The organism is Posidoniimonas polymericola, assembly GCF_007859935.1.
Taxonomy (GTDB): Bacteria; Planctomycetota; Planctomycetia; order Pirellulales; family Lacipirellulaceae; genus Posidoniimonas; species Posidoniimonas polymericola.
In genome coordinates this window covers 113,955-171,625 of record NZ_SJPO01000010.1, presented here as the reverse complement: position 1 = coordinate 171,625, position 57,671 = coordinate 113,955, and the positions used below count along the sequence as shown (strand labels likewise).

Here is a 57,671-nt window from a genome sequence, read left to right as displayed (position 1 = left end):
ACCTCAAGGAGCAGTTCAACACGCTCAGGACCGTTGGCGACAACCTGCAGAGCAACGCCGACGGCCGCCTGCTGTGGCCCGAGTTGGTCAAGGCGGTCGACGACGCCGTGCCGGTCGACCAGCGCCCCCGCGAGGAGCGAGAGCGGACCGCCAAGGACGTCACGCTGCGCGAGGAGCTGCACATCCAGAGCATGGACGTGCAGCACTTCGACGACCTCTCGACCTGGTTCACCGGCGCGGTAGCCAAGTACTACGAGGAGGCCAGCAAGTCCGAGGCCTACGTCGCGGCCCGCGCGGCCGAGGTCGCCGCGAAGAAGAAGGCAGTCGACGACGCCGAAAAGGCAGAGCGGACCGCCGCCGCAGCAGCCGCCACCGGGGCGGCCCCGGCCCCGGCGCCAACGCAGCCCGAGGTCGTCGAGGACGAAGCGCTTCCGCTCGCCGGCAGCGACCCGGCGCCGAGCCCGGTTGACGACCTCGCCGGCGATCCGGCGATGCAAGACGGCATGGCCGAACCCGGCGTGGGAGGGGGCATGGGCGACGGCATGGGCGACCAGGGCTTCGGCGACGAAGCAACCACCGCCGGTCCCACCGGCCCAGGCTACGTGGTCGAGCTCACCGGCCACCACTTCCACAACAACAACACCGCGGTCGAAGTCGATTCCCTGAGCTCCGACGAGGGTGAGGACTTCGTCCGCCGGACGCTGATCAAGAACCTGCTCGAGAAGTCGATCAAGCTGCCCGACGGCCCGAACGGCGAGCTGGTCGACGTGCCGATCGCCAAGCTGGGCATCAGCTACCCGGTGGTCGTGACCAAGGGCCGCATCGAGACCGTCCTGTACGACCCCGAAGCGGCGTTCGGCGAGGACAATGCCAACCGCCGCCGCGGGATGGGCGAGGAGGAAGCCGACCCGTTTGCCGTCCGCAAGCCGGGCGTCCGCCGCCAGCCGCGGGACGCCGAACCGGTCGACCCCGAGGCCGGGTTGTGGAAGCTGCGGCGTTACGACTTCAAGCTGCAGTTCCTGTGGCAGCCGACCCCGCGGCACGAACGCAATAAACCAGCCGGAGAAGCCGAATTTGATGGCACCGCCTCGACGGGCGGCGCCGGCGGCTTTGCCGGCTGAACCGGACCGGCTGAACTAGACCGGCTCAACCACCGAACCCCGTTTCCCTACCAGCCCACCCTCATAGCAAGCCCGCCGCCCTGCGCGGCGTCCCCTGCTGGAGCAAGTTTTCATGGATCAGGTAAAAGTCGCCCTCGAATGGCTCAAGCGTCACCACTTCTGGGTGCTGATCTTGCTGGCGATCATCGTCGCGTCGGTGGCCTGGCAGATGGGTTCGTCGCAGCTGCAGACCGAGATCGCCGCCAACACCAGCGCGATCGAGTCGAAGATCAGCGCGGCGAAGGGCATCCAAAACAAGCCGTTCCACCCGAACCCCGATGTCAACAAAGTTCAGTCACGCGAGAACGCCGCGTTGGCCGCCAAGGTGCGGACCGCGTGGGAGGCCCTGTACGACCGCCAGGCGCGGGAGGTGCTGCAGTGGCCGTCCGAGCTGCGGGCCGACTTCGTCAAGGAACTTTCGAAGCTGAACTTCGGCGATGAGATCCTGCCGATCATGCGCGACCGCTACCTCAACTACGCCCAGCGGACCTTCCCCAACCTACCGAAGATCGTCAAGGCGATCGAGCTGCCGGCCGACGGCGGCCGCGGCGGACGCGGTGGTTTCGGCGGCGGTCGGGGGGGTGAGTTCGGCGGCGGCATGGGAGGCGAGTTCGGCGGCAGGGGCGGCGGCGGCCCAGCGCTTCCCGAAGACCTTGTCGGCCGTGATTTCCTCGTGCAGTGGCACGACCAGGCCGAAGTCCGCGAGCAGCTCAACTGGGATAAACGCCCTAGCTCGATCGCCATCTGGGTGACTCAAGAGGACCTGTGGGTCTACGAGACCCTGCTCCGCGCGATCGCTAACACCAACGAGGCGGCCCGTTCCGACCGCTACAGCAACGCCGCGGTGCGTGACATTTTTGCGATGCAGGTCGGTTCCAAGGCCAACCGCAGCGCGACGACCGGCGGCCGCATCTTTGTTCCGCAGGAAACGACCGCTGGCCGGGGCGGCGAATTCGGCGGCATGGGAGGCGAGTTCGGCGGCATGGGCGGAGGAGAGTTCGGCGCCATGGGAGGAGGGGAGTTTGGCGGCGGCCGGGGCGGCGAATTCGGCGGCATGGGAGGCGAGTTCGGCGGCATGGGTGGTGAGGGAGTCGACGAGAAGACCATGCTGCTCGCCAATCGCTACGTCGACGCCGAGGGGACCGCGATGACCGCCCCCACCGAAGGCGAATTTAAGTACGGCACGGAGTACAAACGGCTGCCGGTGCGATTGGTTCTGCGGCTCGACCAGCGGTGGCTCAACCACCTGATGATCGAGCTGGCCAACGCCCCGCTGCAGGTCGAGGTCCAAGAGGTGCGGATCAACCCGCAATCGGACGCTGATTTTGGCGGCGGCGGCGGCCGCAGCCGCGGCAGGGGCGGCTTCGGCGGGGGCGGGATGGGAGGCAACAGCGAGGTCATGGCCTTCAACCGCGAGCCGAACGTGCGGGACCAGGTCGTGATCGAGGGGTTGGTGTACATCTTCTACCCGCCCGACGAGAACGTGCTGGCCGTCCCGACCACCGGCGATGAGCTCGCCAGCGACATCTAGACACGCGGTGCTGCGGCCCCGACCTTTCACTACGTTCAACCCAAAGCTACCAAGGACTGGCGCAATGAAGACCGCCAAGAACGCCGGATTCGCCAAGGCGCTGCTGCTCAACCACGGCGAGAAGATCGGGATGGCGATCTTCGGCGGGGCCGCCGCGTACCTGCTGTACGCCTCGCTGGGGGCTGAGGGGATCCAAGACGACCCGGCCGACCTCACGCGGATCGTCCAGACCGCCACAAGCAACATCAACAACTTCACCGCGGCCGACGCGCCCGACCCGGCCGAGGACCCCGAGAACGGGATCCAGATCGCCGACACCTGGCAGCCGAGGCTGTCGACCGAGGTGCCGATCGACGCCTACGAGGCCCGTGGCGTGTGGGGCTCTCCCCCGGTGCCGCCGATCGTGCTGCGTTCGGACCCGCTGATGCTGCCGGCGGTCGACCTGGAGGGCTTCGGCGGCACAGCGCCGCTCGCCACGATGGACGAAGAGACCCGCAAGCGCCGGATGGAAGAGGAGATCCGCCGCGAGGCCGAGCGTGAGAAAGAGCGCGAGCTCGAGCGCGAACGCAGCACGGTCGCCGAAGAGGGCGGACGGGGCGGCGGACGGGGGGGCGGCGGCGAGCGTGGCTTCGGCGGCTACGGCGGCGAAACCGGGGAACAGGAGGGACGCCGCCAGGCGCCGACCACCAACCGCCGCGGCATGGGTGTGCAGCTCTCGGGCGACGAGCGCGTCGACCTGAAGTCGTACGCCTGTGTGACCGCGATCGCTCCGATCGGCGACCAGTATGAGCTCTACAAGGACGCCTTCCGCGACGCCCTGGGCTACAGCTACGAGCGTGACCGGCCGCAGTACCTCGGCTACTACGTCCAGCGAAAAGAAGTCGGCGCCGGCCCCGACGCCGAGTGGACCGACGTCCGCTTCCGCGACGCCTCGACCAACCGGCCAATGGACTTCGTGTCCGCGGTGTCGATCCAGCGGGCCACCCAGAGCTGGGTGCCCGGCATGGCCCCGCTGGTTGACAGCCGGTACTACCACCCCAGCATGACCTTCCCACTGCCGCCGATTGTCGGCAAGGCGTTCGGCCGCGAGGTCGTGCACTCGGCCGTGCCGCTGCAGATGGAAACCGACGCCAAGAACGCTCTCGAAGAGTCCAGCCCCACCGACGACGCCCCCGTGGGCAACACCCCGTCGGACCTGCTCAGCGCCGTTGAAGGCGGCCGGGGCGGTGAATTTGGCGGCGGCTACGGCGGGGGCCGGGGCGGTGAGTTTGGCGGCGGCTACGGTGGCGGTTACGGCGGTGGCATGGGCGGCGAATTCGGCGGCGGCTACGGTGGTGGCCGGGGGGGCGAGTTTGGCGGCGGCTACGGCGGCGGCCGGGGGGGCGAGTTTGGCGGCGGCTACGGCGGCGAGATGGGCGGCGGCTACGGCGGCGGCATGGGCGCCAACCGGATGGGTGGCGAGTTTGTCATCTCGGCGGGGGCGCCGAATGTGATGGTGCGCTTCTTCGACTTCACTGTGAAGCCGGGCAAGCGTTACCGCTACCGCATCCAGATGCTGCTGGCCGACCCGAACGCCGCGCCCGGCGTCACGCTCAACCAGCTCGATCGCGAGACCAAGGAACGGGTCGCGGCGCTCGGCAAGGACACCGCGGTCAAGTTCCGCAAGACCGAGTGGAGCGAGCCGAGCAAGATCATCTCGGTCCCGGCAGCCGGCGAGGTGTACGTCGCGAGCGTCAAGCCCGCGCCGGTTGGCAGGGCGAACGTCGAGCCGACCGCGGACCTGCTGGTGAAGTCCTACGACATCGACGCCGGCAACCGCGCGCGTCAGGCCGAGCAGATCATGACCTTCAGCCGCGGCGCCGTGCTCAACCGCACCGTGGAAGACATCGAGATCCTCGATAAGAACTGGCTGGTGAAGATCGACGAGTTCAAGTTCAAGACCAACGTCACGCTTCTCGACATCGAGGGCGGCGACAAGATCAGCCGCGAGGTGACCTCGCCCGGCCGGGTGCTGCTGATGGACGCCAGCGGCCGGCTGTACGTGCAGGACGAGTTCTCCTCGAAGAGCGACGTCGAGATGCACAAGCTGATCTTCGCCGAGGAAGAACGCGGCGGTCCCGGCACGCGTGGCGAGATGGGCGGCTACGGCCGCGAGGGTGGGTTCGGCGAGTTCGGCTTCTAGCACTCCGCGTCGACGGCCGAAGGCGGCCGGCCGCCACCCACCTAGCAGACCCAGCAACTGCCGGCGCAAGCCGGCAGTTTTCTTGCCTGCCCCGCGGCCCACGTCGGGCCTCTACACACCGCCGTCGGCGTCACGCTTTTGCCCTCTCCTGGGGGTTTTATGCGTGCTGGCGCCCGCCGCACCCCTGCCGGTTTTCTTGGCCGGTTCTGAAACTGCCCTTGACCGCACCCCTGGGACTTCGTATTTCTCCCGCCGCTCTTCTACCAGCGCCGTGGCAGGTCTCCTGCTGGGCGTTGCCCGGACGAGGCCGCGAGGCCCGGTCGGGCCCGGTAACTGGAGGGCGAAGATAAACAACAATGGAGCGGGGCAGGAAGCCTCGCCTGCCGCCCCTGCTGGGAAACCGCAGGGGGCGATCGTTCGCGATCGGCGATCCAACGCAACAAGGAGAGTTGAGTTGAACGCTCAAGGGAATTTAAACCGAGCCGGGACTATTCTGCTAACCGCGCTGCTCGTCGCCGCGACGCCATCGGCGTCGTTCGGCCAGGCGAACCAGCCCCGCCAGATGAGCCGCCAGGAGGTGGACTCGCTGCTCAGCGAGGCCCGCGCCGCGATCGCCAAGGGCGACCTCACCCGGGCCGACGCCCTGGTGCGTCGCGCCGAGTCGTCGGGCATCCGCTACCCGATGCTGCACTTCGGCGACACGCCGTCGACGCTGCGTCGCGACCTGGCCAAGGCGGTCAAGGACGCGCCGCGACCGGTCGCCGCCAAGCCGGCCGCCGGGTCTGGCTACGCCACGACGTCCGCCGACAACACCCCGCCGCTGCCGCTGGTTGTTGACGCCGGCGCCGCGGCCCGCCCGCTGCCGGGCGTGTCCGAGAGCCCGGCCCCGGTTGACGCCGTGCCGGGCACGCCGAAGGAACAGGCCCTGCAGCTGATGGCCGCCTCGCGGGCGTCGCTGCGGTTGGGCAACCTGCCCCAGGCCGAGACCTACGCCGCCCGGGCCAGCCGGCTGAACGTCCCCGAAGAACAATTCACCCCCGAGGAAGACCGCCCGTCGCGACTTGCCTGGGACCTGCAACGCGCCCGCTACGAGGCCGACGCCGGCATGCTGACGTCGAACGAGACGACCGGCGCCCCGCGTTACGCCGCCCAGCAGGCCCTGCACGTTGCTGAAGAAGACGGCACCCTGAACCAGCCCGCCACCCTTGTCATCCCCGACGACGGCCCGCGGCTGGCCCAGAACTCTCGCTACAACACCGGCGGCCCCGCCCTGCCCGGGCTGACCGAAGCGACCGCCGGCGAGCTGATCAAGCAGGGCGAGACCGCCCTGCGTAGCGGCGACCGCGACGCCGCCCTCAACCTGTTCCGCAAGGCCAACGCCCGCAGCAGCGAGCTCGACCTCGTGGCCCAGGCCCGGGTGCGTGACCACCTGTCGCTGCTGGAAGGCTCGGCCGTGCCGGAGCCGCTGTCGCCGCCCGCCCCCGTGGCGCCCGGCGCCGCGTCGATGATCGACTCGGCCGCCGCGGCCCAGCAGGTGCTGGTCCGTCAGCTGTCGACCGACGTCGGCAAGCGTCAGCTTGAGGCCCGCCGGCTGCGTGAGAACGAGCCGAAGGCCGCGCTCGATCTGCTGCAGACCACCCGCAAGGAAGTGGAAGACTCGCAGCTCTCGGCCGACTACCGCCGGGCCCTGCTGGCCCGCGTCGACGCCGGCATCGCCGACCTCGAGAAGTTCATCGAGGACAACCGCGCCCAGATCGAGCTGGACGAGCACAACGCGGCCGTGCTGGCCGACCTCGACCGGGGCCGCGCCGCGAAGCAGAACATGCAGCAGAAGATCGCCGAGTCGGTTGACCAGTTCAACAAGCTGCAAGACGAGGCCCGCTACCCCGAGGCCGAGCTGGTCGCCAAGCGGCTCTACGAGCTTGCCCCGAATGAGCCTGTGGTGCAGCAGATCTGGCTGAACGCCAAGATGATGCGGCGTGAGTTCTCCAACCGTCAGATGCAGGGCGAGAAGGAGGAAGCGATCTTCCGCTCGCTCGACGACGTCGAAGGGTCCTCCTACGCCGACGTCTTCGACAACCAGGAGATGACGTTCAACTCCGAGACCTGGGGCGGCATCAAGAACCGCAAGTCGCTCAGCCAGCGTGACGGCGAGTTCACCCAGAGTGAGATCGAGATCCGCCAGAAGCTGAAGGCGCCGGTCCAGATGCGGTACCGCGACCGGCCGCTCTCCGAGGTGGTCGACAGCCTGTCGCAGCTGACCGGCATCAACATCCACCTCGACCAGCGTGGCCTGAGCCAGGAAGGCGTCACGACCGACACCCCGGTCACGCTCGACCTGGCCAACCCGGTCATGCTCAAGAGCGCCCTGAACCTGATGCTCACCGAGCTGCACCTGGCGTACGTCGTGAAGGACGAGGTGCTGATGATCACCAGCGAGCAACGCCGCGACGGCGACGTCAAGGTCAAGACCTACTACGTCGCGGACCTGGTGACCCCGATCCCGAACTTCGTGCCGAGCAACAACATCGGCCTGCAGGGACTGATCAACGACGCCCACGCCGCGCTCGGCTACGGCGCCGGCGGCGGCGCCCCCGGCCCGATGGCCTTTGTGAACCACCAGCCGCAGGTCGGCGCCGATGGCAAGCCCTTGCCGGAGGAGCTGCTCGCCAACCAGATGGCCGCGCCCAGCATGGGCGGGGGCATGAACGGCGGCAACGTGCCGCTGGGCATGGGCCCCGGCGGGATGGGCGGTGGAGCCAACGCCGACTTCGACGGCCTGATCGACCTGATCGTGTCGACCGTCGCGAGTGAGACCTGGGCCGAGAACGGCGGCGGCGAGGCCGAAATCCGCCCGTTCGTCGGCAACCTGAGCCTGATCATCAGCCAGACCCAGGCCGTGCACGAAGAGATCGAGGACCTGCTCGAGCAGCTCCGCCGCCTGCAGGACCTGCAGATCACGATCGAGGTCCGCTTCATCCGCCTAAACGACAGCTTCTTCGAGCGGATCGGCATCGACTTCGACATGAACATCAATGACAACACGGTCGGCACGACCGACCTGTTCGCCACCAACCGCATCGGCTCCGGCTACGAGACGCCCCGCCGCAGCGGCACTGTGGGCCTGGACCAGTCGCCGTCCGAGGGCCTGTTCCCGACCTTCACTTCCGACCTCGACATCCCGTTCCGACAGGGCGGGTTCGGCGTGGCGGTGCCCCAGTTTGGCGGCTTCGACCCGTCGAGTGCGGCCAGCTTCGGCTTCGCCATCCTCAGCGACATCGAGGCCTACTTCCTGATCAACGCCGCCCAGGGCGACGAGCGCACCAACGTGCTCAACGCCCCCAAGGTGACGCTGTTCAACGGCCAGACCGCCTTCGTGGCGGACACGTCGCAGAGCCCATTTGTGATCAGCGTGATCCCGGTGGTCGGCGAGTTCGCCGCCGCCCAGCAGCCGGTGATCGTGGTGCTCTCCGAGGGCACGCTGATGAACATCCAGGCGGTGGTCTCCGACGACCGCCGCTACGTCCGCCTGACGGTGGTCCCGTTCTTCAGCCAGATCGGCGACGTCGACACCTTCACGTTCGAGGGGTCGACCTCGACCAGCAGCTCGAGCAGCTCGACCGACGACGACGGCGACGGCAACGACAACTCCAACGGAAACCAGAACCAGAACTTCACGGCCGGCACCACGGTGCAGCTCCCGACCTTCAGCTTCGTCAGCGTGTCGACCACGGTCAGCGTGCCCGACGGCGGCACGGTGCTGCTGGGCGGCATCAAGCGGCTCAGCGAGGGCCGCAGCGAGGTCGGCGTGCCGCTGCTCTCCAAGCTGCCGTACGTCAACCGGCTGTTCAAGAACGTCGGCATCGGCCGCGAGACCGACAGCCTGATGATGATGGTCACCCCACGCATCATCATCCAGGAAGAAGAAGAAGAACGGGCCGGCGTCGCGATCCCGTAACGCCAACGTCCGATAGCGTCTCCCCCCTTGAAGAGGGCCGAGGCAGGCTTCCGAGCCTGCCGAGGCCCTTTTTTTATTGGGCGTCGGCGAAACGACCATTCTCAGGCCGGCCGCACACCACCAGGTTTCCGAGGGCGCTGGTCCCGCCCGGGAAGCGGCCAGTCGGGTTTCGGCCATTCGGGAACCGGACAGCGGCGAAGACGCCGGGGCCCTTGAGCGTTGACGAACCAACCGCCGACCCGGCAGAGCCCGGGGTCCGTTCGGCATGGCCTTTCGCCCCGGTCTCCTTGCCGCCGGCCATGGTTGAGGCAATCATTCCGTGCTATCGTAACACGGCTAGATTTGCCTGCCCTTGGATTTACTATGACGTTCTGTGTTGGCATTAAGGTTCGTCAGGGCGTCGTGGCGCTTGCGGACACGCAGATCGTTCGCGGCAGCGAGCAGGTTAGCAAGCAAAAGCTATCGTTTGTGAATCACGCGAATGACTCGCTCTTCGTTATGACCAGCGGGCTGCGGTCGGTTCGCGACAAGTCGCTGACCTACCTGGGCGAACAGCTCGATCAGCAACCGCAGCCGATTGAACGCCTGTTCAAGGTTGTGAACCTGTTCGGAGAGCAGCTGCGGCGGGTTCACGGTGAGGACAGCGCGGCGCTCGCTGCTAGCGGTCTGTCGTGGAACCCACACGCGATCATTGGCGGCCGGCTTAGCCAAGACCTCTCGCCGCAAATGTTTTACGTCTACCCGGAAGGCAATTGGATTGAGTCGGCTTCCGATTCGCCCTATTTCATCATCGGGCGGACCCACTACGGCAAGCCGATCCTCGATCGATTGCTCACGTTTGAGACTCCCCTGCAGTCGGCGGTCGCCCTCGCCCTGCTGGCGTTCGACGCGACTCGCACGAGCGTTACCGATGTGGAGTGCCCGATCGATGTCGCCGTCATCGCCGAGGGGGACCGCCACGCCAGGTTCCAGCGATTTACCGCCGACGAGATCAACAGTGTGACGAAGTGGTGGTCGCAAACGCTTTCCGAGTCTCTCGCTTCGATGCCGATGGACTGGGCCGCTAATTTGTTTTGAACCGGCGATTTTATCTTGAACCGGCGGTCGACGAGTCTTCAACGCCGCGGTTGCTCGAGACCGCGAATCCCACAGGTAAGAATTAACCCATGTCCAAGATTGATGTCCACGCCGACCTTAAGTACGAGGTGCGGTGTGAGACTGTGTTCCTGTTTCAGATCGCCGCGGCGCACACCGAGCATCAGACGCTCATCTGGGAGCAGCTGGTGCTCGAACCCAAGCTGGAAGCGGAGCGATACCACGTGGGGCTTGAGGGGAACCAATTGCACCGGCTTGTGGTTCAGCCGTGCGAGCTAAAGGTGTCGTACCAAGCGAATGTCGAGTTGGCGCCGAACGTGAATCGACCGACCTCCGTGGGCGAATCCAACACGTCCCAGATGCCGCCCGAGGTGCTCACCTACCTGAACCCGAGCCGCTACTGCCAGAGCGACCTGCTGGCGAGGTTTGCATTCGAAGAGTTTGGTCAGTTGCCCCGCGGTTTCAGCCGGGTGCAGGCAATCTGCGACTGGGTCTTTGAGCACCTCGACTACACCCCAGGCAGCACCAACTCATCGACGACCTCCGCGGACGTCCTGCTGCAAAGGACCGGCGTCTGTCGCGACTACGCCCACTTGGCGATCACCCTCTGCCGTGGCGTGGGCATCCCGGCCCGCTACGTCGCGGGCTACGCGGTCGGGCTGCAGCCGCCGGACTTCCACGGCTTCATGGAGGCCTTTCTCGACGGGCAGTGGTACCTGTTCGACCCCACCAAACTCGCGCCCGTAAGCGGATTGGTCCGAATCGGGGTCGGGCGCGACGCCGCCGACGTGTCGTTTGCCACGCTGACTGGCGACGCGGTGCTGATCGACAAAACCGTGTGGGCCAGCCAATCCGACTACCAAAACCTGCCAGACCCGCAGTCTGGCGGTCCCCCGGCCGTTTCTACGGCGTGAGAATTCCGCCGCCTCGCTCCCATGGGGCGGCTGTCCACCCGCTGGTAGGGCGCTTGCCAGTCGCCGGGGGTTGCTGAGAGAATGGCCCCCGAGGCGCCTCGACTCGGGATCGAACCAGACCGGCGGCCGTATTGCTCGCTGACGGCGCCCCCGGCAAGGCCCTCTGGGTGCGTTGGCTGAGCCGGTAGAGGCCGGGTTTGGTCGCGGGGTGTTTCACCGCGGGACGGACTACCACTTCGGACGTGGCGCCAAGTTGGCAAGAGCTCTCGCCCAAGCGCGGTCGGTCCTCCAGGCTCTTCCGTTCCCAAGGCCCCCTGCGCGGCATTCAATCGAGTTCTGCGAGGGGCGTACTAGCATCGGGCTCATGTGAAATCAATCAGCATCAGGGATCAAGCAAGATGAGACAGCTATCACCTCAGGGCCAGCAAGTCGTCAACGACCTTTCGCAACGGCACGGCTTTAGCCAGGACGCCGTCACGCATATGATGTTTGCTGTGCTCAACGGGAATGGCAGCATGGCGCAGTTCAACCACCCCGAGTTCGGCGGGTCGGGGCAGTGGATGAACGGCGGCATGATGATGCTGGGCGACATGTTCAATCATGGGCTCAAGAGTCGTGTCGGCTCGCTCTGCCAGGACATCGCCAACATCCTTGTCAATCAACCGGGGCTGCTGCAATCGGGGAGCTTCCAGTCGCAGAGCCAAAGCGGCGGCGGCCAGCAGAACCAGGCCACCGGCGCGCCGATGGGCCAATCGAGTCTGTTCGTGCCCGACCCCGAAGAGAACTGGTGGCCGACCGATTTGGGCGCGCCGAGCGCAACGGGCAACCAGAATAACGTGCGCTACGCCTACTTCGCCAACATCGGACGTCTGGCCGTAAAAACGGGCGGCCAGGTGTGGGTCTACGACACGCTCAACCACCAGATCGGTGGCTTCTCCCAGCAGCAAGGGTCGGGCAGCTCCATCACGTTCTCGAGTCAGTTTGGCACGGTCGCGCTGTCGAGCCTGCCTGTGGTGTCCCGTGATGGGCAACCGGTTCAGGCGTCGCCCGCTGCAAGCCCGTCGAGCTATGGTGCTCCCGCATCCGGGTCGTCCCCTGCTCCCAGTGGGAATGCACCGGCGGGGGGCGACGTATTCGCCTTGCTAGAGCGCCTCGGCGAGCTGCGCGACAAGGGGATCGTGAGCGACGACGAGTTCAACCGCAAGAAGGCCGACCTGCTCGACCGACTGTAGCAGGCAGCAGTACCGGGCGTTGATGTTGGCTGGCGGCCCAACGCGTCGAGGTCGCCAAGCAGGCTTGGCGCCGGTTTGCTTGGCACACCGGCGTCCCCGCTTCACGGCGAGGCTTGGTTCTCACCCTTCGGATGGCTTACCTTTCGCCGCCGCCACTTCCTTGTTACGCCTGCTAGCAGATCGGTTACGAAAACCTCCAGCGGATCGAAACAATGAATTGGCTAACAACAGCGGGCATTTGGGGGGCGATCGGGATCGCCATCGGCGCGTTTGGTGCCCACGGACTGCCGACCTATCTTGGGGAGAGCGGCTACGACGCCGCGGCGGTTGCCCAGCGGCTCGAGACTTTTCACACCGGCGCGCAATACCATATGTACGCGGCCCTGGGGTTGGTCGGCGTCGGCGTGGCTGCGCGGTCGGTTGTCAGCGGCACGCTGCAGGCGGCCGGCTGGCTGCAGCTCGGCGGTTCGCTGATCTTCAGCGGGCTGCTGTACGCGATCGCGCTGCTGAGCGACGACTTCCGCTGGCTTGGCGCGATCGTGCCGATCGGCGGGCTGACGATGATCGGCGGCTGGGTGATGATCGCGGTGACGGGTTTTGCGCGGCGCGGCGAATCCCCTCCCCCCATGGGGGAGGGTTAGGGTGGGGGCGCCCCGTAGTCGACGCAGCCGCGTAGCCAGGGCGTAGCCATCTCCCAGGTCGGTAAGGGGCACACCCTGCCGGCGCTCTCCCCCACCCGGGCCCTCCCCCGGAGGGGAGGGAGTAGGCACGAAAAAAGCCGCCGCGTGGGCCCAGACCCACGCGGCGGCAAGCAAGACTTTGGGGTAACAGCCGACTCAAACGGCCTGCAGCATCTCGAGCTCGGCCGCGAGCCGCTTCCGTGCGACGTGCAGCCGACGCTTGATCGTGCCGACCGGCGCCCGGAACGCGACGCTCATCTCGTTGAGCGACTCGCCTCGCACGTAGAACGCGACCAGCGTGCTGCGGTCCATCTCGCCGAGGCGGTCCAAGCCGCCACGGACCTGCTGGGCCCGCTCGTTGGTCAAGGCGCTGTCGAGCGGGGTGCGGCTCTCGTAGACGGTCGCCTCGAGGGTCTGCGGCTCGGCCGACACGACCGGCTTACGCCGGACCTGACGGTTGATCGCCATGCGGACGGTGATCTGCCGCAACCACCCGCCAAGGGCGGCCGGCTCCTTGAGCTGATCGATCCGCTGCATCGCCTTCATGAACACGTCCTGAGCAAGCTCGAGCGCCTCGGCCTCGTCTCCGAGACGACGCAGGGCGACGCTCTTGACCATCCCCTCGTAACGCTCGACCAACTGGCCGAAGGCGTCGCGGTCGCCCTGCTGGGCGGCGGCAACAAGCGTCTCGAGCGGGGTGTCGCTCGAGTACAACTCGAATTCGAAAGTTTCGGTAGCGGTAGTCATGTTCTCTCTCCGCGAATTGGCCCGGAGTGCGGCGCTGCTGGTAACAGACGCCAAGAGCCAAAGGGGGTGGTCCAACGAGCGACGATCCCTAGCGGACTTGTGACCCGACTGCGGTTACGGAGCAGCAGAGGTCGGCGGTCCAGGGAGCGGCCGATCGTGTCGAGGTTGGTGCTGAGGGCCGGTTGGTCCGGCTGGCGGCTTGTTAGTGAGCCGCCCGGGCGTTAGCCCCTGTGATCAGCAAACCGTTCGACACGCCCGGGACAGCTTGCAAAACTGCCCAAGGACTCGGCCTGCCACGATGCGCGGTGCATTGAACGGGAGCGTTCGTGCATCGCCATGCGTGGCGCGACGCTTGGTAGCGTCGCGTAGGCCGGTTTGGCCGTCGCACCGGCTAGGGCAGCAATTGAATCTGCTGCTTGCCAGCGGACTACTTGATAGCCGCGTACTACGCGTACAGAGAGCGCGGAGGCGATCGTGCGGACGATGCTCTGCAGACCCCGGACGCCGTTGATGCGGTCGAGATTCGTAATGTTGCAGATAATCGTTGCCATTTTCGTCCTCGCTGCGCTGTCGCGCGGCTAGAGAGAACCAGGAGCACCCGCTCGGGCTCGTCGCCCGGGCGCGAAACTCCCAAAAAGGGAAAGGTGAGGGGTCGCCGGACGCTCCTCGCGGAGAATCCAGCAACTCAAGCATTCCATGCCGGCGGTTGGGCGTCAAGCTTCTTGCCGTCTGGGTGGCCGTCAGCCCCCCACTGGTGGGGCCCATGATTGGGCTCCAAAAAGTGGGTTGCCTGCCGGCCAACGCTCCCTAGACATCGGGTTCGGCCGGCAGGTTCGCCCCGCGAAAGAGTTTTTTCAGAAAAACCGTCCCACCCAGCCACCTGGCTCAGCCGCGGTACAGGTCGTGGCAATCGGAACAGGCCTTGTTTAGGCGGCCGTAGGCCTCGCGGGCGGTGGGGTAGTCGTCCTGGTCCGCGGCCCGCGAGATGTCCGCCGCCGCATCCCGCATAGCCCGGGCGAAGGCGTCGTACTCTTCGTCCCCGGCGTCGATAAACTCTTCGCGGGTAAGCACTTCGCTCAGGAAGGCCAGGATCTGGGCGGCGTGCGCGGCGTCCTCGGCCGAGCGTGAGAAGCTGGCGCCGCTGCCGAGCAGCGGGCCGAGCTGCTTCTGCTGGGCGTCCTCGATGCGTTTCATGATCGGCGACCGGTCGGCAAGGTCCGACCAGAGCTGGTCGGGGTCGCCCGCCGGAACGTCGGGGCGGGAACCACGCACCAGGTCGGTCAGATCCTGCGACCGGGCGGCCGCCTCGCGGTAGGAGCCGTCTGTGCCCACCTTGCAGTTGGCCGCGGCGCGGCCGAACAGCGTGCTCAGTCCCGGGGCGATGTCGCGCCAGCGGGCGTCGTTCTCGTGCTCGGCGGCCACGCGGAACATCAACGCCAGCGTGCTGAAGGCGTCACGGGCCTGTCGGTAGCCGCCGCCCTTGAACGTGGTCGCCGACGCGGTCACCTCCGCGACGCGTTGGGCCTGGCGTTTGATTTCGTTCTCGACCGTGTCGGTCGTGATCAGTGGTCCCCACTGCTCGCTCGCGCCGGCATCGCCTCCGCCTGCAGCGGTTATTGAACCGGCGGCCGCAGTGCGTGTTTCGGCGAGCCGCCCGAAGTCGGGCCGCGGCCCATCCAGGACCGACGCCACATCGGCGAAGAAGACGGCCCGCTCGCTCGGGGTGAACTCGGGCCGCTTCGCCCGGCGCCCCGGTGGCGCCGCTACCGCCGACGCGACCAGCGCGACAGCGAGCAACGAGGCTGGTAGCCGAATCAAGATCTTGCTCATGGCATCAAACCCTCGCCGCGGCGGTCAGCTGTCGGACAACTTCCTGCGGGGACCGGGTTTCGTTGAGGATGGCGAGCTGCCGCTCGGCGGCGCTCGGGCCGTCGGCCATCTGGATGCAGTGTTGCAGCCGGTCAACGCAGCCCAGCTCCTCGGCGACGCCGCGCAGCCTGCTGGTGAGCCGGGTCACCGCCGCGACGACCGGCAGCACCTCGTGCGTGTAGCTGTCGACCAACTGGGCCCGGACGCCGAAGCGGGTCGCCCGCCACTTGTTCTGCGCCACCATCATGGGGTGGCAGTCGTGCTGGTAGGCGCCTTCTTCGATTTCGTCCGACAGGCCCTTCACCAGGCACTGCACCAGCGCCGCGATCGCCAGCGTGTCCTGCAGGTTGCCCGGCATGTCGCACACCCGGACCTCGACCGTGCCGAAGTTGTGGTGCGGACGAACGTCCCACCAGATCTCGCGAATCGAGTTGATGAAGCCGGTGTCGATCATGTGGTTGACCAGCCACACGTACTCGCTCCAGTTCCGCATCAGGGTCGGCAGGCCGGCGGTCGGCAGGCCCTCCATCACCTTGCTGCGGTGCGAGTGCAGGCCGGTGTCGCGGCCCTCCCAGAACGGGCTCGAGCAGCTCAGCGACAGCAGCGTCGGCAGGTGCCGCATGATCCGGTCGCAGATCATCACCGCCTTGTCGCCCGAGTCGACCCCAACGTGCACGTGCAGGCCGAAGGTCACCAGCCGGCGGGCCATCTCCTGCAGCAGGTGCACCAGGTTGAAATACCGCTCGTCCTCGGTGACCTGCTGCTCGGCCCATTTGGAGAACGGGTGGGTGGCGCCCCACCACAGCCGCACGCCCTGGTTGTCGCACGCCTGCTGCACCTGCCGCAGCTTGGCGGTTAGGTCCTGCTCGGCCTGGTCGATCGTGGTGCAGACGCCGGTATTGATCTCCAGCACGCTCTGCATCAGCTCGGGCTTGAGGCTGGCGTCGTCGATGCCGAGCGATCGAAGTTCCTCGGCGACGCGGGCGAAGGCGCTGGTGAGGCCCATGGTCTCGCCGTCGACCAGGCCCAGTTCGAGTTCCACGCCGACCGTCGGCCGCTCGTTGCTGGTGAAGTCGATCTTGGCCATGCGAACCAGGGGGCGAGAAGGGGTGGAACCAACTACTGCACGTTAAGTCTAGCATTCGCCGCCGCTCGACCGGTCAAGAAGTCCCGCTAGCAATCGAAGCTTAACAGATATTGATGCCCTGCAGGCCCCACATCACGGCCGACCGCGCCAGCAGCTTGGCGCCGATCGCCAGGCACCGCTCGTCGATGTCAAAATGGGGAGTGTGCAGCGCGGGCCCGGGGGGCTTCGCAGCCGCGCCCAGGCGGAACATGGCGATCGGGGCGTGGTCGCCGTACACCGAGAAGTCCTCGCTCCCCATGCTCGGCGCGTCGATCAGCCGCACGCCCGACTGGCCCAGCAGCAGCAGCGCCTGCGAGCGGATCAGCTCGGAAAGCGTCGCGTCGTTCTCGACCGCGGGGATGCTGACCGGGAAGGACACCTCGATCCGCGTGCCGGTGATCTCCGCCACGCCGTGCGCCAAGTGGCGGATGTGCTCGAGCGTGGTCCGCTGCACCGCGCGGTCGAGCGTGCGGACCGTTCCCTCGAGCAGCACGCGTTCGGGGATCACGTTCGCACTGTGCCCGCCGTCGACGCGGCCGATGGTCACCACCACCGCCTGGCGGCTGTCGGTCTTGCGGGGCACAAACTGGTAGAGCGTGCTGATGAGCTGCGCGGCGGCGGCGATCGGGTCGTGCGACTCGTGCGGCCGCGCGGCGTGCCCGCCGGCGCCGTGCACCTCGATCCGCATCATCTCGGCGTTCGCCGTCAGCACGCCCGACCGGACGCCGACCTGGCCGACCGGCAGGTTCGGGTCGACGTGCAATGCGATCGCCGCGTTGACGCCCTTCATCGCGCCGGCGCCGACCATCTGCTTGGCGCCGGTGGCGGTCTCCTCAGACGGTTGGAAGATCCCCCGCCAGGTGACCGGCCCCGGCAGGGCCCCCTCGCGCTCTAGCTGGTCCATCGCCAACAGGGCGCCGAACAGGCACGCGGTGTGCGCGTCGTGCCCACAAGCGTGCATCACACCGTCGCACTGGCTACGGTAGGGGACATTCTTCTCGTCCTGGATCCGCAGGGCGTCGATATCGCCACGCAGCGCGATCCGCTTGTCGGCGGTCTGCCGGCGGCTCTCGACCAGCAGCCCCCTGCCCTCTGGGCCGATCTTTACGTCGAGCCCCAGGTCGCCCAGCCGCTGGTACAGCAGCACGCTGGTCTGGGCCTCCTCGCCGCTCGGCTCCGGGTTGGCGTGCAGGTGACGCCGCAGCCCGATAATCTGCTCCAGCTCAGCGTCGATGATGGCGTCGATGCGTTTGTGCCAGAGCATGGGAGCAATGCCCGAAAGAGTAAGGGAACCTACGGGTCCAGTGGGTGCCGGGGGCGCTCCCGGCAGGGAAGCCCCCGACTGGCACAGTCCTTGTTCAGTACACCTCGACGGCTTCCGCTATCGCGGAGCGCCCCCGGCACCCGCGATAGGTGCTGCTGTCATCCCTACCTCCCGACAAACTCCGGCTCGACCAGCTCGGGCAGCACGCCCGCCTCGTGGCCCATCTTCAGGAACAGGGCGACCGCCTCGCGGCCCTTGTCGCCGAAGTCGCGGGTCCAGTCGTTGACGTACATGCCGACAAACTTGTCGGCCTTCTGATTATCGAGGTCGCGGCCGTACTGCAGGGCGTAGTCGAGCGCCGGCTGTCGGTTGTCCAGACCGTACACGATGCTCTCCTTCAGCAGCCGCTCGACCTCAACGATGGTCTCGTCGCCCAGGTCCTTGCGGATCGCGTTGGCGCCCAGCGGCAGCGGCAGGCCGCCGGTCAGGTCGTGCCACCAGACGCCCATGTCGACGATCAGCTTCAAGTCCTGGTCGCCGTAGGTGAGCTGGCCCTCGTGGATGATCAGGCCGGCGTCGACCTTCTTCCCCTCGAACTCGCCCGCGGCTACGGCCGGGATGATCTGGTCGAACGGCACCAGCACGTAGTCGAAGTCCTGGCCCAGGCAGAGCCGCAGCGACAAGAACGCGCTGGTCAGCTTGCCCGGCACGGCGATCGTGCGGCTCTTGAGGTCCTCGACCGAGCACTCGTCCTTGGCCACGACCATCGGGCCGTAGTTGTCGCCCATGCTCGCGCCGCAGTTGCACAGCATGTACTTGTCGCGCAGGAAGGCGTACGCGTGGATGCTCACCGCGGTCAGCTCCAGCTCCCCGCCGAAGGCCCGCTGGTTGAGGGTCTCGATATCAACCAGCTCGTGCGTGAACTCGTAGCCGCCTGTGTCGAGCTTGTCCTTCGCCAGGGCGTAGAACATGAAGGCGTCGTCCGGGTCGGGGCTGTGGCCAACACGGATGAGCTGTTTGGTCGACGACGGGGAGGTGGTCATGGCAGGGCGTGGACGGTTGGGTGGGGTTCGCGGAAACCGTCAATTCTACCGGTTCACGCCCCCGAGCTCCAGCCGCGTCCGCCGCCCGCTACGCCTCGAACGAAACGCCCGTGTGCGCAGGAGCCGAGTCGAGGTGCGGGGTCGGCACGGCGATCGGCTTCGCTGGCGCCTTGGACGCCGGGGCCTTGCCGGCTGACTTCGCCGAGTCCTTGGCCACCAGCTCGCACGCCTGACGCCAGGTGTCCCGCTGGAACTCGAGGATCGTGCGGGCGTCGTCGATCACGGCCCGGTCGGCGTTGACGTACGCCAGGCTCACCTGGGTGAACACGAACTGGTAGAGCTGGCCCAGCTTGACGTTGATATCGTCCTCGGAGTGCCGCACGCCGACCAGCAGTTCTTCGACGATCTCCATCACCCGGACCAAAGCGGCGTTGGCGGCCACTTCTTCCTCGCGGACCAGCGCCTTGTCGGCCTGGTCGATAAACCGCAGCGCCCCCTCGATCAGCATCAGGTGCAGCTGCGCCGAGTTGGCGGTGTTGACCTTAGTGGCAAGGTAGTCGCGTCGGTTGTTCATAAGATAGGTATCCGTACTTAAAACTTTGGGGAGTCGTGAATCACGCTACGCTACGCGCCGGTCGGGGAGATGTACTTGATGCCGTCGAGCAGGTCGAGGTTCGATTGGAAGCCGGCGATGGTCTCCTCGAGGGTGTAGAACTCGAGGAGCAGCCGGTCCCGCTGGCGGTCGAGCGACTGGGACATCGACTCCAGCCGCGCGTTGTTGGTGTCGATCGTGTTCTGCAGCGACTCCGACCTGGAGGTCAGCAGCGAGTTCTCGCCCTTCGCCAGCTGGTCAATCGCCGCGGTGAATTTGGCGAGCACGCCGTTGCCATCGTCACTGAGCAGCTGCTCCACCTCGCCGGCGTTCTCGGCGAGGGCGTCGGTCAGCTTGGTGGCGTCGAGCGTGAGCTTGCCGTCGTCGCCGAGGCTCACGCCGATGGATTCAAGCGACGTGAACGACCCGCCCACCGCGAACGCCCCGGAGGCGATTCTGCTGAGGGTGGTGTCGACACGCAGGGCCTCGTTCCGACCGAACAGGACGCCGGTGGTGTTGGTGTCGGCGTCAAAGTCGGTGACCGCGCCCAGGTTGGTGCGGATCGAGTTGTAGGCCGCAACAAAGTTCCTGACCGCCGTGCTGATCGGCGCGTTGTCCTTGGTGACAGTCACCGTGACCGCATCGCTTGACGCCTTGGCGAGCGTCAGGTCGAGCCCGTCGACAACCTGGTTGAACTTGTTCGTCGGGGAAGACACCGCGACGCCAGGCGAGCTGGCCGATTCGCCGAACAGCAACACGGCGTTCTTGGGACGGCTGATCTCCTCGAACGTGAACAGGCCCGCCGAGTCGTCGATCAGCAGCTCGTTCGCCGAGCCGCTCTCGTCGGCGTCAACCGCCAGGCGGTAGCCGAAGCCGTCGAACACGACCGACGCCGTGACGCCGGCCTCGAAGTCGTTGATCCGTTCGGCGACCAGCTCCAGGGCGCTCGCCTCGGCGGCGTCGGCGTCGAAGAGTCCGAACGACGAAATCTTCTGCTCGCCGGCGGAGTTCGCGGCGCCGGCCTCGCGGGCGATGCCGAGGTCGGCCGCCGGCTTGAGACTGCCGTTGAGGTCCTCGACCCTAAGACTGCCGGCCCCCCCCGCGGTGTCGACCAGCTCGATGCCGGTTCCGCTCTCGGTGACCTGCGCCGTGACCGCGGCGCCTGCCTTCTCTGCCGCCGAGTTGAACTCTTCGAGCAAGTCGCCGAGCGTAACGGCGTCCGCCAGGTTGACGATGAAGCTCTTGGGGGTTTCATCGGTGCTGTCGGACGCGAAGACGCGGAACACGCCCGGGTCCACGCCGGCGCCGTCGTTGAGCGAGGCCAGCGAGATGTTGTTGACGTCGGCCGACAGGTCGTCCAGCGAAACGCTGTAGCTGGTCGAGCCGTTGACGATCTGGTTGCCCTCATTGTCGGTCTCGGTGGCCGTGCCAATAATGCCGAGCCCGGCGCCGGTCTTGCCGCTGACGTCCTTGATGATGAGGTCGCCGCTGCCGCCGGCCGTGTCGGTGATCAGGATGCCGTCGCCGGCGTCGTTGATGCGGGCACTGACGCCGTTGGTCAGCGCGTTGACCGCGTCGATCACGTCGCCGATGGTCTCGGCCTCGGCGCCGACCTTGTTGAGGTCGACCACTCCCTTGGCTCCGTTGGAGTCCGTGAAGCGGATGTCGCCCAGGATGACGCCCGTGCCGCCGTTGAGCGACGACAGCAGCGTCGAGGCGCTAATGGTCTGCCGGCGGAGCGTGCCACTGTTGACCGAACCGACCGCGTCGTCTACGGCGATGCCGAGGTCCTCTGCCGTGGTCCCCGATCCCGAGCTGGCGATCACCAGGCTTCCCGTGATGTCGCCGGCCTCCGTGTTGTCGACGATCTGAACGCCGTTGCGGGCGTTGTTGACGCTGGCCGTCACGTTTGCGCCCGCGGCGTTGATGAGATCGACGATGTCGCCGAGGGTCTCGGCTCCGGCCAGCTGCACGTTGGACGTGACGCCGGCCCGGTCGGTGATGTCGATCTCGTCGAGCTCGAACCCTACGCCGCCGTTGAGGCTCGACACCAGCGTGTCCCGCAGCCCGGCCGTTAGGCGACGCCCCGTAATGACGCCGCCGACGGCGGTCTCGGTCAAGCCGAGGTCCTCGGCGGTCGATCCGCCGCCGTAGCTGCTGACGGAGAACTCGCCGGCGCCGGTGGTGTTGTCGGTGATCTCCAGGCGGTTGCCGTCCGCGGCGATCGACGCGGTCACCTTCCCGGAGAGCGTCTCGTCGTCGTTGATCTTGTCGACGATGGCCTGAAGCGTGGTCGCGCCAGACAGGTCGATCTGGGCGGTGGTCTCATCGGCCAGGGCGACTTCGATGTCGGCGGCGTCCTCTAGGTCGTTGAGGATCCGGACGCCGACGCCGTCGTTCAGGGTGGTTAGCTTTGTGGCGCCGTGCAGCGTGAAGATGTCGTCGCCGGAAGCCTCGTTCCCAGGCTCGTTGATCCCCGCCAGCCCGAGGCTGGCGGCGGTTGTGCCGAGGCCGACTTCCTGCACCACCAGGTTGCTGGTCGACCCGCCAACGGTGTCGGTCAGCTTGATGCGGTCGCCCTCGGCGGTCGCGGTGATGTTGATTTCGGTGTTGGTGTTGATCGCCTCGAGCACGTCGTCCACGGTCTGGGCGGCACGCAGGTCGATCTCGGCGGCGGCGCCGCTGCGGTCGGTGATCTTGATCTTCCCGGCCTTGAAGCCGGCGCCGGCGTTGATCTCGCTCAGCGAGACGCCCTTGTTCACGTGCCCGCCGAAGCGGAAGCTGAGTGTGCCGTCGCCGAGCCCATTCTCGAGGTCCGAGAACCCGCCCGAAAGCAGGCGGTGGGCCGACGCCGATTGAATCGGCGTGAACTTGTAGCTGCCGGCCTTGGGCGACTTGCCGCTGGTGATCTTCGCCGAGACCAGCGTCGCGTCTGACGAGGACGCCGCCTTCTTGGTGAACGTCGACGCCGACTTGAACGAGTTGATCGACGACTGCAGCCCAAGCACCAGCGTGGCCAGCGTGTCCACCGCGGTCCGCTCCGCCAGCAGGCCCTCGGTGCGCGAGTTCAGCCGGCTCAGTGGCTGGCGGGCCACTGAGATCAATTGATTCACGGTATCCTCGATCGGGATGCCGGAAATCAGGCCGACGCTGGTCTGGATGGCGGACACGGTGCTGTGAGACTGCCGTAGTGTGCAGGGACTCGGTAACGCGCAGGGCGCCTGCAAACGTAGGTCACGCTCGGCGCGCACAACTGCTTAAAGGGTATCGGCTGCGGGGACTGCCCGCCTGGAGCGGTTCTGCCGCCGCCGCTATCGGCGCCAGCTACGAAAAAAGCCGGTCCGGCCCAAGGGGGCCGAACCGGCTTGTCGTTTTCAAGTTACGCCGGCGGGGCTTAACCGAGCAGACCCAGCACGTTCTGCGGGTTCTGGTTGGCGATGCCCAAGACCCGTGTGCCGGACTGCACCAGGATCTGCGAACGGGTGAGGTTCGCGGTTTCCTCGGCGAAGTCGGCGTCGCGGATCGAGCTCTCGGCCTCGGTCAGGTTGGCCAGCGTGTCGTTCAAGGCGTTCTTGTTCGTCTCGAGCGTCGTCCGCTGGAAGGCGCCCAGTCGACCGCGAAGCGAGGTCACCTGGTCGATCGCCTCTTCGACGATCGCCGCGGCGACGTTCGGGTCGTTGGCCAGGGCCGCCGATCCACCGTCCTGCAGCTGGTACAGCAGGCCGTTCACGCCGCCCAGGGCGGCCGTGTTGACGCTGCTGATGCCCAAGCGGGCCTGCTGGTTGGAGACCACGTCCGGTCCCAGTTGGAACAGGGCGCCGCCGCCATCGATGTTGAAGCTGGCCGTCCCGGTGAAGCCAACGTCGATGGTGGCCGACAGGTCGAGCGTGGCCGTGTTGATCGACAGCTCGTTGCCGTCGCCGTTGGCGGTGATGCCGTTGACGGACGCGACAATGTCGGTGCCGGCCTCGCGGGTGCCCTGGCCTAGGGCGGTGCTGAACGCCCGGGTCGCGGTGACGTCGGACTCGTCCTCCTGGATGATCTGCAGGTCGACAAAGGAGTTCGACCCGTAGCCAGCCGACTCAAGGATCAAGCCGTCGCCGGCGTTGTTGGCCGAGGCCGTGACGCCGGTCGCGTCGCTGACCGCGTTGATGCCGGTCACCAGCAGCTCGAGGCTCGTGTTGGCCTCGAAGGTGAGGACCTCCGAACCGATCGAACCAGCCAGCTCGAACACCAGGTCGGCGTCGATGCCGTTGACGCCGTTGCCGGCGCCGGCGCCGGTCAGCAGGGTCGGAGGCGTCGGCGCGACGTCGATGGCCGCGTTGTAGGTCGTCGAACCAGAGCCGGAGTTCTCGAGCGTCGCCGAACCAACCTCCGCCAGATCCGCAATCGCGGAGCGGATCTCCTCGAGGGTCACCGGGGCCGAGCTATCGATCTGGATCGTGTAGTCGTTGGCGCCGTTGGTGATGGTGTTGGTCGGCGTGCCCGACAGGTTGGCCTCTGCGAAGCCGATGCTCAGGTTGCCAACAAAACCGACCTCGGTGGTGATGTTGATCGCCTCACTGGAGATCACCTGATCGACACCGCCGGTCAGGCTGATCGCGGCTGGGGCGGCGTCCGGGAACGTCGTGGAGCCGCCTACAGCGATGGCGTTGAACGTCGAGGTGCCCGGCGTGCCGTTGAAGACCGCGGTGTCCACCTCGTTGATCGATGCGATTGCCGCCCGGATGTCATCGATGTCGACGCCACCGGCAAAGTCGGTGTTGATCTGCACCGTGTAGCCGGAGGTCGCGTTGCCGATCACCGCGGTGGACGCGGCGCCGCCGCCGAGAGCCGCCTCGGCGAAGCTGATGCCGATGTCGCCGCCCTCACCAGCCACAAGCGTGCCGGTGATGTCGATGGTCTCGGTGGTGGTCACCTCGTCGACGCCGTCCACCGTGACGGTCAATGCCCCGGTGTTGGTGTCGATCGCCGCGGCGGTGCCGCCGATAATCGCCGAGCCGTTGGTAAGCACCGGCGACGAGCTGGCGCCGTTCACGGTGAACTCGCCGGCGTCCGCGATCAGGTCGGCAATGTCCTGGAACGTGCGGTCGGTGGTAATGTCGCTGTCGATGTTGATCGTCAGCACATTGGTGCCGGCGTCGTACGAAGCCGAGTCGTCGGCCGTAGTGCCGGTGAAGGCGATCGTCGGAGCCGTGGCGGCCGAGATCTCAGCCCCGTCGGCGGGGCCGTCTTCAACGGCGACCAGCGTGAAGTTCTCCGTGCCGCCGCCGGCCAGCGCCGAGGTCGGAGCAGCGATGGTCGTGTCCGCAGCGATCGCTGTCGCGCCACCACCCGCCGTGCTCGCCGTGAAGTCGGTCGAGGCGATCGTGTCTGTGCTTCCGGAGTAGTCGATCGTGGCGACGTTGCCCGTACTACCGGTGCCGCTCAGCACGTTGACAACATCGGCAACGGTGATGGCGTCGGCGTCGAAGGTCAACGTCAGCACGCCGGAGTTAAGGTCGACGTCAACGTCGTTGCCACCCGTCGCGCTGAGATCGTCGACGTCGATAACGATCGAGGTGATGGCCGCGTTGCCCGCAGCGGCGTCAAAGTTGCCACCGGCAAGTGCCGCGATCGTAACCACCTCACCACCGATGGTGAAGGTGCCTTCGGCCTGGGACGTGACGCCCAGCGTGGCGGTGCCCTGCTGGGTGTCTGCGGTGATGATGTCGAAGTCGACCGAGCCGGTGGAGCCCTCAGCGGCGGTGGTCTCGATCTCGAAGTTGACGGCGCCGGTCACTGGCGGGGTAACGTCCGGCAGGTCGCCGATTTCAACGGTGGCTTGGGTGGCGGCGGTGGTCACGTTGACGTCAACGCTGACCTCACCCGTGGCGCCGAGGTTGGCTTGGTCGATCTGCAGGTTCGAGATCTTGTCGCTGTTGGTGCCCTGGGTCACGAGGAAGTCCAGCGAACCGTCCAGCAGGCGGCGACCCTGGAAGGTCGTGGTCTGGGCGATCCGGTTGAGGGCCTCGAGCGACGAGTCGACCTGCAGCTGGTTGGCTGAAATCTGCTCGTCCGACAGGGCGCCGGCGTTGGCCGACTCCGTCACCAGGCCGCGGATGTCGTTCAGCAGCGAGCTGACCTGGCCGAGGGCCGAGTCGGCGGTCGCGATCACCTGATTGGCGCGGTCGGTGTTGCTGATCGCCTTCTTGATCGCGGTGATGTCCGACCGCAAGTTCTCAGAAGCAATCAAACCGGCCGGGTCGTCCTTGCCCGTGTTAATACGCAGACCGGTGCTCAACCGAGTCAGCGACTGCGCCAAGCTGGCGTTCGACCGCTGCAGGTTGTTACGACCGACCAAAGAGCCGACGTTTGTGTTGATACGTGTCATCGAAACACCCCTTCAATAAGGACTCTTGTCCAAGTGCGACCGGGTTGGCGGCAGGCCCTAGCCGGTCTTCTGATTTTTGGCGACCCGCGGGCACAAGCCTGCGAGCATCACGGTGTTGCAACCTCCAAGTTGTCGATCCTCGTCTGGCTCCCGAGGCGTCGTCCCCGCTGGGGGACGCTGCCTCGACCGCAGGCTTCGGGGCTAACCCAGTCCCTTCTGCCGCACGGCCTGGCGTGGTCGCCAATGACCTGGATCCACCCTAAGTTCGGCTCTGGGGAGCGTCGCTCAAGGGCATTCCGATCCTGCACGCGCCCGCTCTGTACGAACGCGTCTAAGGCAACGTATCGTCTGGTAAAGATGGGGGCGTTAGGTTGTCGCTCGAATTACCACACTTGTCTCACGGCTTGGCCGGCACATCCCGAACGACCGGCGCCACCGGTCAGCTTTGTGTGGTTTCGCCGGTCTACCAGCACGGTTCGCGCTTGAAAAACGGCGTGGCGTTACCCCCAATCCGCGGTCGTTGGTAGCGGTCGTTGCCGCTGGACCGCGTGGCGAGAGATCGCCAAGAAAGAAGAGTCAACGCTGAGATAAGAACCGACGGACGCCGCCGCAAACGGCGTCCAGAGAGAAGAGGGGGGACTCGGCGCCAAGCGCACGCGGCGGCCTGCCGGGCGGACCCACGGGCCGCTGCCAGCGGGACCGGGCCGAGGGCCGCTACTTGGCGGCCTCGTCCTTGCCGCCGAGCTGACGGGCGTCCTCGGTCGAGGTCTCGGCGGCGCGGCGGTTCTCGCGCTGGATCGCCTCGTAGACCTCGCGGCGGTGAACCGGGATCTCTACCGGGGCCTCGATGCCAAGCCGGACCTTGTCGCCACGGACGTCAACGACCGTGATGACGACATTGTCGCCGATGATGATGCTCTCGTCGCGCTGTCTTGATAGGACCAGCATGGGGACTTCCTGTGTTGCGCCAGTCGGCGTTGGGCTTTCTGAGCGGCCGCGCACCAGCGCGTCTGTGCTCCGTCACGTAGCTAGCATCGGCCAGCGGTTTCGGGATACTGTAGCCGACGCCCCCAAGGCCCGTTTATTCCGCCGGCCGGGTTGGCAGCGATTGGAGCCATCTGTTTCGCTGCCGACGCCTATGCCGATTGTCGGAACGGCACCGTCGCGCCCAGCACGTACTGCACGGAGTGGTCGTCCTTGGCGACGACCTGACGGCCCCGACGTGACCCGAGACTGACAACCACCGGGGCCTTCAGGTTCACCACCAGCCCGTCTTCCGACCGGCTGAGGATCACCAGCACTTGCAGCTGCTCGCCATCGGCGGCGGCCAGGTCGGCCACCTCCCGGGCAGAAACCCGCACCTGGTAGTCCGGCACAAACCTGCGCGGGCTCACTACCGCCAGCGCCAGGTCGCGCCGCTCGGCCGACTGCAGCCAGCCGAGGGATTGGTTCTCCGAATCGGCGAGCAGCACCCACTCGCGGCACCCCTCCATGCCGATCAGGCCGTGGGGAAACGTGAGCACGTCGCTCGACTGACATTCAACTGGACCGAATCGGCTGGTGTCTATAACCATAGCTAGCTCCGCGTGGCGGCTGGCAGGGATATGCGTATCTCTCTTCCCGTTTCGGTTGCATCGGCTGTCGGGGTGGAACGGGATGACGGAAATCTCCCCGCGGCGCTAGGCAGAATCCGCAAGCCGCAGCCGCCCCCGCGAGCGCGAACAGTCAGGCAGACCTTGAGGGCGCCCCCCCGGGGCCCTCAAGGCGCCAGCACCCTGCTCCCAAACGGCTCCCAAACGGCTTCTCGCTACAGGAAGTTCAGCACGCTCAACTGCAGCAGGTTGGCGGTCGTCTGCAGCGACGCCTGCAGCGAAAACTGCCGCGCCGTGAAGTCCGAGATCACCTCCGCGATGTCGGCGTCGATCGCCTCGGACAGGGTCGAGCGGAGCTGCACCTCCTCGTCCTCGAGCCGGATCTTCAGCACGTCGAGGTTCTGCAGCCGGGCCCCGACCTCCGACCGCGCAAACGTGGCGCGGTTCAGGTCCTCGTCCAGCTCGGCGTACTCCTCGCCGATGGCGATGGTGTCGTTGTCCTTGAGCGCCTCGCGGAGCCGCAGCAGCGTGTTGAACACGCTCGCCACCTCCTGCGTGTTGCGGTCCTCGGCCTGGACCGACGCACCGGCCGACGTGACCGAGCTCTGCCCGTCGGGCAGGAAACCGAGCCGGTCGGCCAACTCGCCAGAAACCGTGAACTCGTCGGCGTCGTACCCGCCGGTGACCGCCACTGGCGTCGCGGCAACCGCGGCCGCGGGCTGCGTCCCGTCTGCGGCCGTGACCGTGAATCCGGGGACCGACGCGGAGATGTCGGCCGCAATCGTGGCGGTGGTTTCGGTCGCCGAGCCGCCGAGGTCCACCACAATCGTCTTGGGGTCGACGTTTGAATCGTAGACGGTCGACAACCCGCCGGAGCCGCTGTCGATCACCTCGAACTGGAAGTTGTCGTTGCCCGCGGACCCCGATGCGTCCGCCGCAAAGGTGAGCGTGTCCGCCGCGTAGGCGACGTCGACCGTCGCCGGAGCCGCCGGATCGAGGAACCCGATGTCGCTGCCGCCGGTGACCGCCACGCCCGTGGCCGCCAAGGTTGCCGCGGGCTGCGTGCCGTCGGCGGCGGCGACGGTGTAGCCAGCGACCGCCGTGGAGATGTCCGCCGCGATCGTGGCGGTGGTCTCGGTCGTGGAGCCGCCCAGGTCGACCGTGATCGCGCCGGTCCCCGAGTTGTACGTGGTGGACAGCCCCCCCGAGCCAGTGTCCACCACGTCCACGGTAAAGTTTGCATTGCCGGCCGCGCCGGGCGCGTCGGCAGAGAAGGTGAGCGTGTCGGCGGCGAACGCGAGGCCGCCCGACGCGGTGGTCGCCGGGTCGGCCCGGCTCAGCACCAGGCCGTTGCCCACCGTGGCGAGCGAGGCGACCACGGCTCCGCCGGCGCCGCCGTCGACCACCGGCCCGTTGATCCGGTCGATTAGGTCCTGCACCGTGGCGATGCCGATCGGGTCGATCTCGAAGGTGGTCTCGACGCCCTGGTCGGTGACCGAGATAGTGAGGTTGTTGGCGTTGCGGGTAGCGGCGTCGTTGACGCCCTCGATAACTGCGCCGCGGCCGCGGTTGAACTCGTCCAGCCGCGAGGTGTAGGTGTAGGTGCGGATCCCGAGGTCCTCGGCCAGCGTGCCGCCGTTCTCGCCGATCGTAAAGTCGGCCCCCGAGCGGCGCGACCGCACGTCGATGCCGTCGGCGTCGGCGTTGATCTGCGCCGACAGGCCGTACTCCGGCTGGTTGAGGATGTTGACAAGGTCCTCGATGGTCTCGGCGGCCGACGTGTCGATCACCACCTCGCCCAGCCCGTTGGTCAGCCGCAGCCCGGCTGCCAGGTCCAGCGAGCTGCCGCTGCCGCCGCTCGTGGCGTCGACGAACGTCTGCGGCACGACAAAGCCGAGGCCGGCCTGCTGCGACGACGTGGCGCCGAAGTAGTCGACCGCCGCCTCGAACGGAACCGACGCGTCGGAGTTGATCAGATCGACCACGTCCTGCGCACGGGTCACGCCGGTCTCGACCGTGACGGTCAGCTCCGGCGGCGGGCCGGCCGAGTAGACCGCGGTCTCCCCGCCCGACGGCGCGCCCCCCGCGACGATCACGTCGACGCCGTCGAACTCGGCGCCGTTGGAGGTCGCCCGCAGCTTGATCCCGGCGTTAGTCACGCCGAGGTTGATCCGCCCGGTCGCCTTCGTGCCGCCCAGGTCGCTGAGCTGCGAGGTCTTCCGCAGGCTTGGGTTGACGTCGTCGCCGAACGGGGTGAGCACCTGGGCGTCCTGCCGGATGCCGAGCTCCTGCGCCGTGCGGCCGCCCGACACCTCGACGATCGCCAGCCCGCCCGGCCCCGGGTTCACCCGCAGGCCGTCCCCCTCGACGTCGACCGTGATGCCCGAGCCGGAGGGCGCGCCCTCCTCGATCATCCGCGCGACGTCGCCCAGGGTGTGGGCCGCGCTGAGGTCGACCACGTAGGAGTTGAGACCGATCGAGAGCTGCACCGCCCCGTTCGGGGCGACCCCGGCGCCGCCGTTCAGCTGGCTCAGGTAGGTCTTCTCCGAGACCTGCAGGTCGAGGTCGACCGACCCCCGCACCGCGTCGGACATCCCGCCGAAGATCTCCGCCCCCGAGACGTTCGTGTCGAACAGCCGCCCGATCTCGACGTGCGACTGCAGGTTGGCCTCGTTGCCGCGGTACTCGATGAAGTTGCCGGCAAAGTTGAACGGCTCCTCGAGCGCCCGGGTTCCGCCGAACAAGAACGTGTCCTGGTACTGCGAGTTGGCGAAGTGCGTCAGCGATTCGATCGCCTGGTTGATCTCCTGGATCACCGCTTTGCGTTCGTTGTCCGTCGCGACGGTGTCGATCACGGGCAGCGTGCTGCCGCGGACGCTGTTGATCACCTCCGACACCTGGTTAAGCGAACCCTCCGCGACCGTCAGCTTGGCCGACGCCGACGAGATGTTAATCTGCAGCTGGTCCTTCCGCTCGATGGTCCGCTGCAGGGTGATCGCCCGCACGGCGGCGCCCGGGTCGTCGCTGGGGAGGAAGATCCGGCGGCCGGTGCTGAGCTGGTTCTGCAGCCGCAGCAGGTCGACCTGGTCGGACTGGATCTGCTGCACGAGCCGGGTCCGCGACAGGTAGTCGCTGGTCCGGGTGGTCGGGATGGGGAGGATAGCGGCCATGGTCGGCGCGTTCTAATTGTGTTTGTATGGGGTTCGCCTGTGGGCAGCCCACCCCGCCAGGGGCAGGACCACCCCGGCTAAATGTTCACCAAAATATCGAGCATCTCGCTGATGGTCTGGACCAGCCGGGCATTCGCCTGATAGGTGCGCTGCAGCTGGATCATGTTGATCGCCTCCTCGTCGATATTGACGCCGGAGATCGCCTGCTCCTCGCCCTGCAGGGTGGCCTCGAAGACTTTGAGCCCGTCGGATACGCTCGAGGCGATCGTCGCGCCGGTCACGACCTCGTTGATCAACTCGTCGTACTGGTCGGCCAGCGACGCGCCGCCCAGCACGTCCAGCTCGCGATCGAAGAACGCCGAAAGCTGCAGGGCGTTGTCGTTGCCCTCGGTCTCGCCGTCCCGGGCGGCCGCGAACTTGGCCGCGTTCGCCACGCCGTCCAGCTCCTGGTTGACATTGATCGACCGCGCGTCCGAGCCGGTGAAGAATGTGTTGAGCCCCAGCGCAGCCAGCACGCCGCTGCTGTCGTCGGCGAAGGCGAACGTGGTGTCGCGGGCGTCGGCCGCGAGCGACAACCGGCCCACGTTGTCGACGCTGGCCCTGATGCCCGAGATGCGGTCGAGCTGCGCGGCCAACGTGGTGAGGGAGGAATCGCCGTCGATGCCGTTGAGGTCGACGTTGATGTCGGTCACGTCGGTCGAGACCGTGCCGTCCGCCCCCTCGGTGTAGACCAGCAGCTGGAACGAGCCGTTGACCGGCGTGAAGTCGAGGCCCGCCTCGTCGAGCACGGCGTCGGGGTCGGAGACGCCGTTCACCGAGGTCAGCGTATCGAATCCGATCGCGCCCTGGCCCTGCGAGTAGACCTTGTTGAACTCGTTGATTAGGGTCGCGGCAAACGCGTCCACGCTGTCGACAAACGAGCCGACAATCTCGTCCCGTGCGGTCGTCAGGCCGAACACCTCGCCGCCCGATAGGTTGAGCGTCTTGTTGTTGTCCTCAAACTTGATGGTGGTGGTGTTGAGCCCGTCGCCCGACTCCGTGACGGCCTTCACGTCACGACGCAGCGCGTCGAATACCAGGAAGTCGCCGCCCACCGAAACGTTGAGTGAGCCGTTGGGCTGCTCGGCGGAGGTGATGTCGACCAGCTCGGCGAGCCGGCTCACCGCCGCGTTGCGTTCGGACCGCAGGCCGCCCGCCTCGCTCGCCGAGGCGGAGCCCCCCTCGCTGGTCGCGATCCGCAGGTTGAGCACCCGGATCCGCTCGGACAGCTGATTGATCTCTTCGGCGGCGTTGCCCAGCCGCGTGTCGAGCTCGTTGCGGACGTCCACCGCGCGGGTCGACAGCCGGCGCAGGTCCGAGGCGAGCGTCTTGCCCTTGCCGATCACCAGGTTGCGGGCCGAGATGTCGGCCGGCGCGTCCGCGATGCCGTCGATCGAGTTGAAGAAGCCGGTCAGGCCGGTGCTGAGGTCGGTGTCGGTGAGCTCGTTGAGCAGCGACTCGAGGTCGGCGTAGGCCTTGCTCTGCACCTCGGCGCCCGCGCGGTCGGACGCCGCGTTGCGGGTCCGCTCGGAGAGGAAGCGGTCGACCTTCTGGACGATCGCGTCGATCTCGACGCCCAGCCCCAGCGTCAGCCGGCCAAACTTCTGCACCGGCGCAGGCGAGTACACCACCTCCTCGCGAATGAACCCGGGGGTGTTCGCGTTGGCGATGTTGTTGCCGACAACGTGCAGGCCGATCTGCGTGGCCTGCAGCGCGTTGCTAGCAATCTGTAGTGACCCGAACAGGGACATTGGCTAGGCCGGCAAGTAGGTGAAGCCGTGAGTGAGTGAGTAAAGGCCGAAAGTGAGTCAAGCTGGGCGGGCAATCCCCCACTGCCCCGTGGGCGCCTAGACCGCCTGGTCGACCAGCGTGCCGCCCTTAGCGGTAGGAGATTCCTTACCATATGTCGGCCGCATCCGACCCCCGGTGGCAATAATCTCCGTCATCTGCGACAGGTGCAGCAGCGACCGCTGCACCAGCACCCAATTGGCGAGGCTCTGGTGCTGCAACAGTCGCGACTGCCGCCGCGCGTCGCGGATGTCGGGTCGCAGCCGCTGGCGGCTCTCGCTCGGCAGCGCGCCGGCGAGGGTCTCGAGCGAACGCGACGGCATCCCTACGCCCTCGGCCTCGTCGAGCAGCCGCTGGCGTTGCTGGCAGCATCCCTGCAGCCGCGCGACGAGCTTGGCCTCGTCGGCGTGCAATTGATTCAGACCGTCGCTGTCGCGGGCGGCGACCAGCTCGCGCTTCTTTGACAGCAGCGACAGCAGCTCGCGCTGCGTCTGCATCAGCTCCGAGAGCAGCCCCGCGATGCGGTCGCCCCACTCGGGCGTTTCCTGAAGTCCGGTCGGCTCTGCCGTGGCGATGTCCATAACTGTCCTGCGTGTTCGACGGGGCCCGCTGGTCGGGCGCCGCTGACGGTCGTCCTGGGTGAGAATCAGATACGGCGGAGCGCCGCAAGTTGGTCCAATCCGCTAGCCGGCCGCCCACTGGTCGCCTGCCCGCCGTTCGGCAGCACGCCGGTCTGCTGGTTGCTGGTCGACCGGCTGCTCAACGACTGCTCGTGCTGGCGAAGAATCTCGGCGTGCTCAGGGAACTGCCGCTCGAACATGCCGTCGGCCAGGCTGTGGCCGTTCGACTCGCACATCTTGTCGGCGATGGTCTGGTCGAGCTGCCCACGGAACACCTCTTCCGCGCGGCCGCCGTCAAAGTAGGCCGGCTTGCCAACCGTCTGCCGCATCGACTTGAGCATCTGGGCGTAGAAGGTCTTGCCGACGAAGTCGGTGAACGCCTGCTTGGTTTCCTTGGCGGCCTCGAGCTGGTCGGGCGAGCCCGACGCCAGTCCGGACGCCGGCAGCGGCGCCCTGCCTTGCGTGGCCGCGATCGGGATCTGTGCTGATGGGATGTTCATGGGGTCCGTCCTGGGAACGCCTGTGTCGGGGCCGGGTTGGCGGCTACTCGATAATCAGCTTGCCGTGCAGCTTGCCGTTACGCTCGATGCCCTTGATGATCTCGATGATGTCGCCGGCCGGCACCCGCAGGTCCTGCATCGCGTCGACCAGCGACTGCAGCTTGGCCGATCCCGAACCGCCCTGAGAGTAGGCGTCGGGGTCGATCTTCTCGAATTTGGCGATCGCGGCCGGGTTGGCCTCGATGGTCAGGTTGCGGTGCGTGACGACCACGTCGCCGATGCCGACGTCGCCGCTGATCACGATCGACTTGGCCCGGGGGTTCACCACCACGCGGGCCTCGGGTTCGACGTTGTACACGCCTAGCTCCATGAGCTGCGCGACGAACGTGACCGGGTCGTTGCGGTAGACCTCGGGGATCTGCACGCGGATGTTGCTGGCGTTTTCGACCCGCACCAGCGTGGCGAGCAGGTCTTCGTCCTGGCTGACCTGGTCCTGCATGAAGTTGTCGCGGTACATGTTCTGGATCAGCTCGCCAACCGTCTGGGCGACGTTGAAGTCGGCGTGGTGGCGGTCGAGCACCAGCGTGACGTAGCCGTCCTTCTCAAACTCGGTCCGCACGTCCTGCTGCATCTGGCAGCCGCCGTGGATGCGGGCGACCATCGGCTGCTCCGCGTCCTCGACCACCAGCTGGCCTTGGCAGAGGGCGTACACCCGGTGGTCCTGCGTGTTGGGGCCCTGCAGGGTGGAGAACGCCAGGCGGCCCCCCTTCAGGCTCTTGCCGTTGATGGCGCTGACGAAGCAGTCGAGCTGGTCGCCACGGCGGGACCCGGCCGCGGGCACGGTCGCCGTGACGTACACCAGCGCCGCGTTCTTGATCTTCTTGAGCTCCTCGAGCGACTCCGCGTCGGCCCGGCCGGTGGTGGAGACCGGGCTGCCCATGATCTCCATCGCGCTGGACAGCGCCCGCATGGTCTGCAGGTCGCCCGCCTCGCCGGTGCCGTTCAGGCCGACCACGAGGCCGAGGCCCCGCAGGGTGTTCTCTTCCTGGCCCTTCACGTGGCAGATGTTCCGCAGCTCGGTGCGGCCGACGGCCAACGCCAGCTGCGGCGCCAGGGCGAGCAGGACAATCGGCAGGATGAAGTTGGTCTTGGCGGACATGAGCGTGACGTGGGTGAGGAGTTGTGTCGTGTGTGTGGCGTTAAATGGCGTGGTGCTTGCTCCACCACCAGCCGAGCCAGCCGGGGGCGTAGCTGTTGCGGACCTGCCCGCGTTCCTTCTTGTCGATCCGCAGGTCGGTGATGGCGTCGCTGCGGACAACGCGGTCGGGGCCGATCGACTGGCGGCTCACCTCGCCGGTGAGCGAGGTCATCCACACCTCGTCGTTCGCCTGGATGGTGCGGTGGGCCTCGATGATCAGGTTGCCGTTGGGGCGGATGTCGACAACTTTGGCCGCGATGCGGAACGTCATCGAGTCGATCTGACTCAGGTCGCCCTCGGCCCGGTAGATGCTGTTGAGCGAGCCCTGGATGGCGGGGTCGCCCCGCGACTGCGGGCCCTTGAAGATGCTCTTGCCGTCGAAGCCGATCCACTCGGCCAGCACCGCGTTGATGCTGGTGGTCTTGCGGCTCTCGGCGTCGCCTTCGCTGTTGACGTTCGCCCGGTAGTCGACCAGCACGGTGATGATGTCCTCCTTCTTCAGCTCGCGGGCGCGGGCCTCGGGGGAGAGCGGCTGGTACATGAACGAGCTGTTCTGCAGCGTCAGCGCCTGCTGCTGCCCCTCGGCGCCGATCGAGCTCTTGTAGAGCAGCGTGCCCTCCTGGGCCGAGCAGTCGCCGTCCGCCAGGCAGGCGAGCACGAACAGCAGCGTGAGTGCGGTCTTCAGGGTGTTCATCGGAGCCTCAGCGTTTCTAGGTTCTCGGCGACCGCTTGCATCTCGGCCCCGCCGACCGTCAGCACGGCCAGCCGGCCACGGCCCACGACGCGGGCCTGCAAGCGTTCGCGGCTGTCGAGGGTCTCGACCTCAATGATGTCGCCCAGCCGGCCCTCGGTGCGGGCCTTGGCCTGGGTGCGGACACGGATAGCGCCCCGGCCGGAGCTGACGCTCACCAGGGCGTTGCGTTGGACCATTACCGGCGGCAGGCAGTTGCCGTCGGTCAGCACGTCGCCTGCCCGCAGCCCGGTGATCGCTTCCTTGCCGAGGACCTCGTCCAGGCTCGAAGCGACCGACTCGACCCCGCGGGGGCGGAAGTCGGTCGGCAGCGGGGCGATGTGCACGTCGGCCGCGGTGACGACCATGCCGCGCGGGACGTCGCGGCGGGCGATGACCGCCGGGCGGGCCTCGACGATGTTGGCCAGCACCGGGAACTTGACCTCGCCCTGCTCGCCGGTGAACGAGAGCACGAACCGCTGACGCCCAACCCGCAGCGCGGTCGAGGCCGTGATCCGCAGCTCGCCGCGGTTGGCGGCCAGCGTCATCGCGTTGTGCTCCTTGAGCTCAACGCCGGTCACGTAGAGCATGCCGTCGGCGGTCTCGGTCTGCACAAACTCGGTGAGCTGCTGTGTGAGCGACTCGTTCAGCTGCTCGAGCCGCCGCGAGGACAGCCGCAGCCGCCGCGGGGCAGTAACCTTGCGGTCGGCGGGGGCGGCCGGGCTGCTCGCCCCACGGAAGCCGGTCTGCGGCTGGCTGGCGAGCGGCGCGGTGGGCTGCGGAGCGGCCTCGGCTTCGATTTCTTCTGTCGTGACGCCGGCCGAGATCCGCGACGAGACCAGCGTCTCGCTGGCGCCGCGGAAACGCAGGCCGGACAGGTCGACGCCATGGGCGGCTAGCAACTCGCGGACGCCCTGCGAGCGGAGCACCTGCTGCTGACCCGGCGCCGGCGACGGCATCAGGGCGATGCGACCGAGGGCTTCGATCTCGGCCGGGCCGGCGTTCAGGATCGCCGCGACGTCCTCAACGCGGACCACACCGGTCTTCGGCTGGGCGTGCTCCAGCAGGTGCAGGTCCGCGGCGCCGGCCGACGCGGTCAGCGTCAGCAGCGCGAGGCCGATCGAGTTGAAGAAGCGAGCAAGCATGATTGGTCGTTAGGAGTCAGTTCCGTGGCGGGCGGCTAGCGATTAACCCCGACGCAGGTTCGCGACGATCTGCATCACCTGGTCGCCGGCCTGCACGACCTGCGAGTTGAGCTCGAAAGCCCGCTGCGTGGTGATCAGGTCGATCAGCTCGGTGACCGGCTCGACGTTCGAGGCCTCGAGCGAGCCCTGCCGCAGGATGCCGACGCCCTGCTGGCCGGGGGTGAGGCCGCTCTGGGCGTTGCCCGACGCGTCGGACGCCTTGAACAGGTTGTCTCCCAGCTTGATCAGGCCGTCCGGGTTGATGAACGTGGTCAGCGTGATGTTGCCCGCGGTCGACAGCGTGGGGGAACCCGCCGTGCTGTACTGCACGGTGCCGTCGTTCGACACCACAACGTCGATCGCCTCGGCCGGGATGTTGATGTTCGGGTTCATCCGGTAACCATTGTTGGCCGAGCCGAGCACCAGGTCACCGTTGGCGTTGATGCCGAAATTGCCGGCGCGGGTGTACTGCTGCTCACCATTGGGGCCAGTCACCTCGAAGAAGCCGTTGCCCTCAATGGCGAAGTCGAGCTGGTTGCCGGTCTGCTGGAAGGCGCCCTGGTCGAAGTCGGCCTGCATGCTGCTAACCCGCACGCCGAGGCCGACGTCGATGCCGGTCGAGGTGATGTTGCCGTCCGAGTCCAGCGCGCCCGGCAGCTTGTGCTGGCGGTAGAACAGGTCCTCGAAGTTCGCCCGGTCCTTCTTAAAGCCGGTCGTGTTGATGTTCGCCATATTATTGGCGATGACGTCGAGCTTCGTCTCGAGGGCTTCCATGCCCGTCGCGGCGGTGTAAAGGGTTTGAACACTCATGGGACTTGTCTGCGACTAGGTTTGATTGGTGACCAGTAGCGGCCGGGCGTTAGCTCCGCAGCACACGGCCGATCAGCGAGCTCATCATGCTGTCTTGGTTCTGGATCATCTTGGCGTTCGCCTCGAACGCGCGAGAGGTCTCGATCAGCGACATCATCTCGGTAGTCGAGTTGGCGCCCGACATCTCGAGGTAGCCCGAGCGGACCTCGCGGCCGGCGGCCTCAACGGGCAGGGCCTCGCCGCGGGAGCGGAACAGGTTGGCGCCAACCTTGTTCAAGAGGTCGAGCGACTCGGGCTGCACGATCGCCAGTGGGGTGGCCGTGCCGTCCTGTTCGATCTCGCCGGTGCGGGTCAGCCGCCAGTCCTGCTCTGGGTTGAGCTGGATCGGGGCCCCGCCAGCGCTCAGCACCGCACGCTGGCCGTCGGCGGTCGTGAGCGTCCCGTTGGCGTTGATGCTGAAGTTGCCCGCCCGCGTCAGCAGGGCCTCGCCGTCGGGCCCGGCGACCTGGAAGAATCCGTTGCCGATGATGGCCATGTCGGTGGCGCCGCCGGTCCGCTGCAGCTGGCCGGGGGCGTAGCTCGTGACGGTCTCGTTGACCTTCACCCCGCCGCCGACGTCGGTCAGCTCGCGGGAACCGGGCATGGCCGTGCCACGCTGAATCGCCTCGGCGAAGCGGGACTGGAAGGTCGCCACGTCGGGCTTGAAGCCGACCGTGTTGACGTTGGCCATATTGTTGGCCAGGACTTCCAGACGCTGGCTCTGAGCCTTGGCGCCCTCTGCCGAGATGTACAGCCCGTAAGGCATGGTGTTTGGTTTGCTAGCAGGTGTGCCCCCCTGCCAACGGCATCTCCCTTAGGCAACCGCCGTGCCAAACAAAGTCGCTTGCTAATCCCCGCGAAAACAAGCCGACGCCGCCCTCGTCGGCAGATCAGGCCGCGCAGAATCTGCCGGAGCGCCGGTGCTAGCGGCAGTTTCTGCCCCCGCGTACCGCTGAGGTTCCCCTCAACTTGAGCCCTCACATTGACGACACTTATTTCGTGTATTAAGATTCCGGTAAATCGATTCGCATTTCGTCATCCGACCGGACGACCCCCGCATGAGCGTTGGAAAGCCGCGAGCTCCCGATCCGAACGCCCCGACGAGCCACCGGTGGACCTTCCTCACGAATCACGCCCACGTGCTGATTCAGCTGAAGCTGGAGCCGGGGCTGGTTCTGCGGGAAGTCGCCGACAGGGTAGGGATTACCGAACGCGCCGTACAACGTATTGTCCAGGAGCTGGAAGACGAAGGTTTTCTGGAGCGGAAGCGGGTCGGCCGCCGGAACCAGTACCGCGTGATGGTCGACCGGCACCTCCGCCACCCGATCGAAGCCCACTGCGAGGTTGGCGACCTACTGAAGCTCGTCGCCAGGAAGCCTGCCGGGCCGCAGTCGACCCCCTGACCACGAGACCGGCCCCGCCAACGATTCCCCAAGGTTCCCACCCCCGTGACGAAGCTAACCGAAACCCCGACTGGCATGAGCCTGGCCGCCGTGCTGGTGCGTCTGTGCCGAGAGTGCGGCGTCGACATTGAGATGCTGCGCGCCGAGCAGATTACCCGCGAGGCCCGCGAGGCGTGGCCCGGCGACGAGGCCGAGCAGTGGAGCACGTGGCTCGCAGAGAGCTGCGAGAGCGTGCACCTGCGCGCGCGGCGGGTGCGGTTGTCGGCGGGCGAGGCGGTGCAGCTGGCCGCCGACGGCGCGAAGTTGGCCGGCGGCTACACGGCGGCCGACGGGCTGCGGGTCGTGGTGGGCGGCGGCCGCAATGGGCTGATGATCGCCAATGGGCCGTTCGAGTCGACGCGGCTGGCGGCGAGCGACGAGCCGTTGGGCTGGGGAGACGAGTCCAACGGCCAAGGCGCCCCGTCGGCGCCCGAGTGGGTCGTGGTCGAGCACCCCGAGCTGACCAGCGTCGACAGCGGCGAAGACCTTCACCACCGCCCGGTCGCGCGGCTGCTGAAGATCGTGCGGCCCGAGTGGTCGGACATCTGGATGCTGATCGTGTTCGCGTTGTTCGCGGGCGTGCTCAACCTCGCCACGCCGCTGGCGGTCGAGTCGCTCGTCAACACGGTCGCCTTCGGCACGCTGCTGCAGCCGGTGCTGATCATCGCGCTCTTGCTGTTCGGGTTCTTATCGTTCGCGGCGTTGATGAAGGCGATGCAGACCTACGTCGCGGAGATCATCCAGCGGCGGCTGTTCGCCCGAGTGGCGGCCGACCTGGCCTACCGCCTGCCGCGGGTCGAGACCCACTCCCTCACCCACAGCTACGGCCCGGAGCTGGTCAACCGGTTCCTGGACGTCGTGACGCTGCAGAAGGTGGTGGCCAACCTGCTGCTCGACGGCGTCAGCATCGTGCTGGCGACCCTGGTCGGCATGGCGGTGCTGGCGTTCTACCACCCGTGGCTGCTCGGCTTCGACCTGCTCTTGATGCTGGTGATCGGGGTCGGCGTGCTGGCGCTCGGCAGGGGCGGCATCGACTCGGGCATCGACGAGTCGAAGCACAAGTACGGGCTGACCGCCTGGTTCGAGGACGTGATCCGCTGCCAGAACGCGTTCAAGGCAGACGGCGGGCCGTCCTTCGCGTTCGACCGCGCCAACCAGCTCACCGCCAAGTACCTCAAGTCGCGGCAGACCCACTTCCGCATCCTGTTCCGGCAGATCCTGTTCATCCTGACGCTGCAGGCGGTGGCCGGCACGGTGCTGCTGGGCGTCGGCGGCTGGCTGGTGATCCAGCAGCAGCTCTCGCTCGGCCAGCTGGTCGCGGCGGAGCTGATCGTCACGACGATCCTGGCGTCCCTCGCCAAGCTCGGCAAGCACCTCGAGGGCTTCTACGACGTCGTCGCCGCGGTCGATAAGCTCGGCTACCTGTTCGACCTCGAGACCGAGCAACCCTCTGGCATGACCAGCGAGCTGCGGACCGGTCGCGGCTTGCCGGTGGAGATGCTGAGCGTCCGCGCGGCCACGGGCGAGTGCCTCGCCAGCCACGGCCTGAGCGTGAGTGTCGAGCCCGGCGAGCGGGTCGCGGTGGTCGGCGCCGCCGGCAGCGGCAAGTCGACGCTCGCGAGGATCCTCTACGGCCTCGAGGCGCCCACGGCGGGCCGCGTCGAGATCGGCGGCTGTGACCCGACCGACCTGCGGCACGACATCCTGCGGTCGGCGGTCGGCCTGGTCGCCGAAGGTGAGTTCTTCGACGGCAGCGTCCTGGAAAATGTCCGCCTGGGCCGACCGGCGGTCACCACCAGCCACGTGCGTTCAGCGCTCGAGCAAGTCGGCCTGCTCGAGTCGGTGCTCGCCCTGCCGGACGGCGTGGACCACCGGCTGCTGCCCAACGGCCTGCCGCTTTCCGGCAACCAGCAGCGGCTGCTGATGCTCGCCCGGGGGATCGCCGGCGGGCACGAGCTGCTGGTAATCGACGGCGTGCTCGACCCGCTTCCGGACGAGCAGCTCGACCGGGCGATCGCGGTGCTGCAGTCGGCGGACCGCGCGTGGACCGTCATCGTGCTGACCGCTAAGCGGTCGATCGCGGAACGATTCGATCGGCACTTCTCGCTGCGGAAGCGTCAGTCGGCCTAACCAAGGCCCCCCTCATTTCACGGCGCGACGAACAACACTATGGGCAACCTCGCAAAAACCACCGCCGGCGGCCGAGTCCTCGGAGACGCCGCCTACAGCGACCAGATGTTCCCCGCGCTCCGCCTGGCGCGTTCCACCCGGTTCGTGCGCCGCCTCGGCCGCATGCTGCTGGTGACGCTGTTCCTCCTGACCGGCGCGATGCTGTTCGTGCCGTGGCAGCAGTCGATACGCGGCGCCGGCGAAGTCATCGCCTTCGACCCCTTCGAACGGCCCCAGCCGGTGCAGGCGCCGATCAAGGGCCGTATCGCCGAGCGCGGCGAGGGAGTCCAGGAGAACGCCTACGTCGAGAAAGGCGAGCTCCTGTTCCGCATCGAGGACCAGGACCCGCTCTACCTCAGCCGGCTCGAGCAGCAGGTCAGCAACGCCGAGGCCGAGATCAAGGTGGCCGAGGAGCGGCTCGGCCGCGCCCGCGGCCTGCGCGACAACAACCTGCGGATCGTCGAGGTCACGACCGAGGAGCTCGAGGCCCTCCGCTCCGCCCGGGACGAGCTCGTGCAGGCGTACGACCGGTTTGTGAACCAAGCCGAGAACAAGCTGTCGGCCGAGCGGAACAAACTGATCGCCGCCCAGGCCAAGCTCTCGCAGGTCGAGGCCGACTTCAACCGCAAGAACGCGCTGTTCCAGGAGGGGATCGAGTCGCAGCTCAAGCAGCAGGAGGCCGAGCAGAAGTTCCGCGACGCCGAGGCCTACGTCAGCGTCGCGAGGAACGAGGTCGAGAACGCCGGCAACGGCGTGGAGGGCAAGAAAAACGAGCGAGAGGCGAAGCGGCAGGAGTGGGAGGCCAAGGTCAACAAGGTGCAGTCGCAGCTCGAGAAGGCCCGCGCGGAGGTGGCCAAGGCCGAGATCGACATCAACAAGACCTCCGAGGAGATCAACCAGAAGCGGTCCAAGCTGATCGACCAGCAGCGGAAGGTCGCCGTGCAGCAGACGCAGGAGGTGGTCGCCCCCCGTGACGGCTACATCATGGACCTGGCGGTGTTCGACACCTCGTCGATTGTGAAGCCGGGCGACCAGCTCTGCCGCATCGTGCCGAAGACCGAGCAGCCCGCCGTGCAGATCTGGGTGGCCGGCAACGACGCGCCGCTCATCACGCCGGGGCGGGAAGTACGGCTGCAGTTCGAGGGCTGGCCCGCGGTGCAGTTCTCGGGCTGGCCGTCGGTCGCGGTTGGCACGTTCGGCGGCAAGGTCGCGTTGGTCGACCCGACCGATGACGGCGCCGGCAAATTCCGCATCGTGGTCGTCCCCGACGACGATCTCGAGTCGTGGCCTGATCACCCCTACCTGCGGCAGGGCGTCCGCGCGAACGCATGGGTGCTGCTCGACCAGGTGCCGCTCGGCTACGAGGTGTGGCGGCGGATGAACGGTTTCCCGCCGTCGCTCAAGTCGAAGCAAGACGCCGAGAAGCCTAAGGCGCCTAAAATCAAAATCTAGCCGGCTCGGTCGCTTCTCTCAGTTCGCTGGTAAAGTTTGCGGCCCCGTCCGCTGCGCCCCACCCTGCGGGTCGGGTCGTTCCGATAAGACGAGTCGTGCGGAATGTTCCGCGGCTGCAGGCAAGCATTGGCGAATGGGAGTCGGAAACATTGACAAGGAGCGTCCCCCACCTGCTGCTGGCGATGATGCTGCTGACCGCGGCCGGCGGCTGCCGTAGCGGGCGGGCGCCATTCGTCGCGCACCTGCCGCCCGCCGACAACGCTAGCAGTGGCAAGGCGGCGTCCGAAATATCGCTAGCCGCGTATCAGCAGCCACCAGCCGGCACAACACAGCAGCAGTCCGCCGTCCAACAAGTCACGCCGACTCAGATTCCCCAAACGCCCGCGCCGGCGACGCCAGCCACCCAGGCAGTGGCCCCCGAGGTAATCGACGCCGAGCCCCTGCCGGAGTTGCCGCCCAGCCCCGCGAAGGCGCCCGATGTGCTCGAGGTGATTGGGTCGGTGCGTTCCTATTTCCCGCTCGTCCGCCAGGCCGAGGCTAGCCGCGTCGTCGCCTCCGGCGAGCAACTCGCGGCGTGGGGAGCGTTTGACCACAAACTGGACGGCTACACCAACGTTCAACCAATGGACTACTACGAGAACCATTGGAACAAGTGGGGGCTCAAGCGTGACACCATGTGGGGCGGGCAGGTCGGCGCCGGCTACCGCCTCGGCAGGGGTTCGTTCGAGCCCTGGTACAAGGAACGCGAGACCAACGACCTGGGCGAATTCAGCCTGTCGCTGGTCGCCCCGATCGGCCGTGACCGGGCGATCGACGCCAACCGCGCCGAGCTGTGGCGGGCCCAGCTCGAGACCAACCGCGTCGAGCCCTTCATCCGCTCGCAGCTGATCGTCTCGGTCCGCGACGGCGTGCAGGCCTACTGGGAGTGGGTCGCAGCCGTCGAGAGCCTCCGGATCGCCGCCGACGTGCTGCAGTTCGGTCTGGACCGCGCCGAATACCTCCAGAAGCAGGTCGAGCAGGGCGAGAAGGCCGAGATCGACATCACCGACAACCGCCGCATTATTCTGTCGAGGCAGTCGAAGCTGACCGCCGCGCAGCAGAAGGCGACCCAGGCGGCGGTCAAGCTCTCGCTCTACCTCCGCGACAACTCCGGCCAGCCGGTGGTGGTCGCGTCTGACCCAAGCGCCGCAGCGGGCTTCCCCGAGCTCGCGACGCTGGACGAGGCCGCGTTTGGAGCGGACATCCAGCTGGCCCAGGCCAACCGGCCCGAGCTGGCCGAGCTCGCCATTGTCCGGCGGCAGCTGGCGGTCGCTTTGAGACAGGCGAGCAACGAAACCCGCGTCGACATCGACGCCGGCGTCTACGTGGCTCAGGACATCGGGGCGGCCACCAAGGACAACGACAAGTCGCAGACCGAGCTAGAAGCGACCCTCATGGTTTCGGTGCCGTTGCAGCGGCGCAAGGCGTTCGGCAAGGTCCGCCAGCTGCGGGGCAAGCTGGCCCAGGTGCAGGCGAAGACCCAGTACGCCGCCGACAAGATCGCCGCCGAGGTGCAGCTCGCCCGGGCGGCGCTCACCGCCAGCCGGGAACGCGTCGACCAGAACACCGAGGGGCTGCGGCTTGCCCAGCGGATGCAAGAAGCCGAGCAACGGCTCTACGAAGAGGGCCAGAGCACGCTGTTCAATCTCAACCTGCGAGAGCAGCAACGGGCCGAGGCCGCCGGTGAACTCGTCGGCTCGAAGCGGGACTTCTTTGCCGCCCTGGCCGAGTACACCGCGGCGCTGGGCCTCGACGGCGCCGACCTGGAATCGGTCTACTTCGGCGACCCACTGGCCGAGTAGAGCGGCCTACGACCTCGGCATTCTTGCCGGATTGTGGTCGAAAGTAGGCCAGCGTGTCGGTTCTAATAGAGGAGCCGGGGAGATCCAGGCCAAACCAGACGCGACCGAGAAAAGGCTCTGGGCCTGTCTCATCAACGGCAGTGACCGGCGGCCGCGGGTTCGCTAACGACTTGTGTCCGGTTTTGTCCCTCGAAACGAGCACAAACGGACAAAAGTCGTCGATCGGCGGCCAGATTTAAACCTGCAAACCAATCACCACAAACGACTTACAGCAAGCGGCAGCCGCCATCGGGCCCGACTTTTGTCCCTATGAATCGATGGGTTAGATAGGGACAAAAGTCGCGCCCTTATAGCCGGTTCCTGCTAGCGAACAAGCACTCTCCCCGCGGATTAGCGGGGACGCAGCAGCTCGGCAGCGCCCTGGTCGAGCAGGCGGGTCGCGACCGCCGTGCCGAGGTCGACCGCCGCGTAGGTAGGCGCCTGGTCCTCGACCCACACGTGTTGCGAGCCGTCATCGCTCAGCACGATCGCGCGGAGCGAGAGCTGCTCGCCGTCGACGCGGGCGTGGGCGCCCATCGCCGCCAGGCAGCCCCCCTCGAGCTTGCGGAGCGCGGTCCGCTCGGCCGTGATCGCCGCCCGGGCGGCAGCGTCCTCCAACGGGCGGAGGGCGGCGAGGGTTGGCTGGTCGTCGGCGCGGCACTCGATGGCGAGGGCGCCCTGGGCCGGCGCCGGAGTCATGATCTCAATCGGGAGGAGCTGCGAAATGCGGTCCTCGAGACCCAACCGACGCAGGCCGGCGGCCGCCAGCAGGATGGCGTCGAAGTCACCGGCGTCGAGCTTGGCGAGCCGCGTGTCGACGTTGCCGCGGATGCCGCTGACCTTGAGGTCGGGCCGCGCGGCGAGCAGCTGCGACCGGCGGCGGGCGCTGCCGGTGCCGACGTGGGCTCCGTGGGGGAGATCGGCCAGCGTTGTAGGAGCAGGGGCGAGGGCAGCCGGGGCCACCAGCGCGTCGTGGTGGTCTTCGCGAATCGGCACCGCGGCCACAGCCAGGCCGTCGACCTTCTCGGTCGGCAGGTCCTTCATGCTGTGCACGGCGAGGTCGATCTGGCAGTCGAGCAACGCCCGCTGCAGCTCCTTGGTGAACACGCCCTGGGCGCCGATGGCGGCGATGGGGCCCGACTGCTGGGCGTCGCCCTGGGTGCGGAGCAGCACGATCTCGACCTTGGCGCCGAGCTCACGCAGCCGCCCGGCGATGTGCTCGGCCTGCCAGCGGGCCAGCTTGCTGGCGCGGGTGCCGAGTCGCAAGGGGCGAGCGGAGTGCTCCGTCATGTTGGGTCAACTTGGTTATTCGTCAGAAGAGGGAGGTGCTTCCAGCGGGGGGGCCGCTGCCCCGCCCTTCGCCTGCCGGCTCACCGCGGCGGTCAGCTGCTGCGGCGGCACCACGACGCCGCAGCTTATCACAAACTGGAACGCCTGGTCGATGGACAAGTTGAGGTCGACGGTCTCGCTCTTCTTAACCGTGATGGTGAAGCCGGTGAACGGCATTGGCGAGGTCGGGATCAGCACGGACATCACCGGCTCGTTGGCGGCGCTTTCGATGTCGAGCATGCTCTCGCCGGTCACGAACGCGACAGTCCAAATCCCCTTGCGGGGGTACTCGACCGCCACCACACGGGTGAACTCGAGGTCGGGGTCGGTGAACAAGAAGTCGGTCACCTGCTTGACCGACGAGTACACGTTGCGAACCACCGGCAGGCGGTGGATGAGGGTCTCGAATTGGAGCCAGAAGAACCGCCCAATGCCGGCCGCCAGGAACTTGCCCAGCAGGTAAACCACGAGGATGAACAACGCGCCGAAGAACGGCAGCACGTACTCAGGCCGCAGGGTCTTGTCGTCGTGGTAGACGGAGTAGACCTCGACCGCCGACGGCGGCATCGCCTTGCCGTCGCGGAGGTCCTCGACGTGGTCGTAAACCTCCTGCGGGACGTACTTCCCGTCGCCGGTGCGTTTGTAGTTCTTCTCGAGCCCCGAGGCCGTGCTCTTGTCCCGCTTGGCGGGGTCGTCGGTCTGGTCCTCGGTGAGCGGGAACGCCGACTCCGGGAAGCTGCCGGCGGTGCGGATGTCGGAGCCGTACTCCAGCAGCACCCAGCGGGTCCCGTCTTCCAACGGGGTCAGGATGTACTTGTTAACCGTCGCGCCGACCCACAAGAAGATGACGATCGTCAGCAGCGGGGGCAGCAGGATGCCAAAACCACGCAGCACCGCGCGACGGAACGGGTCCATCGGGCGCTTCTCGGGCGGCGCAGGGGAGACGTGCGGGTGGCTCATCGGCTCTCGTGGTGGGCCCGTGGTGGGCGTGCCGGTGCGGCGGGGTGGGCGGCGCGGCAAACGGGGCGACCGCGCATGGCTGTATTGTTCCCAATCGGCGCGGATCGGCAACCGCCCTCAGCAAACTCTCCTTGGACAGGCGTATCCGGACAACCCTGCCCTTCACAAGCTCCTGGCCGCTGCGACCGCCACAACCGAAGCAGCCCCTGCTTCCCGCAACGCCCGGGCGGCCTCGCTGGCGGTGGCGCCAGTCGTCAGGACGTCGTCGACCAGCAGCACCCTGGCGCCTTCAACAACAACCCGCCGCCGCACGCCGAGCGCGCCCCGCACGTTCCGGCGGCGGTCGGTCTGCGAGAGGTCGGCCTGCTTCTGCGCGGCGCGCCTCCACGCGAGCAGCCGGGGCCGGAAAGCGATCCCGAGCCGCCGGGCGAGCGCGTCGGCCATCACCTCGGCCGAGTTGTGCCGCCGGACCAGCCGGCGGCGCCAGTGCATCGGGACGCAGGTCACCAGGTCGGCCCCGGCGGCGTCGACCTGCTGCAGGCGGCGGGCGGCCATCCGGCCAAGCAGCGCCGACTGAGCCTCGCCGGTCGGCTGCTTGGCCGACAGGACCAGCCGCCGCAGCAGCCCGTCGTACACGCCAACGGCCACGGCGCGGTCGAACCGCATGGCGTCCCCCCGGCAGTGCAAGCAGCGGCCGTCGTCGGACTCGAGCGCGACGGGCGCGCCGCACTTCGGGCAGGCCGGGTCGGCAATCGCCGAGAGCTCGCCCCAGCAGCCGCAACAGAAGTCGCGGTCGGTATCGGGCAACGCCGCGCCGCACCCGCCGCAGCAGCGCGGGAACAGAACGTCCTGCACGCCCCGGCCGAGCAGGTCGATCAGCGTTGCCAGCGGGAAGAGGTTCATGGGAAGTCACGACGCCGGGAGGGGACGCCCTCTATGCTAGCATGCCGAACAGGCGTTGACCCCCTTTCCCCCGCCGGCGTACAGTCCCGGCGATTCCCCCAGCACCCGCTCCCCCAGTCCCAGTCCCCGCGTCGCCATGCTCCGCAAGATCGACCGCTACCTGCTGAAGCAGTACCTGCAGGTGTTTTTCATCTGCTACGTCAGCTTCACCGGGCTGTTTATCGTGATCGACGCCTTCGGCCACCTCGACCACTTCGTCGACCACGCGCAGAAGTCGGGCGAGGGGCTGTTCCAGACGCTGGTCGGGTTCTACTCGTACCGTTCGCTGATGATCTTCGACATGCTGTGCGGCACGCTGGCGTTGGTGTCGGCGATGTTCACCGTCACCTGGATCCAGCGGCACAACGAGATGACCGCCCTGTTGGCGGCCGGCGTCCCGCGGCTGCGGGTGCTGCGGCCGATCATCCTGGCGGCGCTCTCCGTCAGCGTCATCGCGGTCGCGTTCCGCGAGACCGTGATCCCGAGCATCCGCCACGAGCTGGCCATGGACTTCCGCAACCTGTCGGGGGACCAGGCGCTGCCGCTGCAACCGCGCTACGACAGCCAGACCGACATCCGCCTGGGCGGCGAGGCGGTGGTGGTCAGCACCCACTCGATCCGCAACGCCAACTTCCTGCTGCCGCAGCCGCTCGAGAAGCACGGCAAGCAGCTGGCCGCCGCCGAGGCGGTCTACCTGCCCGAAGAGGGCCAGCGGCCGAGCGGCTACCTGCTGAAAGAGGTCAGCTCCCCGGCGGCGTTGCTGCAGCGGCCCTCGCTGCGGCTGGCCAACGGCGACCTGGCAGTCGTCACCCCGCCCGACGCGCCCTGGCTCGAAGCAGATCAGGTGTTTGTGGTGAGCGGCGTGTCGTTCGAGCTGCTGACCGGCGGCAGCTCTTGGAAAGACCACGCGTCGACCGCCGAGCTGGTCCACGAGCTGGCCAACCCGAGCGTCGAGCTCGGCGCTGGCGTGCGGGTCGCCCTGCACCAGCGGCTTCTCAATCCGTTCAAGGACGCCACCCTGCTGTTCCTCGGGCTGCCGCTGGTGGTATCGGGGGCCAACCGCAACCCGTTTATCGCGATCGGCATGTGCGTGGGCGTCACGACCCTGTTCTTCCTCGTCACGCTCGGCGCGCAGTCGCTCGGGGCGGGCGGCTGGATCAGGCCGGCGTTGGCCGCCTGGGCGCCGCTGCTGGTGTTCGTGCCGGTGGCCGCCGCGCTCAGCGACCCGTTGCGGCGGTAACGGCCGAGGCCGCCTTGCGGGTGATATCGTCCCAGCGTCCTTCGGCGACGTCCTCCCGCGTGGCGATCCACGAACCACCGACCGCAACCACCCCCGGCACCGCGTGGTAGGCGGCCAGGTCGGCCTCGGCCACGCCGCCGGTGGGGCAATACTCGATGCCAAGATGGGCGTACGGCGCCGTCATCGCCTTGAGCGCCGGCGGGCCGCCGAGGACGGCGGCCGGGAAAAACTTGAGTCGCCTGCAGCCCCAGCCGATGGCTCGCTCGATGTCGGTCGGCGTCGCGACGCCCGGCATGAACGGGACGCTGCGTTCCTGGAATACTTTGAAGACTTCTTCGTTGCCGCCCGGAGCGACGGCGCCCTGGGCCCCGGCCTCGATCGCCTCGACCGCCTGGTCAGGCGTCAGGACGGTGCCAGCCAGCACCAGCACGTCGGGCGCCTCGCGGCGGATCGCGCGGATCGCGTCGGCCGCCGCCGCGGTGCGGAACGTCACCTCGACCACCGGCAGCCCGCCGGCGGCGAGCGCCTTCGCGAGCGCCGGTGCGCGGGCGGCGTCGTCGATCACGGCGACCGGGATGACGGGCGGGAGGTTGAGTGGGGAGTCGCTCATCGGGGCACGCCTCGGGGAGGGATAGTGTTTAACGATCAACGCGGGCACCGCCGCCGCGGGCCAGCTTGTCGACCTCCGCCACGCGGGCGGTCGAGGTGTCGCCTGGTGTGGTCATCGCCAGGGCTCCGTGGGCGGCGCCGTACTCGACCGCCAGCTGCGGGTCGGCGAGCTCAAGCAGGCCGTAGATGAAGCCCGACGCGAAGCTGTCGCCGCCGCCGACGCGGTCGAGGATCTCGAGGTCGGGGCGGTTGGTCGCCTCATAGAACTCGCCGTCGACCCACGCCAACGCGCCCCAATCGTTGCGGGTCGCGGTCTTGACCGAGCGGAGCGTGGTGCCGGTGGCCTTGAGGTTGGGGAACTGCTTGACGGCGGTCTCGATCATGCTGCGGAAGGAGTCGATCGGGAGCTGCTCCAGGTTCTCGTCGACCCCTTCGATCTCGAGCCCCAGGCACGCCGAGAAGTCTTCCTCGTTGCCGAGCATCACATCGACGTGCTTGGCGATCTCGCGGTTGACCTCCTGGGCCTTCGCTTGGCCGCCGATCGACTTCCACAGCGAGGGGCGGTAATTGAGGTCATACGACACCAGCGCCCCGTGCTTCTGAGCAGCGGTGGTGGCCTCGATGACAACCTCGGGCGTGGTTTCGGAGAGTGCAGCGAAGATGCCGCCGGTGTGCAACCAGCGGGCGCCCTGCCGGCCAAAGAGGTCGTCCCAGTCGACGTCCCCCGCCTTGAGCTGAGAAGCAGCCGTGTGGCCGCGGTCCGAACACCCAATGGCGCCGCGAACCCCAAATCCACGCTCAGTAAAGTTCAGGCCATTCCGCACGGTGCGGCCGATGCCGTCGGAGTCACGCCACACCACGTGCGACATATCGACCCCGCCCTGCAAGATTAGGTCTTCGAGCAGCAGCCCGACTTCGTCTCGCACAAACGCGGAAACGAGCCCCGCCCGCAGGCCGAAGCACCGCCGCAGACCGCGGGCGACGTTGTACTCGCCGCCCCCTTCCCAGGCGTCGAAGCGTCGGGCGGTGCGCACGCGGCCCTCGCCCGGGTCGAGGCGCAGCATCACTTCACCGAGGGAAACAATATCGTAGCGGCACTTGTCCGCCGGCAGGGTATTGAGCGCAGGCATCAGACGCCAGTTGAGAGTAGAGGGGGCAACAACCTCCCCCAATCTAGGCGTTTTGCATCGCCGCGCTAATAGGCCGCCGTTGGGCTAGACGGCGACGCCGGCCGGCTTCAGCGGCAGGTTGAGCGTGAACGTGGCGCCCTTCCCAACCCCGTCGCTGGTGACGGTGAGCGCCCCGTCCATCTCGGTGGCCGAGTTGGCGCAGCTGTGCAGCCCGAAGCCGTGCCCCGACTTCTTGGTGGTGAAGCCGTGCGAGAAGATGCGGGTCAGGTTCTCTTGAGAGATTCCCTGCCCGGTGTCCTTGACCTGCAGCACCAGCCGGCCGTCCTCGGTTGCCGAGCGGAGGATGAGCCGCTTGGGCTGCCCCTCTTTCTCGACCAGCGACTCCTTGGCGTTCTTGACGAGGTTGATCACGATCTGCAGCACCCGCTGCCGGTCGAGCAGGACGTCGGGAACCTCGTCCAGCTCGCGAACCACCTCGATGCCGTGCCGCCCGAAAGACGCCGAGTTGAGCCTCACCGCGTCGTCCATGATGGCGTTGACGTCGGTCGTCTCGACGTGGCCGCCGGAGTTGGCGTACGACTGCTGCGTCGAGACGATCGTCTTGATGTGCTCGATGTTCGAGATCAGCGACCGGGCCTCGTCTAGCAGCGACTGCTCGTCGGTCACCAAGTGGTCGGTCAGCACCCGCAGGAAGCGGGGCACCTGCTTGCCCTTCTCGTCCCGCGTGACAAACTCGCCAAGGTCGCGTTGGTGCTCGTCGATGAGGTCGATCACCTTGGACAGCTGCGCCACCTTCGACGAGCCGAGCTGGTTTGTGATCATGGTCGCCGACACATTGACGCTGTTGAGCACGTTGCCGACGTTGTGCAGCACGCCGGTCGCCACCTCGGCCATGCCGGCCCGGCGAGCAGACTCGACCAGCTCGCGGTGGACCTGCTCGAGTTTCTCCTCCGTTTTCTTCCTCTCGACGATCTCCTTGTTGAGCTCGCCGTTGGTCTCGGAGAGCTGGTGCGTGCGTTGGGCGACGCGGGCCTCGAGTTCGCCGTGGGCTTTGGAGAGCGCCTCGTTGCTGGCCTCGATCTCGTCGAGCATGTGGTTGAACGCTGTGCACAGGTCGCCGAGCTCGTCGTTGCCCGGCCGGGAGACCCGGATCGAGTAGTCGTTGTTCTCTGAGACGCGGTGGGCCGCGGCGGTCAGGCCCTGGATCGGTCCCGAGATGACGCCCTGCAATCGAGAGGCTAGCAGGTAGGCCGCCGCGAACGACACCAGCAGCACTACCGCCACGATGTAGGAGTAGTGCAGCAGCTGTTGGTTCAGCACGTTGAGGTCGCCCCGCACGACGATCACGCCGACGGGGTCGCCGTCTTCGGTGATCTCGGTGGTGACCACCATCTGGCCGTCGTGGTTGTGGAGGGTGCCGATCTCGTCGGCCAGCGGGCCTTCCTCCCGGCCGGCCGGGTAGGTGGCGAAAACCTGACCATCGGCTTCAAAGAGCGCGGCGCTGGTCACCATCGGCTGCATCTCCAGCGACCCGAGCAGCTGCTCGGCGGACTCGGCGTCCATGAACTTGAGGGCGGCGGTGGTGTTGGCGCCGAGCACCTGGGACAACGCGGAGAGCTGCTGGGCCATGTCCTCCTTGATCAGCCTGGCGTCGTTCGCGACGAAGGCCGTGCACGCCACCGACATCGCCGTCGCGACCGCCAGCATGGTCAGCAGCATCAACTTGGTTCGGATTGACATGTCGGACAAAGGACGCATCGGATTCTCGCCGTTCTACTTGCTGGCCTGGCCCGCGGTGACAATCTTAGCTAGAGACAGAAGCTTAGAGCTCACCTTGAGGTTCTTCTCATCCACGACGTCCATGTTGAACGCGAAACGAACCCGGTTTCCCTCCAGGTAGAACTCTGCCGCCCCCCCCCGATCGACGAACCCCTCGGTCTCGCCGACCAGCATCACCGGTTGTTCGGAGACGGCCGCGAAGAGTGGCGCCAGCCCGTCTGCCGTCACCGTGTCAGGGACGAACAACAGGTGGCAATGCAGCGACTCGGCGGGGTCGGAGATCCGACGCACCTCGATTGAGCGGTTGTTGACCTTCTTGGTGGCGGCGATCTTGTCGAGCACCTCACCGAACGGGTCCGACTTGTAGACGCCCACGACCAGCGGCCCGTTGGCGTCCGCCGACGAAGGCCACTCGGTGTACGTGAGGAAGTGGTAGAGAAAGGCCGCCTTGATGGTGTACTCGCGGTTGATGACGACCGCGGGGGCCGTCGCCTGGGCGGTTGCCCGCTCGGCCCCGCCAAGCACGACAGCCGCAACCAACACCGAGCCAACCAGCGGACGCAGGCAGGCGCCGATCCGAACGCTGCCGGCCCGGCATTTCTGGTGCGTGTTCTTGGATGCGTGGGCGGTCAATTCCATCTTCGTCGCGTGGGCCTACCGTCGTTTCACCTGGCGTCGGACGACGCCGCTGGGAATGAACTGTAGCGCACGCCCGACACTATGCTGTTCGGGCACGGCTGAGGCGTCCATTCTACTGGCTGCTGCCTGGGTAAGATCGGGATCGTCCTTTGGGGTGTTGTCTCTCGCTCGTAGATTCGTATCGGGGAACCGTCTGCGGCAACTACGCGGGGCTAGCCCCCTACCCCTGCCTTCTCCCGCATAGTCGCGACGGTTGCGTTGATCTTCTTGAAGGAATCTAGGGTGGCGCGGGCGGTGGTTAGGGTTTCGGCCATCTCGCCCTGGGGCGAGGCGGCCTCGACCTGCTGTGCGGCCGCTGTCCACGCCGCGGCGGGCACGCCCTCGGGAGTGGCCGCCTCGTCAAGGCTCTGGTAGGCGCGGGTGAGCACCTCGATGGCGTGGAAAGAGCTCTCGATGTGCTCGGCGATCTTGCCGTACTCGCTGCACATGCGTTCGGTGGAACTCCCTAGCGCGTCAAGCAGCTGCTCGCGTTCGCCGAGCGCCTCCCTCAGCTGGGCGAGGCTCTTGCGGGTCTCGCGGCCGAGGCTCCACTTCTTCGTCAGGGCGAGCGCCAGCTGGCTCACCTCGGCGCCGTCGAAGGGCTTGCGCAATAGGAGCCATTGGTCGTCTTTGGGGAGCTCGTCGACGAGCTCGTTCCAGCTGTGGTCGGAGTACGCCGAGCAGATCACTACCTGAAGTTCCTCGTCGACCTCCCACATGCGTTTGATGGTCTCGAGCCCGTCCCAGCCGGGCGGCATCCGCATGTCGACAAAGGCCATCGCGAACCGGCGGTTATCTTCCACCGATTTTTCGACAATCGCCAGCGCCTCTTGCCCCTGGTAGGCAGAGGTGGTCTCGAACCCGATTGCCGGTCCGCGGCTCGGGGCCGCGTCCTCAAACAACAACGACCCCAGCTCGTCGAGCTCGCCGCTGTCGCGGGCGGGCACGAGGATCTTGTTGTAGTCGTCGTGGATCGCGTGGTTGTCGTCGATCAGCAGCACGCGCCGGTTTTCGTCGGTCGGCGTCGTCAGAGATTGATCTTCCGAGTGTGGATCGCTGACATCTTGCATGGTCTGATTACCTTTCATCCGTTTGTAAGCCGTCCTCCCGCCCGGTCGGCGGTGGCCCTTCCGTCGGGCGGCCATTCGCCTTGACCGGACAATGCTAGAACAACATCGGCGCCCCTTAGTGCAAGCAACGGCATCCCACCAACTTCTCGGCTTCGGCTTATACGCAGCGGCCGCGGCGACCTCCAAGCGGCGCCCGCAGTTGGGGGGCGGCTTCCCTTGGCGTCCCCCCGCCAGAAATGGAGCCCCCACGCCGACAAACACGGCACGACCGTTGGGAACGATTGACCGTGTGGCAACTACGGCGACAGCGTCCGCGTAGGGCGCGGCGCCTAGGGCTAAAGTTCAGAAAGCACTACGGCCACCAGCGACTTTGGCGATTGGCCCATTATGGGCCCCAGACGCCGCACCGAAACCAACCCAACTATGAATATCGACAACGATAACCGGCGGGTTCTGATTGTCGACGACAACCAGGCGATCCACGACGATATCCGCGCTATCCTCGAAGCGAAGGAAGTCGACGCGGAATTCGACACCCTGGCGGCGTCGCTGCTGAACACCACGCAGCAGCGGATGAGCTTCCAGCGGAAGTACGAGATCGACTCAGCGCTGCAGGGCGAAGAAGGCTTCCAGGCCGTCCAGCGCTCCGTCGCAGAAGGTCGGCCCTACGCGTTGGCGTTTATCGACATGCGGATGCCGCCCGGCTGGGATGGACTCCGCACGATCGTCGAGTGCCGCAAGGTTGATCCGCAGTTGCAGGTCGTGATCTGCACGGCGTACTCCGACTACTCCTGGCAGAACATCCTGGAAGAAGTCGGGGCGGGCGACTGGCTGCTGATCCTGAAGAAGCCGTTTGACGTGGTCGAGGTGCAGCAGCTGGCCTGCTCGCTCACCGAGAAGTGGAACCTAGCCGGACTCGCGCACGCCCACACCAGGGTGCTCGAGGACAGTATCCGCGCCCGCTCTGAGCAGCTGCAGGAAGCCAACACCCGCCTGCAGGACCAGGTCGAGTCGCTGGCCGAGGCCAACTCGCGTCTGGCCCGCGAGATCGCCGCCCGCCACATGGCGGACCAGCAGATCCGCCACCTGGCGTTCCACGACTCGCTAACCGACCTGCCGAACCGGGTGCTGCTGCTGGAGCGGATCGAGGGCTGCATCGAGCGGAGCAAGCGGAACCCCGATCACAAGTTCGCCATCCTCTATTGCGACCTCGACAATTTTAAGCTGATCAACGACAGCCTGGGCCACAGGATCGGCGATCAGTTCCTGGTGCAGACTTCACGGAGACTCAGCAACACGCTCCGCGGGGCCGCGGTTGGGGTCCGGGCGGGTTACGACACGGTCGCCCGGCTAGGGGGTGACGAGTTCGTCATCCTGCTGGACGACCTGCCGTCGGCCGGCCACGCGGACGCCGTGGCGGCCCAGGTGCGTGAGGCGATGTCCGGCCCGATGTCGGTCGAGCACAACGAGCTGGTGCTGGGAGTCAGCATCGGTATCGCGGTGAGCAGCGGCGAGTACGACGACCCCGCAGAGATCCTCCGCGACGCCGACACGGCCCTCTACCACGCCAAAGAGGGTGGCAAGGGGCAGGGTGCGGTGTTCGACCAGGCCATGCGCGACCGCGTTACCGAGCGGCTCGACCTCGAGTTTGAGCTCCGACGGGCAATCCGCGACGGAGAGTTCGAGGTCTTCTACCAGCCGATTATTTCGCTGCAGGACAACCGGCTCGCCAAGGCCGAGGCGCTCGTCCGGTGGAACCACCCCACGCGCGGCATGCAGCCGCCGGACCTTTTCATCCCAGTCGCGGAAGAGACCGGCATGATCGAGCAGATCGGCGCGATCGTGCTCGACGAGGCGGCCCGGCAAATCGCCGAGTGGCGCAAGCACGAACCGGCGCTGGCGGACCTTAAGGTGAGCGTCAACCTGTCGCCGCGGCAACTGACGTCGGACCGCATCGTGACGACGGTCGAGAAGACCATCAGCCGCTACCAACTCGATCCGCAGGCGCTGGCGCTCGAGATCACCGAGTCGGGCTCGATGGACAACCTCAATGTCGTGCGTGAGATCACGGCCCGATTCCAGGAATTGGGGGTCGCCGTCCACCTGGACGACTTTGGCACCGGCTACTCTTCGCTGAGCATCCTGCACTCGCTGCCGTTCAGCACGATCAAGCTCGACCGCAGCTTTATCAACAACCTGCTCGAGGAGGTCGAGAGCGCGACGACGATCTGGGCGGTCGTGATGATCGCTCAGGCGGGCAAGCTCGAGGTCGTCGCTGAGGGGATCGAGACCTACCAGCAGCTCGTCAAGATCCGCGACCTCGGCTGCGACTACGGTCAGGGCTACTTCATGTCGAAGCCGCTGCCTGCCGCCGATTTCGAGGCCTTCTGCCGCACCAAACTGGACGATCAGGCGAGGTTTATGCTTCCCTCGCCAGCAGCTCCGTGCGAGGTCTGACGCCACGCGGCAGAACGCCCGAGCCGGCGCCCTGCTCACGGTCCGCCATTGCCGGTATCATGGCTCCTGGCCGGGGCCGGCTAATGTGCCCCGCCTGAGATCATGCGGGGCGTGGGGCCCAGCGACACAGGCAAGGACGGCAGCAGGGCAACTCAATGGCTAAGCATATTTTCGTTACCGGCGGCGTCGTCAGCTCGCTCGGCAAGGGCCTGACCAGCGCTTCAATCGGCATGCTCCTCGAGAAGCGAGGGCTGTCGGTCCGGATGCAGAAGCTGGACCCGTACATCAACGTCGACCCGGGCACGATGAGCCCGTATCAGCACGGCGAGGTCTACGTCCTCGACGACGGCAGCGAGACCGACCTCGACCTGGGGCACTACGAGCGGTTCACCGGCAGCCCGCTGACGCGGGACTCCAACTACACCACCGGCCAGATCTACCAGTCGGTGATCAACAAGGAACGGCGGGGCGAATTCCTCGGGAAAACGGTCCAGGTGATCCCCCACATCACCAACGAAATCAAGGGCGTGATCGAACGGATCGCCGAGACCAAGGCGACCGACGACCCTACCGAGCGGCCGGTAGACGTGGTGATTACCGAGATCGGCGGCACCGTGGGCGACATCGAGTCGCTGCCCTTCATGGAGGCGATCCGGCAATTCGCCATCGAGAAGGGCAAACAGGAGTGCCTGTTCATCCACCTGACTCTGGTGCCCTACCTCAAGGCGGCCCGCGAGCTCAAGACCAAGCCAACCCAGCACTCGGTCGGCCTGCTCCGTCAGATTGGCATCCAGCCCGACGTGCTGGTTTGCCGCACCGAACAGCCGATCAGCCGCGAGGACCGCGAGAAAATTGCCCTGTTCTGCAATGTCTCGCTGGAAGCAGTGATCGAAGAACGCGACAAGGACTTCTCGATCTACGAGGTCCCGCTGAGCCTGCTGGACAACCGCCTCGACTCGCTGATCTGCGACAGGCTGGGGCTCAAGACTCCCGATCCCAATCTATCCGACTGGCACGAGCTGCTGCAGCGGCTGCGGAATCCGAGCCACGAGGTCTCGATTGCGGTGGTCGGCAAGTACGCCGAGCACCGGGACGCCT

General features: G+C 67.0%; 44 protein-coding genes (2 of these 44 cut by a window edge). 15 read left to right on the top strand and 29 right to left on the bottom strand.

The genetic code is table 11. From position 1 onward, the window contains the following. The 4 genes from pilM to Pla123a_RS19225 all read left to right on the top strand — a co-directional run. Positions 1-1,121, top strand: the 3' end of a protein-coding gene (pilM, locus tag Pla123a_RS24755) for a pilus assembly protein PilM (RefSeq protein ID WP_197528116.1). Its footprint begins 1,321 nt before the window's first position; the window shows 1,121 of its 2,442 coding nt (coding positions 1,322-2,442); its start codon lies off the left edge, out of view; it ends in the stop codon at positions 1,119-1,121. A 112-nt stretch (positions 1,122-1,233) separates the two neighbouring features. Further along, positions 1,234-2,691, top strand: coding sequence for a hypothetical protein (locus Pla123a_RS24750; RefSeq protein WP_197528115.1), 1,458 nt, complete (start codon positions 1,234-1,236; stop codon positions 2,689-2,691). A gap of 64 nt (positions 2,692-2,755) precedes the next feature. Beyond that, positions 2,756-4,873: a hypothetical protein gene (locus tag Pla123a_RS19230; RefSeq protein ID WP_146589992.1), complete on the top strand. Its 2,118-nt coding sequence runs from the start codon at positions 2,756-2,758 to the stop codon at positions 4,871-4,873. Between the two features lie 454 nt (positions 4,874-5,327). Further along, a complete protein-coding gene (locus Pla123a_RS19225) occupies positions 5,328-8,831 on the top strand; it encodes a general secretion pathway protein GspD (protein WP_146589990.1) in 3,504 nt (1,167 codons plus the stop codon). Positions 8,832-8,904: 73 nt separating this feature from the next. Here Pla123a_RS19225 and Pla123a_RS19220 read toward each other — a convergent pair whose 3' ends face one another. Beyond that, complete coding sequence (locus Pla123a_RS19220) at positions 8,905-9,147, bottom strand: hypothetical protein (RefSeq protein ID WP_146589988.1); 243 nt, start codon at positions 9,145-9,147, stop codon at positions 8,905-8,907. Positions 9,148-9,194: 47 nt separating this feature from the next. Here Pla123a_RS19220 and Pla123a_RS19215 point away from each other — a divergent pair, with 47 nt between their 5' ends. From Pla123a_RS19215 to Pla123a_RS19200, 4 genes are all read left to right on the top strand, one after another. Then, positions 9,195-9,908, top strand: coding sequence for a proteasome-type protease (locus Pla123a_RS19215; RefSeq protein WP_146589986.1), 714 nt, complete (start codon positions 9,195-9,197; stop codon positions 9,906-9,908). Positions 9,909-9,997: 89 nt separating this feature from the next. After that, positions 9,998-10,840 (top strand): transglutaminase-like domain-containing protein, encoded by an 843-nt coding sequence (locus Pla123a_RS19210; RefSeq protein WP_146589985.1) that lies wholly within the window; start codon positions 9,998-10,000, stop codon positions 10,838-10,840. A gap of 398 nt (positions 10,841-11,238) precedes the next feature. Continuing rightward, entirely contained in the window at positions 11,239-12,072 is an 834-nt protein-coding gene (locus Pla123a_RS19205; RefSeq protein ID WP_146589983.1) for an SHOCT domain-containing protein, read from the top strand. 212 nt (positions 12,073-12,284) lie between these two features. Next, positions 12,285-12,713, top strand: coding sequence for a DUF423 domain-containing protein (locus Pla123a_RS19200; RefSeq protein WP_146589981.1), 429 nt, complete (start codon positions 12,285-12,287; stop codon positions 12,711-12,713). A gap of 195 nt (positions 12,714-12,908) precedes the next feature. Here Pla123a_RS19200 and Pla123a_RS19195 read toward each other — a convergent pair whose 3' ends face one another. From Pla123a_RS19195 to Pla123a_RS19100, 20 genes are all read right to left on the bottom strand, one after another. Next, complete coding sequence (locus tag Pla123a_RS19195) at positions 12,909-13,499, bottom strand: RNA polymerase sigma factor (RefSeq protein ID WP_146589979.1); 591 nt, start codon at positions 13,497-13,499, stop codon at positions 12,909-12,911. A gap of 221 nt (positions 13,500-13,720) precedes the next feature. Beyond that, on the bottom strand, positions 13,721-14,050 hold the full coding sequence (locus tag Pla123a_RS19190; protein WP_146589977.1) for a hypothetical protein: 330 nt from the start codon (positions 14,048-14,050) through the stop codon (positions 13,721-13,723). Between the two features lie 334 nt (positions 14,051-14,384). After that, complete coding sequence (locus Pla123a_RS19185) at positions 14,385-15,329, bottom strand: cytochrome c (RefSeq protein WP_146589976.1); 945 nt, start codon at positions 15,327-15,329, stop codon at positions 14,385-14,387. A gap of 4 nt (positions 15,330-15,333) precedes the next feature. Further along, positions 15,334-16,455 (bottom strand): carboxylate-amine ligase, encoded by a 1,122-nt coding sequence (locus Pla123a_RS19180; protein WP_146589974.1) that lies wholly within the window; start codon positions 16,453-16,455, stop codon positions 15,334-15,336. Positions 16,456-16,555: 100 nt separating this feature from the next. After that, a complete protein-coding gene (locus Pla123a_RS19175) occupies positions 16,556-17,758 on the bottom strand; it encodes a M20 metallopeptidase family protein (protein WP_146589972.1) in 1,203 nt (400 codons plus the stop codon). Between the two features lie 164 nt (positions 17,759-17,922). Continuing rightward, entirely contained in the window at positions 17,923-18,801 is an 879-nt protein-coding gene (locus Pla123a_RS19170; protein ID WP_146589970.1) for a menaquinone biosynthesis family protein, read from the bottom strand. An 88-nt stretch (positions 18,802-18,889) separates the two neighbouring features. Then, entirely contained in the window at positions 18,890-19,375 is a 486-nt protein-coding gene (gene fliS, locus Pla123a_RS19165; protein ID WP_146589968.1) for a flagellar export chaperone FliS, read from the bottom strand. Positions 19,376-19,425: 50 nt separating this feature from the next. Beyond that, positions 19,426-22,563, bottom strand: a complete 3,138-nt coding sequence (gene fliD / locus Pla123a_RS19160; protein WP_197528114.1) for a flagellar filament capping protein FliD — start codon at positions 22,561-22,563, stop codon at positions 19,426-19,428. 224 nt (positions 22,564-22,787) lie between these two features. Continuing rightward, positions 22,788-25,766 carry a flagellin N-terminal helical domain-containing protein gene (locus Pla123a_RS19155; RefSeq protein ID WP_146589964.1) on the bottom strand — a complete coding sequence of 993 codons (2,979 nt, stop codon included), beginning with the start codon at positions 25,764-25,766 and terminating at the stop codon, positions 22,788-22,790. Between the two features lie 714 nt (positions 25,767-26,480). Next, on the bottom strand, positions 26,481-26,714 hold the full coding sequence (gene csrA, locus Pla123a_RS19150) for a carbon storage regulator CsrA (protein WP_146565221.1): 234 nt from the start codon (positions 26,712-26,714) through the stop codon (positions 26,481-26,483). A 188-nt stretch (positions 26,715-26,902) separates the two neighbouring features. After that, positions 26,903-27,340 (bottom strand): flagellar assembly protein FliW, encoded by a 438-nt coding sequence (gene fliW, locus Pla123a_RS19145; RefSeq protein WP_146589962.1) that lies wholly within the window; start codon positions 27,338-27,340, stop codon positions 26,903-26,905. A 233-nt stretch (positions 27,341-27,573) separates the two neighbouring features. Continuing rightward, on the bottom strand, positions 27,574-30,528 hold the full coding sequence (gene flgL / locus Pla123a_RS19140) for a flagellar hook-associated protein FlgL (protein ID WP_146589960.1): 2,955 nt from the start codon (positions 30,526-30,528) through the stop codon (positions 27,574-27,576). A gap of 77 nt (positions 30,529-30,605) precedes the next feature. Continuing rightward, positions 30,606-32,318, bottom strand: coding sequence for a flagellar hook-associated protein FlgK (flgK, locus tag Pla123a_RS19135; RefSeq protein WP_146589958.1), 1,713 nt, complete (start codon positions 32,316-32,318; stop codon positions 30,606-30,608). A 96-nt stretch (positions 32,319-32,414) separates the two neighbouring features. Beyond that, a complete protein-coding gene (flgN, locus tag Pla123a_RS19130) occupies positions 32,415-32,936 on the bottom strand; it encodes a flagellar export chaperone FlgN (RefSeq protein WP_146589956.1) in 522 nt (173 codons plus the stop codon). 65 nt (positions 32,937-33,001) lie between these two features. After that, positions 33,002-33,475: a rod-binding protein gene (locus Pla123a_RS19125; protein WP_146589954.1), complete on the bottom strand. Its 474-nt coding sequence runs from the start codon at positions 33,473-33,475 to the stop codon at positions 33,002-33,004. A 43-nt stretch (positions 33,476-33,518) separates the two neighbouring features. After that, positions 33,519-34,634, bottom strand: coding sequence for a flagellar basal body P-ring protein FlgI (locus Pla123a_RS19120; RefSeq protein WP_146589952.1), 1,116 nt, complete (start codon positions 34,632-34,634; stop codon positions 33,519-33,521). Between the two features lie 40 nt (positions 34,635-34,674). Then, a complete protein-coding gene (locus Pla123a_RS19115; RefSeq protein WP_146589950.1) occupies positions 34,675-35,367 on the bottom strand; it encodes a flagellar basal body L-ring protein FlgH in 693 nt (230 codons plus the stop codon). Continuing rightward, the gene (flgA, locus tag Pla123a_RS19110) at positions 35,364-36,548 is read right to left on the bottom strand and encodes a flagellar basal body P-ring formation chaperone FlgA (RefSeq protein WP_146589948.1); all 1,185 of its coding nucleotides are present in this window, start codon (positions 36,546-36,548) and stop codon (positions 35,364-35,366) included. Before flgA ends, Pla123a_RS19115 begins: the two co-directional genes overlap by 4 nt. Before the next feature lie 42 nt (positions 36,549-36,590). Beyond that, positions 36,591-37,397 (bottom strand): flagellar basal-body rod protein FlgG, encoded by an 807-nt coding sequence (flgG, locus tag Pla123a_RS19105; RefSeq protein ID WP_146589946.1) that lies wholly within the window; start codon positions 37,395-37,397, stop codon positions 36,591-36,593. Positions 37,398-37,446: 49 nt separating this feature from the next. Continuing rightward, positions 37,447-38,202: a flagellar hook-basal body protein gene (locus tag Pla123a_RS19100; RefSeq protein ID WP_146589944.1), complete on the bottom strand. Its 756-nt coding sequence runs from the start codon at positions 38,200-38,202 to the stop codon at positions 37,447-37,449. A 292-nt stretch (positions 38,203-38,494) separates the two neighbouring features. On the opposite strand from Pla123a_RS19100, the gene Pla123a_RS19095 reads away from it, so the two are divergent. From Pla123a_RS19095 to Pla123a_RS19080, 4 genes are all read left to right on the top strand, one after another. After that, positions 38,495-38,839 (top strand): helix-turn-helix transcriptional regulator, encoded by a 345-nt coding sequence (locus Pla123a_RS19095; protein WP_146589942.1) that lies wholly within the window; start codon positions 38,495-38,497, stop codon positions 38,837-38,839. Between the two features lie 45 nt (positions 38,840-38,884). Beyond that, positions 38,885-41,008: a peptidase domain-containing ABC transporter gene (locus tag Pla123a_RS19090; RefSeq protein ID WP_146589940.1), complete on the top strand. Its 2,124-nt coding sequence runs from the start codon at positions 38,885-38,887 to the stop codon at positions 41,006-41,008. A gap of 39 nt (positions 41,009-41,047) precedes the next feature. Further along, a complete protein-coding gene (locus Pla123a_RS19085; protein WP_146589939.1) occupies positions 41,048-42,499 on the top strand; it encodes an HlyD family secretion protein in 1,452 nt (483 codons plus the stop codon). A 149-nt stretch (positions 42,500-42,648) separates the two neighbouring features. After that, complete coding sequence (locus Pla123a_RS19080) at positions 42,649-44,340, top strand: TolC family protein (RefSeq protein WP_146589937.1); 1,692 nt, start codon at positions 42,649-42,651, stop codon at positions 44,338-44,340. Between the two features lie 390 nt (positions 44,341-44,730). Here Pla123a_RS19080 and hemC read toward each other — a convergent pair whose 3' ends face one another. From hemC to Pla123a_RS19065, 3 genes are all read right to left on the bottom strand, one after another. Next, the gene (hemC, locus tag Pla123a_RS19075) at positions 44,731-45,669 is read right to left on the bottom strand and encodes a hydroxymethylbilane synthase (protein WP_146589935.1); all 939 of its coding nucleotides are present in this window, start codon (positions 45,667-45,669) and stop codon (positions 44,731-44,733) included. 15 nt (positions 45,670-45,684) lie between these two features. Next, positions 45,685-46,668 carry a DUF502 domain-containing protein gene (locus tag Pla123a_RS19070; protein WP_146589933.1) on the bottom strand — a complete coding sequence of 328 codons (984 nt, stop codon included), beginning with the start codon at positions 46,666-46,668 and terminating at the stop codon, positions 45,685-45,687. A gap of 162 nt (positions 46,669-46,830) precedes the next feature. Then, on the bottom strand, positions 46,831-47,571 hold the full coding sequence (locus Pla123a_RS19065; protein WP_146589931.1) for a ComF family protein: 741 nt from the start codon (positions 47,569-47,571) through the stop codon (positions 46,831-46,833). A gap of 136 nt (positions 47,572-47,707) precedes the next feature. Between Pla123a_RS19065 and Pla123a_RS19060 the strand changes: the two genes are divergently transcribed. Continuing rightward, positions 47,708-48,850: an LptF/LptG family permease gene (locus Pla123a_RS19060; protein ID WP_146589929.1), complete on the top strand. Its 1,143-nt coding sequence runs from the start codon at positions 47,708-47,710 to the stop codon at positions 48,848-48,850. On the opposite strand, the gene eda is transcribed toward Pla123a_RS19060, so the two are convergent. The 5 genes from eda to Pla123a_RS19035 form a co-directional block, all read right to left on the bottom strand. After that, positions 48,828-49,460 carry a bifunctional 4-hydroxy-2-oxoglutarate aldolase/2-dehydro-3-deoxy-phosphogluconate aldolase gene (eda, locus tag Pla123a_RS19055; protein WP_146589927.1) on the bottom strand — a complete coding sequence of 211 codons (633 nt, stop codon included), beginning with the start codon at positions 49,458-49,460 and terminating at the stop codon, positions 48,828-48,830. The two genes, Pla123a_RS19060 and eda, sit on opposite strands and share 23 nt — an antisense overlap. 28 nt (positions 49,461-49,488) lie before the next feature. After that, on the bottom strand, positions 49,489-50,589 hold the full coding sequence (locus Pla123a_RS19050) for a sugar kinase (protein ID WP_146589925.1): 1,101 nt from the start codon (positions 50,587-50,589) through the stop codon (positions 49,489-49,491). Positions 50,590-50,673: 84 nt separating this feature from the next. Beyond that, the gene (locus Pla123a_RS19045) at positions 50,674-52,329 is read right to left on the bottom strand and encodes an ATP-binding protein (protein WP_197528113.1); all 1,656 of its coding nucleotides are present in this window, start codon (positions 52,327-52,329) and stop codon (positions 50,674-50,676) included. 33 nt (positions 52,330-52,362) lie between these two features. Then, positions 52,363-53,007, bottom strand: a complete 645-nt coding sequence (locus Pla123a_RS19040; protein WP_146589921.1) for a YfiR family protein — start codon at positions 53,005-53,007, stop codon at positions 52,363-52,365. 212 nt (positions 53,008-53,219) lie between these two features. Then, positions 53,220-54,116: a response regulator gene (locus Pla123a_RS19035; RefSeq protein WP_197528112.1), complete on the bottom strand. Its 897-nt coding sequence runs from the start codon at positions 54,114-54,116 to the stop codon at positions 53,220-53,222. Between the two features lie 423 nt (positions 54,117-54,539). On the opposite strand from Pla123a_RS19035, the gene Pla123a_RS19030 reads away from it, so the two are divergent. Together Pla123a_RS19030 and Pla123a_RS19025 are read left to right on the top strand one after the other, a co-directional pair. Next, entirely contained in the window at positions 54,540-56,573 is a 2,034-nt protein-coding gene (locus Pla123a_RS19030) for a GGDEF/EAL domain-containing response regulator (protein ID WP_197528111.1), read from the top strand. 155 nt (positions 56,574-56,728) lie between these two features. Then, a protein-coding gene (locus Pla123a_RS19025; protein WP_146589915.1) for a CTP synthase crosses the window boundary here: on the top strand, positions 56,729-57,671 show its 5' portion. It continues 752 nt past the right edge of the window; only the first 943 of its 1,695 coding nucleotides appear in the window; it begins with the start codon at positions 56,729-56,731; its stop codon lies beyond the right edge, outside the window.

Bases quoted from the DNA above. Each gene is read 5' to 3' on its own strand.
- Pla123a_RS24750 (WP_197528115.1), top strand. From the start codon at position 1,234: ATGGATCAGGTAAAAGTCGCCCTCGAATGGCTCAAGCGTCACCACTTC.
- Pla123a_RS19230 (WP_146589992.1), top strand. From the start codon at position 2,756: ATGAAGACCGCCAAGAACGCCGGATTCGCCAAGGCGCTGCTGCTCAAC.
- Pla123a_RS19220 (WP_146589988.1), bottom strand. From the start codon at position 9,147: ATGATTGCCTCAACCATGGCCGGCGGCAAGGAGACCGGGGCGAAAGGC.
- Pla123a_RS19215 (WP_146589986.1), top strand. From the start codon at position 9,195: ATGACGTTCTGTGTTGGCATTAAGGTTCGTCAGGGCGTCGTGGCGCTT.
- Pla123a_RS19210 (WP_146589985.1), top strand. From the start codon at position 9,998: ATGTCCAAGATTGATGTCCACGCCGACCTTAAGTACGAGGTGCGGTGT.
- Pla123a_RS19205 (WP_146589983.1), top strand. From the start codon at position 11,239: ATGAGACAGCTATCACCTCAGGGCCAGCAAGTCGTCAACGACCTTTCG.
- Pla123a_RS19200 (WP_146589981.1), top strand. From the start codon at position 12,285: ATGAATTGGCTAACAACAGCGGGCATTTGGGGGGCGATCGGGATCGCC.
- Pla123a_RS19195 (WP_146589979.1), bottom strand. From the start codon at position 13,499: ATGACTACCGCTACCGAAACTTTCGAATTCGAGTTGTACTCGAGCGAC.
- Pla123a_RS19190 (WP_146589977.1), bottom strand. From the start codon at position 14,050: ATGGCAACGATTATCTGCAACATTACGAATCTCGACCGCATCAACGGC.
- Pla123a_RS19185 (WP_146589976.1), bottom strand. From the start codon at position 15,329: ATGAGCAAGATCTTGATTCGGCTACCAGCCTCGTTGCTCGCTGTCGCG.
- Pla123a_RS19180 (WP_146589974.1), bottom strand. From the start codon at position 16,455: ATGGCCAAGATCGACTTCACCAGCAACGAGCGGCCGACGGTCGGCGTG.
- Pla123a_RS19175 (WP_146589972.1), bottom strand. From the start codon at position 17,758: ATGCTCTGGCACAAACGCATCGACGCCATCATCGACGCTGAGCTGGAG.
- Pla123a_RS19170 (WP_146589970.1), bottom strand. From the start codon at position 18,801: ATGACCACCTCCCCGTCGTCGACCAAACAGCTCATCCGTGTTGGCCAC.
- fliS (WP_146589968.1), bottom strand. From the start codon at position 19,375: ATGAACAACCGACGCGACTACCTTGCCACTAAGGTCAACACCGCCAAC.
- Pla123a_RS19155 (WP_146589964.1), bottom strand. From the start codon at position 25,766: ATGACACGTATCAACACAAACGTCGGCTCTTTGGTCGGTCGTAACAAC.
- csrA (WP_146565221.1), bottom strand. From the start codon at position 26,714: ATGCTGGTCCTATCAAGACAGCGCGACGAGAGCATCATCATCGGCGAC.
- fliW (WP_146589962.1), bottom strand. From the start codon at position 27,340: ATGGTTATAGACACCAGCCGATTCGGTCCAGTTGAATGTCAGTCGAGC.
- flgL (WP_146589960.1), bottom strand. From the start codon at position 30,528: ATGGCCGCTATCCTCCCCATCCCGACCACCCGGACCAGCGACTACCTG.
- flgK (WP_146589958.1), bottom strand. From the start codon at position 32,318: ATGTCCCTGTTCGGGTCACTACAGATTGCTAGCAACGCGCTGCAGGCC.
- flgN (WP_146589956.1), bottom strand. From the start codon at position 32,936: ATGGACATCGCCACGGCAGAGCCGACCGGACTTCAGGAAACGCCCGAG.
- Pla123a_RS19125 (WP_146589954.1), bottom strand. From the start codon at position 33,475: ATGAACATCCCATCAGCACAGATCCCGATCGCGGCCACGCAAGGCAGG.
- Pla123a_RS19120 (WP_146589952.1), bottom strand. From the start codon at position 34,634: ATGTCCGCCAAGACCAACTTCATCCTGCCGATTGTCCTGCTCGCCCTG.
- Pla123a_RS19115 (WP_146589950.1), bottom strand. From the start codon at position 35,367: ATGAACACCCTGAAGACCGCACTCACGCTGCTGTTCGTGCTCGCCTGC.
- flgA (WP_146589948.1), bottom strand. From the start codon at position 36,548: ATGCTTGCTCGCTTCTTCAACTCGATCGGCCTCGCGCTGCTGACGCTG.
- flgG (WP_146589946.1), bottom strand. From the start codon at position 37,397: ATGAGTGTTCAAACCCTTTACACCGCCGCGACGGGCATGGAAGCCCTC.
- Pla123a_RS19100 (WP_146589944.1), bottom strand. From the start codon at position 38,202: ATGCCTTACGGGCTGTACATCTCGGCAGAGGGCGCCAAGGCTCAGAGC.
- Pla123a_RS19095 (WP_146589942.1), top strand. From the start codon at position 38,495: ATGAGCGTTGGAAAGCCGCGAGCTCCCGATCCGAACGCCCCGACGAGC.
- Pla123a_RS19085 (WP_146589939.1), top strand. From the start codon at position 41,048: ATGGGCAACCTCGCAAAAACCACCGCCGGCGGCCGAGTCCTCGGAGAC.
- hemC (WP_146589935.1), bottom strand. From the start codon at position 45,669: ATGACGGAGCACTCCGCTCGCCCCTTGCGACTCGGCACCCGCGCCAGC.
- Pla123a_RS19070 (WP_146589933.1), bottom strand. From the start codon at position 46,668: ATGAGCCACCCGCACGTCTCCCCTGCGCCGCCCGAGAAGCGCCCGATG.
- Pla123a_RS19065 (WP_146589931.1), bottom strand. From the start codon at position 47,571: ATGAACCTCTTCCCGCTGGCAACGCTGATCGACCTGCTCGGCCGGGGC.
- Pla123a_RS19060 (WP_146589929.1), top strand. From the start codon at position 47,708: ATGCTCCGCAAGATCGACCGCTACCTGCTGAAGCAGTACCTGCAGGTG.
- eda (WP_146589927.1), bottom strand. From the start codon at position 49,460: ATGAGCGACTCCCCACTCAACCTCCCGCCCGTCATCCCGGTCGCCGTG.
- Pla123a_RS19050 (WP_146589925.1), bottom strand. From the start codon at position 50,589: ATGCCTGCGCTCAATACCCTGCCGGCGGACAAGTGCCGCTACGATATT.
- Pla123a_RS19045 (WP_197528113.1), bottom strand. From the start codon at position 52,329: ATGTCAATCCGAACCAAGTTGATGCTGCTGACCATGCTGGCGGTCGCG.
- Pla123a_RS19040 (WP_146589921.1), bottom strand. From the start codon at position 53,007: ATGGAATTGACCGCCCACGCATCCAAGAACACGCACCAGAAATGCCGG.
- Pla123a_RS19035 (WP_197528112.1), bottom strand. From the start codon at position 54,116: ATGCAAGATGTCAGCGATCCACACTCGGAAGATCAATCTCTGACGACG.
- Pla123a_RS19030 (WP_197528111.1), top strand. From the start codon at position 54,540: ATGAATATCGACAACGATAACCGGCGGGTTCTGATTGTCGACGACAAC.